The sequence below is a fragment of the Modicisalibacter coralii genome (assembly GCF_004117855.1).
Classification (GTDB): domain Bacteria; phylum Pseudomonadota; class Gammaproteobacteria; order Pseudomonadales; family Halomonadaceae; genus Modicisalibacter; species Modicisalibacter coralii.
Map to the genome: position 1 here is coordinate 1 of NZ_QWBW01000034.1, position 49,923 is coordinate 49,923.

General features: G+C 58.5%; 83 protein-coding genes, 1 tRNA gene and 1 pseudogene (1 of these 85 only partly in view). 51 read left to right on the plus strand and 34 right to left on the minus strand.

All coding sequences use genetic code 11. From position 1 onward, the window contains the following. Positions 1–346 precede the first annotated feature (346 nt). Positions 347–1,597, plus strand: a complete 1,251-nt coding sequence (locus tag D0901_RS16890; RefSeq protein ID WP_129141471.1) for a tyrosine-type recombinase/integrase — start codon at positions 347–349, stop codon at positions 1,595–1,597. On the opposite strand, the gene D0901_RS16895 is transcribed toward D0901_RS16890, so the two are convergent. From D0901_RS16895 to D0901_RS16905, 3 genes are all read right to left on the minus strand, one after another. Then, positions 1,584–1,802, minus strand: a complete 219-nt coding sequence (locus tag D0901_RS16895) for a helix-turn-helix transcriptional regulator (RefSeq protein WP_129141472.1) — start codon at positions 1,800–1,802, stop codon at positions 1,584–1,586. The genes D0901_RS16890 and D0901_RS16895 overlap by 14 nt on opposite strands. Positions 1,803–1,811: 9 nt before the next feature. Next, a complete protein-coding gene (locus D0901_RS16900) occupies positions 1,812–2,189 on the minus strand; it encodes a hypothetical protein (protein ID WP_129141473.1) in 378 nt (125 codons plus the stop codon). A gap of 265 nt (positions 2,190–2,454) precedes the next feature. Beyond that, the gene (locus tag D0901_RS16905; RefSeq protein WP_129141474.1) at positions 2,455–2,814 is read right to left on the minus strand and encodes a hypothetical protein; all 360 of its coding nucleotides are present in this window, start codon (positions 2,812–2,814) and stop codon (positions 2,455–2,457) included. Positions 2,815–3,032: 218 nt separating this feature from the next. Between D0901_RS16905 and D0901_RS16910 the strand changes: the two genes are divergently transcribed. Continuing rightward, positions 3,033–4,178, plus strand: coding sequence for an RNA-guided endonuclease InsQ/TnpB family protein (locus D0901_RS16910; RefSeq protein WP_129141475.1), 1,146 nt, complete (start codon positions 3,033–3,035; stop codon positions 4,176–4,178). 34 nt (positions 4,179–4,212) lie between these two features. Here the strand turns inward: D0901_RS16910 and D0901_RS16915 are convergent, their stop codons facing one another. The 28 genes and pseudogenes from D0901_RS16915 to D0901_RS21445 all read right to left on the minus strand — a co-directional run. Next, positions 4,213–4,542 carry a hypothetical protein gene (locus D0901_RS16915; protein WP_129141476.1) on the minus strand — a complete coding sequence of 110 codons (330 nt, stop codon included), beginning with the start codon at positions 4,540–4,542 and terminating at the stop codon, positions 4,213–4,215. Between the two features lie 308 nt (positions 4,543–4,850). Next, positions 4,851–5,225, minus strand: coding sequence for a hypothetical protein (locus D0901_RS16920; RefSeq protein ID WP_129141477.1), 375 nt, complete (start codon positions 5,223–5,225; stop codon positions 4,851–4,853). Next, entirely contained in the window at positions 5,203–5,586 is a 384-nt protein-coding gene (locus tag D0901_RS16925; protein WP_129141478.1) for a hypothetical protein, read from the minus strand. Before D0901_RS16925 ends, D0901_RS16920 begins: the two co-directional genes overlap by 23 nt. A 329-nt stretch (positions 5,587–5,915) precedes the next feature. After that, positions 5,916–6,095 (minus strand): hypothetical protein, encoded by a 180-nt coding sequence (locus D0901_RS16930; RefSeq protein ID WP_129141479.1) that lies wholly within the window; start codon positions 6,093–6,095, stop codon positions 5,916–5,918. Then, on the minus strand, positions 6,095–6,646 hold the full coding sequence (locus D0901_RS16935; RefSeq protein ID WP_129141480.1) for a dCTP deaminase: 552 nt from the start codon (positions 6,644–6,646) through the stop codon (positions 6,095–6,097). Before D0901_RS16935 ends, D0901_RS16930 begins: the two co-directional genes overlap by 1 nt. Further along, positions 6,646–7,059 carry a hypothetical protein gene (locus tag D0901_RS16940; RefSeq protein WP_129141481.1) on the minus strand — a complete coding sequence of 138 codons (414 nt, stop codon included), beginning with the start codon at positions 7,057–7,059 and terminating at the stop codon, positions 6,646–6,648. Before D0901_RS16940 ends, D0901_RS16935 begins: the two co-directional genes overlap by 1 nt. Positions 7,060–7,147: 88 nt before the next feature. Next, positions 7,148–7,450: a hypothetical protein gene (locus tag D0901_RS16945; protein WP_129141482.1), complete on the minus strand. Its 303-nt coding sequence runs from the start codon at positions 7,448–7,450 to the stop codon at positions 7,148–7,150. A 246-nt stretch (positions 7,451–7,696) separates the two neighbouring features. Next, positions 7,697–7,987, minus strand: a complete 291-nt coding sequence (locus D0901_RS21310; RefSeq protein WP_425256191.1) for a dATP/dGTP diphosphohydrolase domain-containing protein — start codon at positions 7,985–7,987, stop codon at positions 7,697–7,699. Beyond that, positions 7,887–8,504: an endonuclease domain-containing protein gene (locus D0901_RS21440; RefSeq protein WP_129141484.1), complete on the minus strand. Its 618-nt coding sequence runs from the start codon at positions 8,502–8,504 to the stop codon at positions 7,887–7,889. The genes D0901_RS21310 and D0901_RS21440 overlap by 101 nt, the downstream gene beginning before the upstream one ends. A 166-nt stretch (positions 8,505–8,670) precedes the next feature. Continuing rightward, on the minus strand, positions 8,671–9,495 hold the full coding sequence (locus D0901_RS16960) for a DUF4942 domain-containing protein (RefSeq protein WP_129141485.1): 825 nt from the start codon (positions 9,493–9,495) through the stop codon (positions 8,671–8,673). Positions 9,496–9,670: 175 nt separating this feature from the next. Then, positions 9,671–9,919, minus strand: a complete 249-nt coding sequence (locus D0901_RS16965) for a hypothetical protein (protein ID WP_129141486.1) — start codon at positions 9,917–9,919, stop codon at positions 9,671–9,673. 124 nt (positions 9,920–10,043) lie between these two features. Continuing rightward, complete coding sequence (locus D0901_RS20935) at positions 10,044–10,202, minus strand: hypothetical protein (protein WP_162500892.1); 159 nt, start codon at positions 10,200–10,202, stop codon at positions 10,044–10,046. Between the two features lie 63 nt (positions 10,203–10,265). Beyond that, positions 10,266–10,679: a GcrA family cell cycle regulator gene (locus tag D0901_RS16970; RefSeq protein WP_129141487.1), complete on the minus strand. Its 414-nt coding sequence runs from the start codon at positions 10,677–10,679 to the stop codon at positions 10,266–10,268. Beyond that, complete coding sequence (recT, locus tag D0901_RS16975; protein WP_129141488.1) at positions 10,679–11,455, minus strand: recombination protein RecT; 777 nt, start codon at positions 11,453–11,455, stop codon at positions 10,679–10,681. Before recT ends, D0901_RS16970 begins: the two co-directional genes overlap by 1 nt. Beyond that, complete coding sequence (locus D0901_RS16980; RefSeq protein ID WP_129141489.1) at positions 11,452–12,276, minus strand: PD-(D/E)XK nuclease-like domain-containing protein; 825 nt, start codon at positions 12,274–12,276, stop codon at positions 11,452–11,454. The genes recT and D0901_RS16980 overlap by 4 nt, the downstream gene beginning before the upstream one ends. Positions 12,277–12,347: 71 nt before the next feature. Further along, complete coding sequence (locus D0901_RS16985) at positions 12,348–12,635, minus strand: hypothetical protein (protein ID WP_129141490.1); 288 nt, start codon at positions 12,633–12,635, stop codon at positions 12,348–12,350. Beyond that, positions 12,632–12,880 carry a hypothetical protein gene (locus tag D0901_RS16990; RefSeq protein ID WP_129141491.1) on the minus strand — a complete coding sequence of 83 codons (249 nt, stop codon included), beginning with the start codon at positions 12,878–12,880 and terminating at the stop codon, positions 12,632–12,634. The genes D0901_RS16985 and D0901_RS16990 overlap by 4 nt, the downstream gene beginning before the upstream one ends. Continuing rightward, positions 12,873–13,055, minus strand: coding sequence for a DUF1382 family protein (locus tag D0901_RS16995; protein WP_129141492.1), 183 nt, complete (start codon positions 13,053–13,055; stop codon positions 12,873–12,875). Before D0901_RS16995 ends, D0901_RS16990 begins: the two co-directional genes overlap by 8 nt. Next, the gene (locus tag D0901_RS17000) at positions 13,052–13,285 is read right to left on the minus strand and encodes a hypothetical protein (protein ID WP_129141493.1); all 234 of its coding nucleotides are present in this window, start codon (positions 13,283–13,285) and stop codon (positions 13,052–13,054) included. Before D0901_RS17000 ends, D0901_RS16995 begins: the two co-directional genes overlap by 4 nt. Positions 13,286–13,405: 120 nt before the next feature. Next, positions 13,406–13,573 (minus strand): hypothetical protein, encoded by a 168-nt coding sequence (locus D0901_RS20940; RefSeq protein WP_162500893.1) that lies wholly within the window; start codon positions 13,571–13,573, stop codon positions 13,406–13,408. Positions 13,574–13,739: 166 nt separating this feature from the next. Next, entirely contained in the window at positions 13,740–13,877 is a 138-nt protein-coding gene (locus D0901_RS20945; RefSeq protein WP_162500894.1) for a hypothetical protein, read from the minus strand. Between the two features lie 552 nt (positions 13,878–14,429). Then, complete coding sequence (locus D0901_RS20950; protein WP_162500895.1) at positions 14,430–14,594, minus strand: hypothetical protein; 165 nt, start codon at positions 14,592–14,594, stop codon at positions 14,430–14,432. A gap of 440 nt (positions 14,595–15,034) precedes the next feature. Then, positions 15,035–15,643 carry a hypothetical protein gene (locus D0901_RS17005; RefSeq protein ID WP_129141494.1) on the minus strand — a complete coding sequence of 203 codons (609 nt, stop codon included), beginning with the start codon at positions 15,641–15,643 and terminating at the stop codon, positions 15,035–15,037. 167 nt (positions 15,644–15,810) lie between these two features. Further along, on the minus strand, positions 15,811–15,948 hold the full coding sequence (locus D0901_RS20955; protein ID WP_162500896.1) for a hypothetical protein: 138 nt from the start codon (positions 15,946–15,948) through the stop codon (positions 15,811–15,813). Between the two features lie 83 nt (positions 15,949–16,031). Beyond that, positions 16,032–16,253 carry a hypothetical protein gene (locus D0901_RS17010; RefSeq protein WP_129141495.1) on the minus strand — a complete coding sequence of 74 codons (222 nt, stop codon included), beginning with the start codon at positions 16,251–16,253 and terminating at the stop codon, positions 16,032–16,034. Between the two features lie 80 nt (positions 16,254–16,333). Then, a tRNA-Gln gene (locus tag D0901_RS20960) sits at positions 16,334–16,448 on the minus strand. A gap of 541 nt (positions 16,449–16,989) precedes the next feature. Then, positions 16,990–17,466 carry a S24 family peptidase gene (locus D0901_RS17015; RefSeq protein ID WP_233440458.1) on the minus strand — a complete coding sequence of 159 codons (477 nt, stop codon included), beginning with the start codon at positions 17,464–17,466 and terminating at the stop codon, positions 16,990–16,992. Positions 17,467–17,487: 21 nt separating this feature from the next. Beyond that, a pseudogene (locus tag D0901_RS21445) lies at positions 17,488–17,718 on the minus strand (helix-turn-helix domain-containing protein); the annotation flags it as partial. 37 nt (positions 17,719–17,755) lie between these two features. Here D0901_RS21445 and D0901_RS17020 point away from each other — a divergent pair. The 16 genes from D0901_RS17020 to D0901_RS17085 all read left to right on the plus strand — a co-directional run bounded on the left by D0901_RS17020 (position 17,756) and on the right by D0901_RS17085 (position 26,284). After that, entirely contained in the window at positions 17,756–17,932 is a 177-nt protein-coding gene (locus tag D0901_RS17020) for a Cro/CI family transcriptional regulator (protein ID WP_129141497.1), read from the plus strand. 37 nt (positions 17,933–17,969) lie between these two features. Continuing rightward, the gene (locus D0901_RS17025; RefSeq protein ID WP_129141498.1) at positions 17,970–18,161 is read left to right on the plus strand and encodes a hypothetical protein; all 192 of its coding nucleotides are present in this window, start codon (positions 17,970–17,972) and stop codon (positions 18,159–18,161) included. Positions 18,162–18,194: 33 nt separating this feature from the next. Further along, positions 18,195–18,371 carry a hypothetical protein gene (locus tag D0901_RS20965; protein WP_162500898.1) on the plus strand — a complete coding sequence of 59 codons (177 nt, stop codon included), beginning with the start codon at positions 18,195–18,197 and terminating at the stop codon, positions 18,369–18,371. Positions 18,372–18,458: 87 nt separating this feature from the next. After that, entirely contained in the window at positions 18,459–19,187 is a 729-nt protein-coding gene (locus tag D0901_RS17030) for a phage antirepressor KilAC domain-containing protein (protein ID WP_129141499.1), read from the plus strand. Further along, positions 19,184–20,314: a replication protein gene (locus D0901_RS17035; protein ID WP_129141500.1), complete on the plus strand. Its 1,131-nt coding sequence runs from the start codon at positions 19,184–19,186 to the stop codon at positions 20,312–20,314. The genes D0901_RS17030 and D0901_RS17035 overlap by 4 nt, the downstream gene beginning before the upstream one ends. Then, on the plus strand, positions 20,311–21,642 hold the full coding sequence (locus D0901_RS17040) for a replicative DNA helicase (protein ID WP_162500899.1): 1,332 nt from the start codon (positions 20,311–20,313) through the stop codon (positions 21,640–21,642). Before D0901_RS17035 ends, D0901_RS17040 begins: the two co-directional genes overlap by 4 nt. Next, positions 21,626–22,261 (plus strand): PDDEXK family nuclease, encoded by a 636-nt coding sequence (locus D0901_RS17045; RefSeq protein WP_129141502.1) that lies wholly within the window; start codon positions 21,626–21,628, stop codon positions 22,259–22,261. The genes D0901_RS17040 and D0901_RS17045 overlap by 17 nt, the downstream gene beginning before the upstream one ends. Then, complete coding sequence (locus D0901_RS20970) at positions 22,258–22,452, plus strand: hypothetical protein (protein ID WP_162500891.1); 195 nt, start codon at positions 22,258–22,260, stop codon at positions 22,450–22,452. The genes D0901_RS17045 and D0901_RS20970 overlap by 4 nt, the downstream gene beginning before the upstream one ends. Further along, the gene (locus tag D0901_RS17050; protein ID WP_203234889.1) at positions 22,449–23,159 is read left to right on the plus strand and encodes a DNA methyltransferase; all 711 of its coding nucleotides are present in this window, start codon (positions 22,449–22,451) and stop codon (positions 23,157–23,159) included. Before D0901_RS20970 ends, D0901_RS17050 begins: the two co-directional genes overlap by 4 nt. A 97-nt stretch (positions 23,160–23,256) precedes the next feature. Then, positions 23,257–23,604, plus strand: a complete 348-nt coding sequence (locus D0901_RS17055; protein ID WP_129141504.1) for a hypothetical protein — start codon at positions 23,257–23,259, stop codon at positions 23,602–23,604. A 166-nt stretch (positions 23,605–23,770) separates the two neighbouring features. After that, positions 23,771–24,187 carry a helix-turn-helix domain-containing protein gene (locus D0901_RS17060; protein ID WP_129141505.1) on the plus strand — a complete coding sequence of 139 codons (417 nt, stop codon included), beginning with the start codon at positions 23,771–23,773 and terminating at the stop codon, positions 24,185–24,187. Further along, a complete protein-coding gene (locus D0901_RS17065; protein ID WP_203234890.1) occupies positions 24,184–24,621 on the plus strand; it encodes a recombination protein NinB in 438 nt (145 codons plus the stop codon). The genes D0901_RS17060 and D0901_RS17065 overlap by 4 nt, the downstream gene beginning before the upstream one ends. Before the next feature lie 139 nt (positions 24,622–24,760). Further along, the gene (locus D0901_RS17070; protein WP_129141506.1) at positions 24,761–25,177 is read left to right on the plus strand and encodes a DUF968 domain-containing protein; all 417 of its coding nucleotides are present in this window, start codon (positions 24,761–24,763) and stop codon (positions 25,175–25,177) included. After that, positions 25,174–25,707 carry a hypothetical protein gene (locus tag D0901_RS17075; RefSeq protein ID WP_129141507.1) on the plus strand — a complete coding sequence of 178 codons (534 nt, stop codon included), beginning with the start codon at positions 25,174–25,176 and terminating at the stop codon, positions 25,705–25,707. Before D0901_RS17070 ends, D0901_RS17075 begins: the two co-directional genes overlap by 4 nt. 2 nt (positions 25,708–25,709) lie before the next feature. Further along, entirely contained in the window at positions 25,710–25,892 is a 183-nt protein-coding gene (locus D0901_RS17080) for a hypothetical protein (protein ID WP_129141508.1), read from the plus strand. After that, the gene (locus D0901_RS17085) at positions 25,892–26,284 is read left to right on the plus strand and encodes a putative PDDEXK endonuclease (RefSeq protein WP_129141509.1); all 393 of its coding nucleotides are present in this window, start codon (positions 25,892–25,894) and stop codon (positions 26,282–26,284) included. Before D0901_RS17080 ends, D0901_RS17085 begins: the two co-directional genes overlap by 1 nt. Positions 26,285–26,318: 34 nt before the next feature. On the opposite strand, the gene D0901_RS17090 is transcribed toward D0901_RS17085, so the two are convergent. Continuing rightward, positions 26,319–27,464 carry an RNA-guided endonuclease InsQ/TnpB family protein gene (locus tag D0901_RS17090; RefSeq protein ID WP_129141510.1) on the minus strand — a complete coding sequence of 382 codons (1,146 nt, stop codon included), beginning with the start codon at positions 27,462–27,464 and terminating at the stop codon, positions 26,319–26,321. Between the two features lie 161 nt (positions 27,465–27,625). Here D0901_RS17090 and D0901_RS17095 point away from each other — a divergent pair, with 161 nt between their 5' ends. The 30 genes from D0901_RS17095 to D0901_RS17225 all read left to right on the plus strand — a co-directional run bounded on the left by D0901_RS17095 (position 27,626) and on the right by D0901_RS17225 (position 44,807). Then, entirely contained in the window at positions 27,626–27,814 is a 189-nt protein-coding gene (locus D0901_RS17095; RefSeq protein ID WP_129141511.1) for a hypothetical protein, read from the plus strand. After that, complete coding sequence (locus tag D0901_RS17100) at positions 27,811–28,410, plus strand: hypothetical protein (RefSeq protein WP_129141512.1); 600 nt, start codon at positions 27,811–27,813, stop codon at positions 28,408–28,410. Before D0901_RS17095 ends, D0901_RS17100 begins: the two co-directional genes overlap by 4 nt. A 56-nt stretch (positions 28,411–28,466) precedes the next feature. Next, positions 28,467–29,375, plus strand: a complete 909-nt coding sequence (locus D0901_RS17105) for an HNH endonuclease (RefSeq protein ID WP_162500900.1) — start codon at positions 28,467–28,469, stop codon at positions 29,373–29,375. Between the two features lie 251 nt (positions 29,376–29,626). Next, positions 29,627–30,169, plus strand: coding sequence for a glycoside hydrolase family 24 protein (locus D0901_RS17110; RefSeq protein WP_129141514.1), 543 nt, complete (start codon positions 29,627–29,629; stop codon positions 30,167–30,169). Positions 30,170–30,175: 6 nt separating this feature from the next. Continuing rightward, positions 30,176–30,463, plus strand: coding sequence for a hypothetical protein (locus D0901_RS17115; protein WP_129141515.1), 288 nt, complete (start codon positions 30,176–30,178; stop codon positions 30,461–30,463). A gap of 12 nt (positions 30,464–30,475) precedes the next feature. Then, entirely contained in the window at positions 30,476–30,796 is a 321-nt protein-coding gene (locus D0901_RS17120; protein WP_129141516.1) for a hypothetical protein, read from the plus strand. Further along, entirely contained in the window at positions 30,796–31,206 is a 411-nt protein-coding gene (locus D0901_RS17125; protein WP_129141517.1) for a hypothetical protein, read from the plus strand. The genes D0901_RS17120 and D0901_RS17125 overlap by 1 nt, the downstream gene beginning before the upstream one ends. Beyond that, a complete protein-coding gene (locus tag D0901_RS17130; protein WP_129141518.1) occupies positions 31,203–31,661 on the plus strand; it encodes a 3TM-type holin in 459 nt (152 codons plus the stop codon). Before D0901_RS17125 ends, D0901_RS17130 begins: the two co-directional genes overlap by 4 nt. Positions 31,662–32,136: 475 nt before the next feature. Next, positions 32,137–32,295: a helix-turn-helix domain-containing protein gene (locus D0901_RS20975; protein WP_162500901.1), complete on the plus strand. Its 159-nt coding sequence runs from the start codon at positions 32,137–32,139 to the stop codon at positions 32,293–32,295. A gap of 145 nt (positions 32,296–32,440) precedes the next feature. Continuing rightward, a complete protein-coding gene (locus D0901_RS17135; protein ID WP_129141519.1) occupies positions 32,441–32,626 on the plus strand; it encodes a hypothetical protein in 186 nt (61 codons plus the stop codon). Positions 32,627–32,629: 3 nt separating this feature from the next. After that, positions 32,630–32,785 (plus strand): hypothetical protein, encoded by a 156-nt coding sequence (locus D0901_RS20980; protein ID WP_162500902.1) that lies wholly within the window; start codon positions 32,630–32,632, stop codon positions 32,783–32,785. 119 nt (positions 32,786–32,904) lie between these two features. Continuing rightward, positions 32,905–33,159: a hypothetical protein gene (locus D0901_RS17140; protein ID WP_129141520.1), complete on the plus strand. Its 255-nt coding sequence runs from the start codon at positions 32,905–32,907 to the stop codon at positions 33,157–33,159. Between the two features lie 77 nt (positions 33,160–33,236). Next, entirely contained in the window at positions 33,237–33,713 is a 477-nt protein-coding gene (locus tag D0901_RS17145; RefSeq protein WP_129141521.1) for a terminase small subunit, read from the plus strand. Further along, the gene (locus D0901_RS17150; protein WP_203234891.1) at positions 33,713–35,167 is read left to right on the plus strand and encodes a terminase large subunit domain-containing protein; all 1,455 of its coding nucleotides are present in this window, start codon (positions 33,713–33,715) and stop codon (positions 35,165–35,167) included. The genes D0901_RS17145 and D0901_RS17150 overlap by 1 nt, the downstream gene beginning before the upstream one ends. Continuing rightward, on the plus strand, positions 35,167–36,549 hold the full coding sequence (locus D0901_RS17155) for a DUF4055 domain-containing protein (protein WP_129141522.1): 1,383 nt from the start codon (positions 35,167–35,169) through the stop codon (positions 36,547–36,549). Before D0901_RS17150 ends, D0901_RS17155 begins: the two co-directional genes overlap by 1 nt. Then, positions 36,549–37,709 (plus strand): structural protein, encoded by a 1,161-nt coding sequence (locus tag D0901_RS17160; RefSeq protein WP_129141523.1) that lies wholly within the window; start codon positions 36,549–36,551, stop codon positions 37,707–37,709. Before D0901_RS17155 ends, D0901_RS17160 begins: the two co-directional genes overlap by 1 nt. Positions 37,710–37,726: 17 nt before the next feature. Then, the gene (locus D0901_RS17165; protein WP_129141524.1) at positions 37,727–37,945 is read left to right on the plus strand and encodes a hypothetical protein; all 219 of its coding nucleotides are present in this window, start codon (positions 37,727–37,729) and stop codon (positions 37,943–37,945) included. Between the two features lie 87 nt (positions 37,946–38,032). Continuing rightward, positions 38,033–38,305: a hypothetical protein gene (locus D0901_RS17170; RefSeq protein ID WP_129141525.1), complete on the plus strand. Its 273-nt coding sequence runs from the start codon at positions 38,033–38,035 to the stop codon at positions 38,303–38,305. A gap of 1 nt (position 38,306) precedes the next feature. Then, positions 38,307–38,459, plus strand: a complete 153-nt coding sequence (locus D0901_RS20985) for a hypothetical protein (RefSeq protein ID WP_162500903.1) — start codon at positions 38,307–38,309, stop codon at positions 38,457–38,459. 332 nt (positions 38,460–38,791) lie between these two features. Continuing rightward, positions 38,792–39,547 (plus strand): hypothetical protein, encoded by a 756-nt coding sequence (locus D0901_RS17175; RefSeq protein ID WP_129141526.1) that lies wholly within the window; start codon positions 38,792–38,794, stop codon positions 39,545–39,547. A gap of 11 nt (positions 39,548–39,558) precedes the next feature. After that, positions 39,559–40,512 (plus strand): major capsid protein, encoded by a 954-nt coding sequence (locus D0901_RS17180; protein ID WP_129141527.1) that lies wholly within the window; start codon positions 39,559–39,561, stop codon positions 40,510–40,512. A 45-nt stretch (positions 40,513–40,557) separates the two neighbouring features. Beyond that, positions 40,558–40,830 (plus strand): hypothetical protein, encoded by a 273-nt coding sequence (locus D0901_RS17185; protein WP_129141528.1) that lies wholly within the window; start codon positions 40,558–40,560, stop codon positions 40,828–40,830. Further along, on the plus strand, positions 40,830–41,204 hold the full coding sequence (locus tag D0901_RS17190) for a DnaT-like ssDNA-binding protein (protein WP_129141529.1): 375 nt from the start codon (positions 40,830–40,832) through the stop codon (positions 41,202–41,204). The genes D0901_RS17185 and D0901_RS17190 overlap by 1 nt, the downstream gene beginning before the upstream one ends. 2 nt (positions 41,205–41,206) lie before the next feature. After that, positions 41,207–41,494: a zinc-ribbon domain-containing protein gene (locus tag D0901_RS17195; RefSeq protein ID WP_129141530.1), complete on the plus strand. Its 288-nt coding sequence runs from the start codon at positions 41,207–41,209 to the stop codon at positions 41,492–41,494. 3 nt (positions 41,495–41,497) lie between these two features. Next, complete coding sequence (locus tag D0901_RS17200; protein ID WP_129141531.1) at positions 41,498–41,887, plus strand: glutamate 5-kinase; 390 nt, start codon at positions 41,498–41,500, stop codon at positions 41,885–41,887. A gap of 9 nt (positions 41,888–41,896) precedes the next feature. Continuing rightward, positions 41,897–42,274, plus strand: coding sequence for a hypothetical protein (locus D0901_RS17205; RefSeq protein WP_129141532.1), 378 nt, complete (start codon positions 41,897–41,899; stop codon positions 42,272–42,274). Then, complete coding sequence (locus D0901_RS17210) at positions 42,271–42,696, plus strand: phage tail terminator-like protein (protein WP_129141533.1); 426 nt, start codon at positions 42,271–42,273, stop codon at positions 42,694–42,696. Before D0901_RS17205 ends, D0901_RS17210 begins: the two co-directional genes overlap by 4 nt. 76 nt (positions 42,697–42,772) lie before the next feature. After that, positions 42,773–43,690, plus strand: coding sequence for a phage tail tube protein (locus tag D0901_RS17215; RefSeq protein WP_129141534.1), 918 nt, complete (start codon positions 42,773–42,775; stop codon positions 43,688–43,690). Positions 43,691–43,791: 101 nt separating this feature from the next. Then, a complete protein-coding gene (locus D0901_RS17220) occupies positions 43,792–44,271 on the plus strand; it encodes a hypothetical protein (RefSeq protein ID WP_129141535.1) in 480 nt (159 codons plus the stop codon). A 281-nt stretch (positions 44,272–44,552) separates the two neighbouring features. Then, the gene (locus D0901_RS17225) at positions 44,553–44,807 is read left to right on the plus strand and encodes a hypothetical protein (protein WP_129141536.1); all 255 of its coding nucleotides are present in this window, start codon (positions 44,553–44,555) and stop codon (positions 44,805–44,807) included. A 307-nt stretch (positions 44,808–45,114) separates the two neighbouring features. On the opposite strand, the gene D0901_RS17230 is transcribed toward D0901_RS17225, so the two are convergent. Beyond that, complete coding sequence (locus tag D0901_RS17230) at positions 45,115–45,993, minus strand: ORF6N domain-containing protein (protein ID WP_162500904.1); 879 nt, start codon at positions 45,991–45,993, stop codon at positions 45,115–45,117. Between the two features lie 76 nt (positions 45,994–46,069). Beyond that, complete coding sequence (locus tag D0901_RS17235; protein ID WP_129141538.1) at positions 46,070–46,858, minus strand: Rha family transcriptional regulator; 789 nt, start codon at positions 46,856–46,858, stop codon at positions 46,070–46,072. Between the two features lie 89 nt (positions 46,859–46,947). On the opposite strand from D0901_RS17235, the gene D0901_RS17240 reads away from it, so the two are divergent. The 3 genes from D0901_RS17240 to D0901_RS17250 form a co-directional block, all read left to right on the plus strand. Continuing rightward, the gene (locus D0901_RS17240; RefSeq protein WP_162500905.1) at positions 46,948–47,460 is read left to right on the plus strand and encodes a helix-turn-helix domain-containing protein; all 513 of its coding nucleotides are present in this window, start codon (positions 46,948–46,950) and stop codon (positions 47,458–47,460) included. Between the two features lie 53 nt (positions 47,461–47,513). Next, a complete protein-coding gene (locus D0901_RS17245; protein WP_129141540.1) occupies positions 47,514–47,831 on the plus strand; it encodes a hypothetical protein in 318 nt (105 codons plus the stop codon). A gap of 69 nt (positions 47,832–47,900) precedes the next feature. Beyond that, positions 47,901–49,923: the 5' portion of a phage tail tape measure protein gene (locus D0901_RS17250; RefSeq protein ID WP_129141541.1), read on the plus strand. Its footprint extends 3,179 nt past the window's final position; only the first 2,023 of its 5,202 coding nucleotides appear in the window; its start codon is at positions 47,901–47,903; its stop codon lies beyond the right edge, outside the window.

Genomic DNA, 49,923 nt, shown 5'->3' on the forward strand with positions numbered 1-49,923 from the left:
CGTTGCCCGCTCCATTTTACGGTTCACTCAAGTTTGCTCCTCATCGCCACCCCGCATCAAGCCTTGATTCCTCGCCTTTTTCCTGTTCATTCGTGTTCGCCGGTTGGCGTGCGTATGGTAGCCACGGCTGTATGGGGTCGTGTATGTTGGCTTTCCCAGCCACCCGTTGCCCGCTCCATTTTACGGTTCACTCAAGTTTGCTCCTCATCGCCACCCCGCATCAAGCCTTGATTCCTCGCCTTTTTCCTGTTCATTCGTGTTCGCCGGTTGGCGTGCGTATGGTAGCCACGGCTGTATGGGGTCGTGTATGTTGGCTTTCCCAGCCACCGACACCATACACCGACGCATGAAACGCAAAGCCATCAAGCGCCGCCCGCTGGCGGATACCGTGCTGTCCACCCTGGAGCCCGAGGAACGCGAGTACCGCGAATCCTACGGCATGGATCGCCTCTACTTCGTGGTCAGCCCGTCCGGCCGCAAGCGCTGGGAAGTGCGCTACAAGAAACCGTCGAACGGCAAATGGGCCTGGATGGGCGTGGGTAGCTACCCCGACACGACGGCCAAGGCGGCTCGCCGGTCGGCGATGGATGTTGCCGAACTGGTCGCCGAGGGGATCGACCCCGTCCAGCATCGCAAGATGGAGCGCGAAGGCGTCGAAGCGACGTTCGAGCAGACGACGCGCGAGTGGTATCAGCACAAGGTCGCCTCGGGGCTCGCCGAAGGCACGTTGATTCAGGTGCGTCGCTGGATGAAGAACGATGCCCTGCCCCACTTGGGCCGGCTGCCCATCGCCAAAGTGACGCGGGCCGATTGCGCCAAGCTCCAGACGTTCATCGAGGCACGCGGATCATTCGAGGTGGCCGACAAGAGCCGCGCCTGGCTCAATCAGATATTCGGCTATGCCATCGCCCTGGGGCGCACTGACAACAACCCGGCATCGAATCTGGCGGACATCGCGGCCAAGCCGCCCGAGGTGGAGCACTACCCGCACCTACTGGAGCAGGAGCTTCCTCACTTCCTACAGCAGCTCAGGAAGACCACCGGCGGTCCTGTAGTGAAGACGGCAGCATGGATGGTCGTCAGGACTGCGTCGCGCCCTGGCATGGTCAGGTGGGCAGAGTGGAGCGAGATCGACCTGAAGGAAGGTCTGTGGACCGTCCCGGGCGAGAAGATGAAGATGCGACGCGACCACATCGTGCCGCTGTCGCCTCAAGTGGTGGAGATGTTGGAAGCGCTGGCCCCGATTACCGGGCATTCGCGCTACCTGTTCGCGGGCGGGGGCGCCAAGGTGCCAGTGATCTCCGACATGGCGATCAACTCCCTGTTTCGACGCGCTGGCTACAAGCGGCGCATGACCGGGCATGGATCTCGCCATACCGCGAAGACCCTGCTATCCGAGCATGGTTGGCCGAAAGCCTGGACAGAGATGCAACTGGCACACAAGCCGCCTGGATTGGAGGGGACGTACAACAAGGCCGCGTATCTGAATCAGCGGCGGGTGATGATGGGATGGTACTGTGACTATCTGGACGCGCTGGAGTCGGGCATGACCGAGGAGCAGAAGCAATCCTTCGCCGAGCGCGTCATGCACCGCTAGCCTGCCGGCGCATCCACTCCTCAAGATCCGATTCGACCCATCTCAGGGTGGCATGGCGCCCAGTCCCGTTGCCGATATTGATCGGCTTGGGAAACGTCGGGTCTTGCATGCGCAGCTCGTAAATTTTCGTGCGCTTGTATCCGGTGCGCTCCATGATGTCTCGCATCGTGAGCCAGCGTACCGGCTTATCTACTGCATGATTCATCACGCCTCCTCAATACAGGTTCTCAATGCCTGTCGGGATGCCTGCATCTTCCGCCACCGACTCAAAAGCGAAACATGGCACCCGGTATCCTTCGGCTTTAAGCTCTCGCATCTTCGCCAGCAGCTCTTCGGCGTCATGGATGTGGAACGTCTCTCCGTCTGCACTCAGTCCGATTGGCACGCGCTCAGCCCGGCTCACATACTCCATTTGCTTAGCGTGCGCTTCTGCAAAGCTTCCATCCTTGAGGGATTCCTGCGTCAGCTTCGCTCTTGGCACGTCTCCGGCAACTCGGTTCTTGGCGACATGCAGCATGTAGACGCCATCGAATCCCTCGTAAATGTAGAGATCGCAACGCCAATCATTGCTGCTGAATCTGCAAAAGCTCATCCCATCCTCCCAACAAAAAAGGCGCCTCAGCGCCTGTGTTATCTCCCGGCCCAATCTCTCAGCCGTTGCTTAATCGTTCGCTTAATCGTTCGCCGTCGCCTATTGGCCAGCGCGTACTCATAGAATAGATCGCAGCAGTCGAAATACGCCGCCTTGGGGTTGTCTCCATGACCGCAAAGCACCTCGCCATGCTTCAGCGGCCAGACGTAGCATTGCCATCGTAGCTGGCCGGCAACGCTGACCTCACGTAGCCTTGGTTTGTGCATCATTCACCCTCCATCTCTTTCGCCAGCCCTGACGCCGTCCTCGACACCAGCAGGCATGCCGTGGCAAGGCAAAGGGACTGAAGCGTCGGCAGCGTCCACGCCCATCCATGAACGATCCAGTTCGCCAAAGCGGCGGCTCCTGATACCAGCGCAGCGACGAACACGATGGCCTCAAGCCTTTTGATCATCCTGAGATTTTTTACCCGGATTTTCACATCGCCACCCTCACTTGCATGTGTGATAACTGCGCCGTCACCCGCATGGCGACATGACCCCTTTGGCTCGTAACGTGCCACCCGCCGCATGACCGGCACGCGTAAATCGACATGCACGGCTTGCCGAATGCCGAGCAACTGCACATCGCAGCGGCCCGGGCTTCCTCCTCCGTGCTATATCGCAGCTTGGCGAGACAGCGCGGCTCGTCACGATAGCGGTGGGTGTTCATCAATTTTGCGCGAGATACCCCGTACTTTTAGTGCGGGGAGGGATAGCGCGTCGTCCGCAGGACGACCCTGTTCTCGCTGCCTCCTTCTCAGGTAGTTGCTATCTTCACATTTTAGGGCATATGATGTGAGCTATGACGAAACGCGCCTATAAATACCGCTTCTACCCAACGTCTGAACAAGCGCAACTTCTTGCTCAGACGTTCGGTTGTGTGCGTTTTGTCTACAACGCGGTGCTGCGCTGGCGTACTGACGCCTTCTACAAAGAGAAGGTCAGGGTTGGTTACGTCGCCGCCAACGCCCGCTTGACGGCCATGAAGAAAGACGCTGACCTGTCGTTTCTGAATGACGTATCTTGCGTCCCGCTTCAACAGGCGCTTAGGCATCAGCAGACGGCCTTCAAGAACTTCTTCGAGGGCCGCGCTCGCTACCCGAACTTCAAGAGCAAGCGGCACCGCCAGTCGGCGGAGTTCACTCGCTCGGCTTTCAAATACCGGGATGGTCAGCTGTTTCTTGCCAAGTGCAAGGAGCCTCTGTCGATCCGCTGGAGCCGTGAACTGCCCAGCGATCCGACGACCGTCACTGTTTCCAAGGACTCGGCAGGCCGATACTTCGTCAGCTGCCTGTGCGAGTTCGATCCCGAGACGCTTCCCGTCACCTCGAAGATGGTGGGCATCGATCTCGGCCTGAAAGACCTGTTCGTCACCAGCGACGGACATCGAATCGGCAATCCCCGTCATACGGCGAAATACGCTACTCGTCTGGCCAAGGCACAGCGACGGCTGAGCAAGAAGCGGCTCGGCTCCGCTAACCGTGCCAAGGCCAAGAAACGAGTGGCACGTATTCACGCCAAGATCTCCGATTGCCGAATGGATCTCTTGCACAAGCTGTCCCGCAGGCTGATTAACGAGAACCAAGTAGTCTGCGTCGAATCCCTGAAAGTGAAGAACATGCTCCGCAATCCAACCCTGAGTAAGGCCATAAGCGATGCCGGCTGGGGTGAGTTCGTGCGCCAGTTGGAATACAAGGCGCAGTGGGCAGGGAGACAGTTGGTCAAGATCGACCAGTGGTATCCCAGCACCAAGCGCTGCTCGAATTGCGGACACATTAAAGACGCGCTTCCGCTGAGCGTCCGCGTCTGGATCTGCCCCGCCTGCGGGGTCAACCACGACCGTGACATCAACGCTGCGCGTAATATCAAAGCCGCCGGGCTGGCGGTGTTAGCCCTTGGAGAGAATGTCAGTGGCATGGAGCAAGTCTCCGTGTCCAGTTCTCGGTGAATTGGGAATCCCCGTCCTTTAGGTCGGGGAGCAGTCAAGTGTCCTCCTCTGCCATAGCGGCGGCAGCACGTACGATCGCGCGGCGGAAACCAGTGATGTCGTATTCATCGCAGATGGGGCAAGCGTTGAACGACATGTCCCCGACAACAGTGATGATCGGTTCACCTAGTTCGTTCTCGCCGCGATGGGTGTCGAGCTTCATGTCGTGCAACAGTCGAAACGCATCGCCGTCGTCTGCAAGTGGGTTCCATACCTCGAAACACCCATACTCATCTGTCCTTCCAACACCCCGCCACACGACATGATATTTACCATCTATGCCGGCAGCCCGCGCCGCCTTCTCCAGCAGTTCCTTGTCGTCCATCGCTCACCTCACAAATTGGTATCGCCCGTCAACCACGCTTGCTTTCTGTCGCTTCGCCACATCGCTATGGCTCTGCGCCGGCATTGTCGCCGCAATTTGCTTGTCCATACCACGCGACACTCGACCGTAATACGTGCCATCCGGGATGCCGTTCTTTCGCGCCATTAGCAGCCAGGGATTGATGGGGCGGTACTGGCCACGAAAGCGCCGATCGCTGTCATCCGGGCAAAACAAAGGCGCCGATTTCAGGGCGCCTATGGGTCGGTCGTTGTGGTGAATTAGTGCCATCATCACCCCCTTTTGTACGTTTACCCAGGCAGCCTGCCGGTCTGCCTCAAAGTCCTGATCCGCGCCTGGATCACGTTCTGGTAACGCCCAAGCTCTTGCGCCACCTCCGGCCACGTATAGCCTTGGTGCCTCATCCGAAGCGCCTTACTGATTTCCCAATCATCAAAGTGGCGCTTATGCTTGACTGGCTTTCTGAGTGCGTCATAGACGCTCATACCGCTCTCTCGTCGGCGCGAGAAAGTCGATAGCTGAATGCCGGCCTGATCGCAGATGTCTTGCCAGCACATGACAATCCATTGGCGCTGTTTCGGCTTCTCGTCGTGGTCGTCACCGTCGATGATGGGCGCGGCCTTGATCGCCCCAATCGGCCGGTCACTCTTGTGCAGTAGGCTCATGGGTGGCTCCTTCGGCCTGGCGGCGGTATCCGTCACGCAGGACAAGTAACTCTAAACGATCATCCCTGTCGATTATCTCCGGCAGCAGTTCGTCCAGCACCTCCGCCTTCATCCGCGCATCGCGCTTGGCGAGGGAGGTTTCGGGCATGTCGTCCTCGTCTCTGTCCGAGAGCCAATCGAGAAATGCGTCCGCCTCTTTCTGACAGCCGAAATAGCCGCGCTCGTCTCGCTCGTAGTGCCACAACTTCGCAAGAGCAATGCCATGGCGCCACTCCTCCATATACGCCGCCAGCGCGTCCCTCTCAGCCTTTACCTTCTCCAACTCCTTGAGGGCATCCGTATACTTCTGATCCATTGCCATCACTCACCTCCGCTCAGTTCTTCTTCTTCCCGGTGGAACTCCATACATTCATAGCCCCTAGGCATTGCCCAATAAGGGCATGGATACTCCTCCTCACTCACCACCCGCACCGGCCTACCGAATTGCTCGCAAAGGTGTCCGATCATCACGTTCTTCGCCTCGAGTCGCCCGTGATCCGGGCATTCGTAGGTCACCATCGCTTTGCTCCAGTTCTCTCTCGAATTGTTCGCTCGCATCGCTGGCGTTACCTGACACGCGGCAGAGCGCGAGCATGAACAGGTAGGCCAGGGCGAACCAGCATAGGATTACGGGGTAAAACCAGATCGAAGTCATGACGCCTCCTGTCGCTTGGTCAGCAGATCCATCAGCCGCATGTTCTCAATCTCCAGATACGCCAGCTTCCGCTCTGCGCTGGCCAGCATCGCCCTGAGCGCCAAGTTGTCGTTGCGCAGCTCGTGAATGATCAGCGCCTCGCACTGCGGCCCTTCCATGCCTTGGTCGGTTGCCATCACCTCACCCCCTTAGATGCCTCAACTGTCTTGCTTTGGTTGTATTGGCCGCGCACCGCATAGCTCGCGCTTTCCGGTACTGGCTGCCCTCGCCAGAACACCATCTGACCGCACTTGTCACCGGGCTTAAGAACGAGCGAATGGAAGGTCAAGCAGTTGACCAACTCCAGCGTAAGCGCGCTGCCGTGCCACGTCGGGTCAGCCCATCCCGCGAAAAGATGCTGCAGCCCAGCCCTGGCAAGGCTGCTCTTGAGCATGTAGTGGCCGGCGATGTCGTTTGGAAGGTGGAAAATCTGCTGAGTGGCAGCAAGCGCGAACTCGCCCGGATGCAAGACGAGTTGCCCCGTCCTTTTACTCATTGCCGGCGTCTGCTTTTCGCCAAGGTGTACCAGCCTCGTGAGGCGATTGTCGTTCTCAGGTAGTGACTCCTTCAGGAATCCATCGGCCAGCGTCAGATCGATGCTCGCCCCGTTGATCTGATCCGGCTCCACGCCCTCAATCGCCCCGCTTTCGACCAGTGCGACCAGCTCGTTATGCGTCAGTAGCGACATCATTCCTCCACGTATTTCTCGACGGTGTAGACGTGACTGTCGCCGTGCTGTTGAGACTGAGTCCCGTCACTGAATAACCGATACTCGGCGGGTAGGGTTGCGATATGCTCCATTACGATTTCGCGCTGTTCATCCTTGCCCGAAAGAGACTTAGCCCGGCGACACTCAACTCGCTCCCTGATCACCTTCATACCCAGCTTGCTGCGATCATCTTCGTGAGTGAATCGGTTGACGGGCGCTTTCACTGCACCAAGGCCGGTCAGGCATCGCATAAAGTCTGCCAGCGGCATCTCAAACTCGACGATAGGTAGCCGCGATGATTCGTCATCGATACTGACTACAATCACTTCCTCGTCTCTGGCCCCGCCTTGTGGGCGAGAGATCGTCACTGAAACCTGCTTCGGTGTACTCATACTTCCTCCGGGTAAAGAAAAACCGGCACTTGGCCGGCTGCGTTGATGCGACTGATCTCGGTGTCGCGTTCCCAGTAGGTGGCGGTGATCATCGGGGTCGCGGCGAGTGCTTGATGAATGACTCGATCACGTCATAGATCACGGCGTCGTCTTCAATAGCGCCATCGAAAACTTCGTCGACAATCTCACCAACAACCGATGGCGAGAAAGTTTCAGGGACGCAATGCCAACCTTCTTCATCAGGCTCCGGTATGCGATCGCCTATCTCTTCAAACCAATCATCATCGGCCCAGCCGCCAAAAATGCGCCAATCACCATCACCCTGATGAAAAGCGGGCTCCCATTCGCCATCAACCCTGGTCCAGTAATATCCCGCTACTCGCTCACTCATACCGACTCCCGTATCACATACCGTGGCAAACCTGTCTCATTCACCCGCTGTATCGCCCCGCGCTGTAGCCAGTCGTCTATCGCTGCGCCTGCCATGTCTCCCGCGCCCTTGCTGTGATACTGCGGCCACAGCGCCGTGATCGCTGCTGTCAGGTGGCGCTTATTGAAGGGCTTGGGCATATCGAACAGAAGATTGATCTGGCGGGCGGGGTGAAGGGTGAGGCGACATTGGCGGGTGCGTATCGGCTCAAGTCGGACCATCGCTTTCCTCCCGCAATGCCAGTTCGAGCCGGAACAGAATGCAGCAAGCCGCATGCGCCAAGTGATGCTCGCTTGTCTCTGGATCGCGCGTCTCTCCGCGAGAGAGTGCCAGGTCGTGGCGAATTCCTGCCGCCTGATACCGTCGCTGCGCATCTTCGACGTGTTGCCAGTTGCCGTCACCCGGCTTCGTGATCGTCACTATCTCTCCATGGCTGGTAAGGCGCAGTTTCTGCACTGCGCAAGTAGGCGAGTGCCTTTTCAAGACCTGCAATATCATCTCCCAAGAGTCCAAGTCCTTTGTTGCATCGGTGGCATATGAGCCCTCGGAACCGCCCCGTTGCATGGTCATGGTCGATGTCAAATCCTCGCCCGGAATCCCCGCCACATATCCCGCATCGATTCCCTTGCTGCTCAAGGATTCGTACCTCGTCTTCGATGGTGAGTCCGAATCGCAGCAGAGAGGCTTCCCGATCCCGGAGTTTGTCCCGTTGCTTAACTCGTCCTTGTGAGTAGTACTGGCGCTTCTGGGCAACCTTTCGCTCTGCGTTGAGTTCTGTCCAGCGCAAGCTATTGCGGCGCTGCCGCTCTGCATACTCAGGGTTGCGGGCTTTGAGTTTCTTGTCGTAGCAGGATTTGCATAATCCGTGCGCTCGTCGAAGTCGGTCTGGGTGGCACGTGGCGCGCTCTGCTTTAGGGTACTGCTCTGCGTAACACTCGAAGCACATACCTTTGGCGGCATGCCGTCTGTCGGGATGACACTTTGCCTTTTTGTGGTTCTCGCGCACGTACACCATTGCCTAACCTCCTGGGCTAATTCTTCCTTCGTGCAAGATCGCGTCGCTGAGTACTTGATCGCACCGCTGGTCAGGACGCGGCCGATTGCTTCCAGTGCGAGCGGCATGTCGGTAACCATCAGGTCCATACGCGGCTTGTCGGTGTCGAATTTCATTCCAGTGTTACTCATCCTGCCCTTCTCCCGTTTGCCAGCGTCGCCCCGTAGTGCTCGGCAATGATCTCGTTTATCCGGTCAATCAGCGCTTCGTCGTTGATCCAGATATGCAGGTTGCCGTTTCGGAACCAGCGCAGAGTCAACGGCCCGCTGTCTATCTCGCTATCTCCGGCACGCTTAGCCCGGTCAACGACATTGCTCAGCTTATCTTCGGGCTGATCGCTTCCCTCGATCAGTGCAATGACCCGTTGCAGGTCGTCTACCTGATCGTCCGCGTGCCGGTAGAAATTCCAGCCGCAATACTCGGAGAACGCGTGTTCGATGATGAGCCGCTTACCGACCTTGAATGGGTCATGGCTGCGATAGTTGCCCGACAGGCTGGCGAACAGCTCAACGACGCCTCTCCGCCATGTCTTGTGGCGATTGCCAAACAGCTCCGTGAACGTCCCGATGACCGACTCCCGATTCAGCGGCGGTGGGTCTTTGCTGAGCTGCTCATAGTAGGCGTCCTTGTCCTGTTTGCTCATGAGCTGAGAGAGCTGCGATGCCTTGAGCAGATATAGCCATCCTTCCTTGTCGAAATCATTCATGCAGCGCTTGACCAGCTTCTCACGACCGTCCGGCTTGTTGACGCCGTACCAGTCGCTCGACCTAAGCTCGGCAGCCAGACCGATTCCTCGCACCCTGCCATCCTGGCGGGGCGTCAGGTCGTTGGCCTCAGCGATCATCTCCACTGCTCTGGTGAGCAGGTCTTGCGCTCTCTCGCGATTCTCCAGCAGCTTGTCGAGTTCACTGGTGGGCGGGGATAGTCCACGAGTATCCGTGCTGAGGTTCATGCAACCTCCGATAAAATGACGATCAAGAAATAACCTGTTGATTCGAATAGTCTTTGCCGCGACATGGCGGCGCCAATCAAAAGTCGGTCAAGAAAAACCCCGCTCGATGGCGGGGATCAGTCCAGAAGATTTGCAGCGCCGCTATGAAGCGGCGCGGGCGTCCGAAGAAAGAGGGTTAGAAGCTCATCGCTTCCAGCTTGGCAAGCTGCTTCTTGACCGATTTAATCTTGCGCTGTCGCATGTCCTCAGCTGCTGCGATGGCGCTTTCACGGTCGCGGTGCCAGTGCTTTGCCGGCACATGGTCCATAAACGAATCTGGGCTGGGTCGGAAAAAAAGGGCTCCGCTGTCAGTAACCGAGTCATCGGGCACATCATACTCACGGATTCCTGCAGTCATTGAATAACTGGTGATCCACACTTTCATGCTGTTCTCCTGATATGCTTCGCGCACTCGTAACACGTCGGGTACGTGCATCGGTGCGCATTGACTTGCCACGGCATCGCCAGAATGGCGAAGGCGGCGAGGAATTGGCGGCGGGGCATGCGCATCAGCCGTCTGTAGCTTCGATTGATGCGTGGCAGCGATATACTCGGCCCGATGGCGCGATGTGAGTGAAGGTGAATTCAACTTCATCCTGGTCGCTGCCATTCGAGACTTCTTCGTCAAGGGCGTCGGCTTCCTCCTGCAGACACAGCTCGATATTCATAGTCATCTCCGAATCGAAAAGCCCCTCCGACTGGCAGGGCCTCGTGATGGGTGAGGGTGGGTATCAGGCAGCCGCCTTACGCCGCGCCGCGTTGCGCCGGCACACGGCAGCCATGCGCAGCCGCTTGTTCTGAATGGCGCGGTCGCGCAAGTAGCGGTCCTGGCCGACCCGGGTGTAAATGGCGGTCTGGCAGATGCGGTAGCCCAGCGCCTTGAGGTGCTTGGTCGCCTGCGGCACCGTCATCAGCCGGGTCTCGATGCAGTCCTCAAGGATGCGGTCGATCTCCGGCCAGTCGCGGCGCTTCTGGTGGCCCTGGCGATCAGGGTGGGTCAGCCCGATGCGCTGGGCTGTGCCCTGAACGCTCATCCGCTCCCGCCCCATGCGCTCGGCGACCTGCGCATAAGAAAGGCCCTCGTTGATGAGGGCCTCGAGCGTGTCGTATTCCTGGCGGGACCAGGGTCGATATTTGCGGGGCATCACTCCGGCTCCTGATAGCTGAACTCGCCGTCGAAGACGTTGTTGTCCTGCACGCCGGCCTCGGCCTGCTCGTCCAGGCTAACGGCCTTCTGCATCTCGACGCTGACCGGCAGGTACTTGAACAGCCGTCGGATGGCGGTCTTCTTGGCCATCTCCTCGTAGTGGTCGCGCCACGGCCCGGAGTTGCCGGCCTTGGACTGCTGTCGGATCGCGTCCACGTCTTCCTTCCACATGACCTCGATCTGATGGCCACCGCCGGTCAGCTTGGCCACGGCGTAGACCGCGATCATCGGGCCGCGCTGTCCGCGGGCTGGGACGTGCCGCAGCTTCTCATCCAGCCCGTACTCGAACTCGAAGTCGTCATTCTCGTGGACCGTGTGCGCCTGCAGCGACACCATCTGGCCGGAACGGCGGGCGAGGTCGATCATGCCGCGATAGCCGATGATGAACTGGGCCTGGTCCTTGTAGGGCACGAGGTAGGCGTGGCCCAGGGCGCCGCCCAGCTCAAGGCCGAGCTGCGCCGACTGGATGATGGAGCCGAACAAGCTCATCGGATCGCACTTGCCCAGTGCCGGGGTCTTGTTGACCTCGGTCAGCGCGATGCGCGAGATGCGGTCGGGGGTGATGTGCTTGGGCAGGGCCCGGGCGATCTGCCCGGTAAACCGGTCGTCCTTGAGCATGCCCTGGATGGTGGTGGGCATGGGCTTGCGCTGGCTGTGCTGCTGGAGCTGCTTGCCGAGGTCTTCCTGCGGCTCGGCGGTGGCTTGATCGGTCATGATGCCTCCTTTGCCCACCAGGGCAGTGATAGGGTTTCGATGCCGGGCCACTCGCCGGTGTCCATGCACCGGGCGTAGGTGGCCATGTCGGCGAGGTAGTCGTTGCGACCGCTGCGCTTGGCATCTTCGTCCAGGCAGAAGATCCGCACCGGGTAGCGCCCGCAGTCGATCGACGTGCTGACCACGATGAACAGGAAGCCGGCCGGCGCCTCGCCGAAGTGGGCGGCGTAGCCGTCGCTGTAGAAGGCGTCCTGAACGTGGTAGCGGTAGTCGTAGAAGCTGCGGTGGAATTTCTTTAGATCGGCGGTCGTCTTGAGATCGACGATCCAGCCGTACTGGCTGAGTGTCTTGTCGGGCCGGCAGCGGGCCAGGTGGCCGGTGCTGGCCTCGTTCCAGTAGATGCTGGCCTCGACGTCGCCCCGGGCCTCGATGAGCTGCCGGGCGAAGGGGTGGGCCATGACGCTGTCGCGGATCAGGTGCGCCTTGCGGCCCTCGGCGTGCGTCAGCACCGTGCGCTCGCCGGCCTGCTCCTCGAACGCGGCCCAGGCCTCCTTGCCGGCCTTGGTGTTGCGCGGCGCGTCCGGCCCGATGGCGTACTCTTCGCCGAACCGGTGCGGCTCGAGAACCAGCGCGTGGCAGGCGTCGCCCATGTCGAGCGCCTTGGTTTTCTCCTCGTCCTCCGGCGCCAGGCGCGACCACTGCAGCAGCGCCGGGCACTGGTGGAGCAGGTCGAGCTGCGTTTTCGAGACGCCCGGCCCGCCGTGGTATTCGTCATTCGGCATGGCCGGGTAGTAGCCGGGCTTTACCGTGTTCCCGTCCATCGTTTACTCTCCGTTCTGATTCCTGCCTGTGAATCACCGGCCCTGCCCAGTTGCCGCTGGACAGGGCTTCTTTATTCGCCGCGCGCTTTGGCCAGTGCTTTGCGGGCTTGTCGAATCGACTCTCCATACCTCGCAAACTCGGATTGATCGCTTGGTGCCGAGCTTCCCATCAGTTTTTCTATCGCCTCGATAAGCTCCTCTCGCTCGATGAGCAGGAAATCCAGAACGTGGTCTACCTGCTGAGCATCAAGCCATGCTTTCTTGGGCTCGCCGCGACGCTTGCCGTATTCAAGGCGCGCTGCACATTCCCTGCGCAGGGATTCGGCTTGCTTAACCAGATACTGCGGTTGCTCGCTCACGCCGCCTCCTTCGCCCATCGCCGGGCTGCTGCCTTGATCTCGGGGTCATTCAAGTGGTCAACGATGAACTGGTAAATGTCGTCGTCTTGCCCGATGAACCACTCCACAAACTCTTCCGCCGCGATCTCGCTCTCGCCGTCATAAAGTGCATTGAGACGAGCATCAGGCGGGCTGTCTGGCTGGTCGGGATCGAACTGCGGGAACTTGACCGGGACGCTACCCCAATCGACTGCTGCGTTACCCATGGTTGCCTCCTGTGCGCTCCAGTTCGGCGTTAAGTCGATTCGCTGCCTCGATAATTCGCTGCTGACGCTCTTCCTCGCTGAACACCGGCATGGGGACGAAGCCGATTCCGGCCTTGCTGTATTCCTGGGCGATCTTGAGCGAGGTGCGAAGGTCTGTTGGCTTGGCTCGATTCACGCCGCCACCTCCATGCTTGCGTAGTAGGCCCGCACGAGAGCCTTGGTGGACTCCGCGAGATGCTTTGCAGCACTGCTGTAGTTACCGTCTCGCTCGGCGTTGTACTGCAGCCAGTACCAGTAATCGGTCAGCTCAGGCGCGCTAACTCGGTGAGCCCACAGCATCGCCCTGCCGAACTCATTCAGGTTCTTCTCGCTGATCGCCTGATCCGTCAGCTCCTCGATGTCCATCCTCTTTCCTCCTGCGCCTCTCTCGCGGCAATGGCCGCCACCCTGGATAGATCCGCTCGTCTACAGGCAGCGGCAGCTCGATAACCGTTGAGCCGTCTGGCGACCTGTAGAGATCGGTTCTCATCTCTTGCTCAACCGCTCATAGCCCCACACGCAAATCCCGCACAGGGCGAACGCGGCCAGTAACGGCACCATGATTCCAATGAAAATGGCCGCCCCTTGAATCTCTGGCGGCCATCCTTGAGTGAGCTGGTGAAGCCATACAGCCATGGCATGGGTTGGGTTCATGGGGCCTCCCGCTTCGGTTTAGCAACCAACATGATTACCCAAGCGGCAATGCGCTCCCGCTTGGCTGCTTTTATTGCCTTAATGCGGCTTGGGTAGGGTGAATCTTTCAGGTCGCATCTAGGGGTGATCAGGCGGTCACCTATTTCCTGCACAATGTATCCCTTATTCATTCCCACACCTCCCGCGTATTGCGCTGCAACTCCCGACGCTCGTGATACTTCTCGGCATCTCTGCGCCCCTGAAACAACGGCGCGGCCTTGCGATCCTGATCGACCTTCTGATCCCACTTCGACTTGGGCTTCATGTGGCCTCCTAGAAGTGTCCGAGGCGCTTTGCGCGACGCCGAGATCGGCGCTTTGACGCTGCCCGTTTCGCTGTCTTTACGCTTCCCGGCCGTGGTGATGGGTAGCTATTACGGTGTAAGCTGAATCCAGTCCACGCGCTGGGAAGCTCGGCACTGAATGCCGCAAGCATCCCGCCCATGAGGGCCAACCGCTTCATACGACCTCCTGGCAATAAAAAGCCCGCACTGGGCGGGCGAAGGGTTGTGCTGATCTTTTGGGTGAGCGCTGCCGCACGCGGTTGCCTAGCCGCGTGTGATGAGGCATGCATCAACGGGAACGCTCACTCAAAAAAGCCCCGAGGGGATCGGGGCAAACGCAGGGATCGAACAGTAGGTATCGGGATGGGGTTTGCCCGGAGTCGAACCGGGGCTCACGACTTACAGCCGTCGCAAGGTCCCCAAGCGCTTCGCGTGCACACTCCACGCTGGTCTACTTGCTAGCATCAATCCGAACAGATGCTTTCAAACCCCATCCCAATACCCACTGCCGTGCAATGGGTGGGTGCTGGCGGGCTAATAGCCCATGCAGTCGTTGCAAGCTGCCTCCGCCGCACCCTCCGCTTCTTGCCGGGCTTCGGCTCTCAGGTCGGCCAACTGACTGTACATCTCGTGCATGTCAATGAAGCCGTCTTCGTACTCCTGCTCTATCTGATCTGCCGCTTTATCGAACCAGTTCATACACCCTCCTATTAATCCGCCCTGCTCTGCGGGGCGGTGTGTTATGCCGGTTCAAAGCACCGGGCTTTTACCCACAGTTCGTCGCCGTCGTTATCCACAACACGGATAGGCATTGCGGCGTCGTCGAGATCAACCCGGCTGACTACATACTCATTGCCTTTCGTGAAGTAATCTCCCAACTCGAAATCCGTGGATAGGCACCTCGCCTTACCTCCAACTGTGTACTCACACATGTCTCATCTCCTCCTGTCTCTGCCATCCATCTAACGCCTCATCGAAGCGCTATATCGTGATGATGCATCTGGAAGGGCTGGCTATGGGCAAGTCGTGACAATTTCACGACTATGGGTTGCAGAGGCCAAAATAGCGTGCTTTCCGCGCAGGCCCAACCCTTCCAGATGGACAGATATTCCGGCCTCTGCCCAGGGCGCTTGGCCGCACTACGCAGCGGACCTCGATCCATCGAGGTAGTCTTCGGCGTTCTGCTTGTTGGCTCGCTCCACAGCGGCGTCAAACTCGCCACCGGTGATCTCAGTAAACGGAACGCCTTTCGGCTCGGCATGTGCAGCGAAATAGACCGCGCCGGCCTCATAGTCAGCCGCCATGCTGGCACCGCCGAACATGAGGTCGATCTGTCGATGTCCGGCAATCAACCATTGATCGTCACGGCTAATCTTCGGGCACTGATTGACTATCTCGTCCCAGCGCTTATGCATTTCTCGCAGGCGTTCGCGGTTTTCAGCGTTCGCCTTGCCTTTCAGCGCACTTGGCGTGCGCAAGTTGGAGTGATGCGGATAGTGGCGATCGGGTTTTCGCCACAATTCGGCATCCTCGCGAGACGGGTAGTTGTTTAGCTTCAGACCGGCTACGTATACGCCCTCGCGAAACACCACCGCTCCATCGAATTCATCCTCTAGCGGTTTGACCGCTTCCGATAACTCCTTGCGCTTTTTGACGTGGGCCAACATGGCACCAATTGGCGTCCCGTGCTCTGCCAGCTCGTGGCCTTCTGGATACGGCTGATCTAGCTTGAAGTAACGCTTGCTCATACTTCCTCCTCCTCTGAATCCATCAACGCACTCGCTGAATGCACTCATGGATGCGCCCTGACTTTGCCAAGGCGCATCCCAGGGAGTCATCTGATCTAAGATCATGGCGTATTTCTGTCATAGCGCCCGCCTGCAATCTCGCTCCGCGTTGCGAGTAGTTGCGGCGCTCACCTACTATCCACTTCCCGATGACGTTTCAGCTTAGGTGCCGGCGTGGCGCGCTCAGCGCTCATAACCGGCGATTTCACCATCAGCGGTCGCGGTTCCGCTGTCGTCATCAGGAAGAACAGCCAGATATCAAACATCGGCTCTCCTCCTCTGAATCCCGAAACCGACTCATCGAATCGGCTTGGGGATGGCCCCTGATCGCCAGGGGCTGCTGGTCGGATCATTCACTTTTCTCGGGACTTAATCGGTAGGCGACAATATCGCCATCCATTCCGTCGTGTTGCCAGATTTCAGCCATGCCATACCCTTCGCTATCCTCCTCCCAGGAGGGCAAACCTGCATGGAGACGGGTCCCGTAATCCCCATCGCGCAGCTTCACATCGACCAGAGTTCCAACTTTTACTGGACACTCGCCTCCGCTCCACTCAATCCACTCGCTCATCTCTCACCTCCCTTCAACAAAAACGACCTGCCCATCAAGCCGCTTTGGAAGGCGCCCTGGCATCACCAAGGCGCTGAATCTGGCAGCCAGTGGGGGATTCGAACCCGAAGAAACCGCACACCATGCGCGAGCGGATAGCAGCTTCACCATGTTCCTGACGCAAATTCAGGCGCTTTACCGTTAAGCTAACTGGCTGATTGTGATGCGGTTGCATCTGGAAGGGCTATTGGCAGTCGTCTCGCTCAGGCTTTGCTTGCCATCGGCTGGGGTTTATCCATCCCCTTGCGACACTTCATAACCCTTCCAGATGCCCACTCTCTCGAATGGGCATCACTCACACGTCGCGGCATCGCTTACTGCCAGCGCTCACCGGGGTCTACCCGTCTATCGCGCTACGCTGGTGGCTAGCCTCGCGGCATGGGCCAGCGCCCCGCTAGGGAGCGACGTGTTCGCCTACTCGGCACTTGCCGGTAGTCGCCCCTTATACCCGGGGAGGGATTGTCAGCTTGTAAAAGAGCCTGCTGTTGTCCGGTCAGCATCCGGTGGGCTTCCTGCCCTGGCGTTTCCGCCGTGTCCATGCCTCAAACTGTAAGCATGCTGATAGAAAGAGTCAAGCAATCTGACAGCAATTTTTCAGCTTGCTGACAACTCACTGAAATTGCTGAAAAGGCGGGCAAAGAAAAACCCGCCTCAAGGGGCGGGTTTCTCAATCAAGTGGTGGGGGGGGGTGCCGCAGTTACGGCGTATGGCGTGAGGGTTTTGCGATGGCGCCGACGTAATGAATGCGGTCTACCTGGTCTTCGAAGAGGTATAGGGGCTCGAAGTCGTCATTGATGCTATCGAACCGGTACTGGCCATCACGCAACCAAATGTAAGTCTTGATCATGCATTGGCCATCAGCGGTGCAGATCAGGACCTCGTCGCCGGCAACGTAATCGTGGTTTGGCTCAACGATGACGTACTCGTTGTGCTTGATGCGGGGTTTCATGCTGTTGCCAACAACACGAAGTCCATAGGCATCCTTGTCGCTGCTTTGAATCATGATGTAGCCATCGCCCATCTCGACCGGATAGTCAAGCGCCTCAAAGTATCCTTCAGGTCCTAGCTGGGCAATACCTTTGACTGGCACGCGCCCCATACCGATCGCGAATGGCTCACCAGAAACGTTGGAATCGAATTGCGCCGGATGCTGCGACACGTTGGATGCAAGCATGTCCCCTCGCCCATCCACGAGCCACGTATACGACACCCCGGTAACCCTGGCCAGCCTGAGCAGTTTCTCGGCCTTGGGCGCCTTTGTTTGACCGCTCAACCACTGGTTGACGGCAGATGGGCGGACACTGCACTGCCGGGCTACCTCGCTCTGGCTGAGGTGGCTGTGCTGGATGGCCCGTCTGATTCGCTCGCTAATCTCCATATCAGCAATCTTACAAGCGCGCATTGTCAGGATGCTTGCAGATATCATTCAGCATGCTTACAATCAAGTCTGAAAGGAGGCGCTTATGAAGACCAAGGCAGCGATTGAACATTTCGGCACCGCAAGCGCAGTCGCGCGCGCCCTGGGGATAACGCCGCACGCGGTCATCCAATGGGGCGATGTTGTGCCGATTCGGCGCCAATACGAGCTGGAAAGAATCACCAAGGGAGAACTCAAGGCTGCGCCGTTCAAGGCGGCTTGAGGGCAAGAAAGAAAAACGGACAGCAAAGGACTCAGCCATGTACTCGAACCCTCGTCACCTGCGAGACCACGAAATCAAGGCCCGCTTCGATGAAGAAACCTACGCGCTCATCGAGGCAATGGCCCGATTCCACCGGACACAGAAAGCCGTACTGATTCGCGAGCTCGTCGAATCAGCGCTCGAAAAGATGGTGTACGACGAGGATACCGCCGATCACAACGTGGCCTGAAGGCCCTCTCAAGGGTCGCTACGAGGAGGCCGCATGCCAGAGCAAGACGTCGCGCTTGACGCGCGCACTGCCGAACGCCTTGCGAAATACGCCAGGCAACACGGCATCACGCAAGAACAAGCGATTCAAGAACTGGTGTCCGGCGAGCTGAGAAGCCGGACAAAACCGAGGGCCTGCAAAGGGACTGTTCAGCCGTTCCGCAGGCGCTGAATAGGGCCTTAAAAGGCCCGGACGCGAAAAAGCCCGGCGAGCTGGGGAGCTAGGACCGGGCTTCATCACTAAGCAGATGGAGACAGTATGAACGCTCTAGTCGAATCCCGCAACACTCCCACCATGACCAGCCTTGAGCTGGTTGAGTTCATCAATAGCGAGCGTGGAGAAGGTGATGCTCGGCTTCGCCATGACCATTTCATGGCCAAGGTGCCGAGAGTGCTTGGTGACGCGGCTCCCAAATTTTTGGGAACCGATCACTACACCGCTGGCGGCGTGCTACGCGCCCGGAATATCTGTCACTTCCCCAAGCGCGAAGCCTGCCTGATGGCCATGAGCTACAGCTACGACCTTCAGGCCAAAGTGTTTGACCGCATGACAGCGTTGGAGCAACAAGCCAGCAAGCCCGCGCTGCCCGATTTCACCGATCCCGTCGCCGCTGCCCGCGCCTGGGCTGACGAGGTTGAGCACAAGCTGCGCGCCGAAGCCGCCCTCGAGAAAGCCAAGCCTGCCGTCGAGTTCGTTGAGCGCTATGTCTCTGCCGATTCCGGCAACAAGGGATTCCGTCAGGTCGCAAAACTTCTCAAGGCTAACGAGCGCGAGTTTCGCTCCTTCCTGAACGACCAAGGCGTCATGTACCGCCTTGGCGGCGAATGGATGCCCTACCAGAAGCATATCGACGCTGACCGCTTCGTCGTCAAGACAGGCGTCACTGATGACGGAGCGCACTCCTACAGCCAAGCGAAATTCACCCCGAAGGGCGTCAACTGGATTGCCGGCCTTTGGGCTCAGCACAACCTGGGAGGTGGCGAATGAGCAATCTCGCGTACCTTCCGGGGCATGCTCCTGATTCGGCGCAGAAATCCGCCAAGGGGCCTCAAGTGGAAGATGGCTACACCCGCATCGCCAACGAGCTGTACGAGGTCGTGAACAACGCTCACGCCTTCCCGGTCACGTTGACCCAGCTTCGCATCGTCCATGCCGTTATCCGTCGCACCTATGGCTTCAACAAGACCATGGACGCCCTGGCTGATACTCAGATCGCAGCCGATACCGGCATCCCTCGCCAGAAGGTAAACCCGGCCAAGCACGCCCTCATCGCCATGAAGGTTCTAGTGCTGTCCGAGGATGGACGGAAGATCGGGATCAACAAGGCATACGACCAGTGGGATTTCAGTGCTCGCCCTGAGAAAAAAGCACCTCAGCGCAAAGCAAAGTCAGATGGTGACACTGTCACCAAAAAGGTGACACAGAGCGTCACCAAATCGGGTACACACAAAAGACAGAAAGACACTAACTCTACTGACGTAGAGTTAGGTGCGCCAAAATCATCGCGCAACGACATCGACTTCTCGGAATTCGCTGCAGACGTTGACGAGCAGACGCTTCGCGACTTTGCCAAACACCGGAAGGCCATGCGCAAACCGCTCACTCAGCGTGCGCTGCGCTCCATCGTGAAGCTCGCCAAACGTTGCCAGGATCAAGTTGGCGTTTCAGTCGATGACGCACTTGACGTCGCCATGGCGTCTGGGTGGATGAAAGTCGAGCCCCAATGGCTCATCAATGCCGGATACGGCAAGGGCGTCATTAGCGAAAACGGCGCCCCAGCCTGCCCCCATGCCGACATCCTGGCCATCTGGGACGAGACATGCGCCCAGTACAAGGGCAAAGCGCCGAACCTGCTGGACTGGCAGGGCACCAAGTCTGCCGAAGCCCTGGCCGAGCGTTGGGCCGAGTTCTACAACGTCGAGGTCAACGGAAAGGTTCGTTACGACTCGTTGGAATCCGGCCTGGCGTGGTGGCGAATGGCGCTAAGTCGCATCGCCAGCCTCTCCAATTTCCGTCAGTCCGACGCGACCATCTGGGACGTGTTCTACAAGACGCGCTTCAGCAAGGCCGCCAACGGCAACCTGCCGACTCAGTCAGGGGGTGCCGTACGATGAACGCCGACCTCCTGCAGTACGAAAGCCAGATCATCGGTGCTGTGTCCATCGACTCCAGCCTGCTGATCAAGATTGGCGACCAGCTCCATCCTGAAGACTTCTCGGGTCACGAGCAGCAAGTCGTCTGGGGCGCTGTCCAGAAGCTATGGCGCGACGGCAAGCCAACCGACGTGGTGACGCTCTCCGAAGTCAGCGGGGTCGAGCTGCACATCCTGGCTGATTGGGCGCGCGACACCTACAGCACCGATCAGGGCTCCGTGTCCACTTGGGCCAACATCGTCCGTCAGAAAGCCCGCCTGCATCGCCTGACTGCAGGGCTGGCCGACCTGATGAACACGGCTCAGGAGCGCGACGCCGACGCCGATTCGCTGATGAATCGGGCCCGCGAGATGCTGATGGGCATCGAGCAGGACAGCGTCCAGCAAAAGCGAACCACGTCTCAGATCCTCAAGGACCGTATAGCGGCGCTTGACCGTCGCATGGACGGCACCGAAAGCCATATCGGCCTCACGACCGGGCTGAAGGATCTCGACAACAAGGTCTATGGCTTCAAGCCCTCGGAATTGATCCTGCTGGCTGCACGTCCCGCCATGGGCAAGTCGGCGCTGGCTCTGCAGATCGCCCAGCAGGCCGCCTGCGACCACGATAAGCACGTCGCCGTCTTCAACCTGGAGATGGATGAAGACGAGATGTTCGACCGCTTCATTGTGCAGCGCGGCCAATTCCCGGCCGACTGGTTCGCTGACCCGAGAAACCATGGCGACGAGATTCATCGCATCGGCAAGGCAGTGCAGTCCCTGCAGCACGCCCCGCTGACCGTCTTCGACAACATCTTCGACATCGAAGGCATTGTGGCCAAGTCGCGCTCGCTCCACCAGCAGCGCCCGCTCGATCTCGTCGTCGTTGACTACCTGCAGCTAATCAGCAGTCGTAATACCGCCCGCTTTGGCAACCGCACTCAGGAAGTCGGTGAATACAGCCGCGCACTGAAGATGCTGGCCATGTCGCTGGGTTGCCCCGTCCTGGCTCTATCCCAGCTCAACCGTGATGTCGAGAAGCGTCCCGACAAGCGCCCGCTGATGGCGGATCTGCGCGAATCCGGATCGCTGGAGCAGGACGCCAACAAGATCCTGATGCTCTACCGAGACGAGATTTACAACGAGAACAGCGACCAGAAAGGCGTCGCCGAGATCATCGTCCGCAAGCATCGGGGCGGGCCGACAGGGACGGTGTTCAGTGCCGCCAACATGCGGATGTACAGCTTTGGTGACTTGGCGCACAGCGGACAGATGCAGGCACAGGAGGCGAGCTATGACCCATTCAACTAACTCCGTCTGGAACCAGCACGAAGGCTACGTGATGCGCTCGTACGCAGAGGCTCGGGTGGCTGAGGTCATGACGCGAATCGGCTTCGCCTGGGTGTACGAGCACATGCCCTACAACTTCCGGGGCTACCTGCCTGACTTCTATCTGCCGAACCTGGATGCATTTGTTGAGGTGAAGGGTGTCGATGCTTCCGATGAGGAGCTTGAGAAGTGTGAGCGCCTGCACAACGAGACCGGATGCCCGGTAGTGCTGAGCGAAGGAAGTCCAGCGGAACCGGGCTGGCGTCCGCGTCTTTACCTGGATGGCCGCTGGCGAACGATTCCGATGATGACCATTCGTGAAGGCGTTAACCGCTTCGCCTCTCCCGAAGAAGCGATCCGCTTCCGTGCCGCTTTCGACGTGAGCCACATCGGATCTCGCGGCCCGGCCTTAATCAGCGCGTTTTGTGACGCGTTTCGCGTCAGCATCCATCACGAAATGGATAGCAAGTCTCGCGCGATTTATGAGCACAACGAGCCGGTGACGCAAGAGCGCCTGCAGTCACTCGACGGAAAGATGAGCCCGGCCGAGCGGCACTGTCACGACTTCCTGGCCCCTCGTCGCATCGGAGGTAACGCATGACTCTCACCCGAGAAGAAAAACAGCGCCTCCGCTCTCTCGGCATCTACGTCTGCTGTGAGTTCTCCACTGGCGAGTGTGTCGTCGAGCAGAGCGGCGTGACATGCCGGAAATCGGCAGAGCATCTCAAGCGCCTCGCCAATCCCAGCATCGGCGAGCGGATTCGGAACTGGCTGATCGGGAGGGTGGCGTGATCGAACTTCTTAATATGGATTGCATGGAGTACATGAGCGGCCTGTCCGATAAGGCGTTCGACCTGGCTATCGTTGACCCGCCATATGGTGTTGGTGAGCACGGCGGCAAGAATCGCACGAGCGCCGTCCTGCAGAAGAATGGGGCGCGCTTAGTTGCACGCGACGGCGGGTATGCAAAGAAGGATTGGGACAAGGTTCCGCCGCCACCGGGGTACTTCGAAGAGTTACGCCGGGTCAGTCATGCGCAAATTATCTGGGGCGCCAATTATTACGCGGGTCTGCCAGCGGGCGGCTGCATCGTATGGGACAAGGTTAACGACAGATCGGATCAAAGCGCAGCCGAGATCGCCTACAACAGCTTGACCAAGCGCGTAGACATGGTGCGGTACATGTGGCGCGGGATGATGCAGGGCGAATCCATCTACAACGGCACTCGTCAGCAGGGCAATAAAGCGCTGAACGAGAAGCGCATTCATCCCACCCAGAAGCCCGTCAAGCTCTACGAGTGGCTTCTGCAGAACTACGCCAATCCCGGTCAGCGCATCCTTGATACTCACCTGGGCAGCGCCTCGAGCGCCATTGCTGCGCACTACTACGGCTGTGAATTCGTCGGCACTGAGCTGGACCCCGACTACTACGCCGCCGCGAAAGCTCGATTTGAGCGCGAGACGGCGCAGTACGACATGTTCGCCGGGGGTGCCGCATGACCCTCATCAACCGCTATCCCCTCGCCTCCTGCGCTGTGCTGCTGTCCGTGCTGATCGCTGAGGTTGTCGCCGCTCACTGGTATATGGGAGGTGTCGCATGAGCAAGTGGACTGCTGAGCAAGAAGAGCAATTGCGCGAACTCTACACGGGTAATGTCCCTGCCAAGGCGATTTCAAAACTCATCGGGAAGTCGATCAACGCTATCTACAAGAAGGCGAACGCTCTAGGGCTATCGGATTGCGAGCGGGCTCAGGTGATTACCAAATCGCTTGATCGTAAAGACCCGGAGGCGGCTTACAGGGATGGGCGTAAGCGTCGCCAGGAAGGTCGGCATAAGAGCCCGCCTTCACTCCTGCCTATGGTTGATCGCGCGTGGTGGTTGGCCGGTTGGCACGACGCCGACATGGAACTGGGCAGCAGCGTGATCGCCGGGAGGGCTGCATGAGCAATATCCCCCAAGACGTAACCGATCACTGCAATGCCCACCCGATGTGCAAGGGCTGCCCGCTGCGGACGTGCGTCGCACCGCTGGCTGATGCCGGTAGACCGGAATGGGCTGCGTGGATCGATGGCCGTATCGCTGCGATTCGGGCGCTCAAGGAGGAGGCGAGATGACTCTGCCTTATGACACGGCACGCTGTTCCGGCCGCTACGACCTGCAGGCCGATGGCGAGTGGTGTCCGCATCGCGACACCTGCCAGCGCTATCTCGCGTTCTCCGAATGGGACAAGGCTTCCGGCATCCCTGATTCCCAGGCGATTCCTGTCGCCATGGGCTCGCCGGAGTGCGGCATGAAGATCGAAATCGTGGAGGACGACATGACCCCCGAACAGCAGATCCTCGACATCCTCGCTCACAGCGAGCCGCTGACCGCCAACGAGATCGCCCAGAGAGTCGGCTGCACGCAATTCGAGATCCGCCCAGTGCTGTGGCGCATGCAAGCAACGGGTGAGCCGATACGCGACCACGGAGACGGCGTAGAGCGCGTGTATTGGCTAGACGATGGCGATAACGGGAGCGCGGCATGAGCAAGGAAGTCACCGTCGTGATAGACGACCACGCCGACGCCCGCCAGAAGCTGCCCATGATCCACGACTACCTGAATCGCGGCCTCAAGGCGGGCCGCGTGATTCTCACGTTCGGTCGCGAGAAGCGCAGCCCTATCCAGAACCGCAAGATGTGGGCCATGTGCCGCGACATCAGTGAGCAGGTTGAGTGGCACGGCATGACGCTCTCCGACGAGGACTGGAAGCAGATCATCAGCGCCGAAGTCGAGAATCAGCGGATCGTGCCGGGCATCTCCATCCCGTTCATCGCGCTGGGTGTCAGCACCCGCCGACAGAGCAAGAGGTGGTTCAGCGACTTCTTCGAACAGGCCTATGCGTTCGGTGCCGAGCATAGCGTTCGGTGGACCGGCGATTCGCTGTTGGAGTGGGCAATGGAGCAGGAGGAGGTGTCATGACAGATGCAGAGCTGCGCCAGGCAATCGATCAAGCATGGCATCACACGCAAAAGACATCGCGGGGGCCGGAGCTAGACCGAGCAACAATGCACTTGCAGGCCTTGCGTGCTGAACAGGTGCGTCGTGCAAGGAGTGAGGCATGAAGCGCTCGCAAATCGCACGTAAAACGCCTCTCACCGCACGCAAGCCGATGCAGAAGCGTCGCAGAAAGCAATCGTCAGCGCAGAAAGAAAGCCGCTTCCGCTCGCCGGCCTATCTGGCCTTCGTGCGCAGCTTGCCGTGTTGTGCATGCGGTGTATCGCCCTGTGACCCGCACCACGTCATCGGGCTGCACTGGGGCCTGTCCGGTGCGGGCATGACTGCGCCGGACAACTACGCCATGCCGTTGTGCCGAGCGTGCCATGGCGAGATGCACCGTGAGCCGGGCTGGCTCCAACATCAACCCCGGTGGCTGGTGGACACGATCAATCGCGGGCTCGACGAATTCACGGACGAGCCGATAGTCGGGGCGCTGTGTGAAGCGCTGGAATTCATCGCAGAGCGGGAGGCGGAATGAGCATCTTTGCACCATGGACAGTGCTTTGGAGTGGCGAGGCAAATGACGACTGGCTCGCACCATGCCGGCATGCCAATGGCGCTATGGCCATCCATTCAATCAGCAGGCCATGCGACGGGAAGCCGCTCTTCGGGAAGACGCATCCCAATCGGCAGCGTCAGGCTATGGCGCAATGCCTGTGCGACATTTGCGGGAAGCCGCTGGCCACGCGCACCAAGGTTTCGATGAGCCAGCTTCGCACAATTGAGGTCGGCGGCAGGGCGGTGTCGGCCCAGGTTGAACCGCTTTGTTGCAAGCCGTGCGCCGCCGCATCTCTATCGGCATGCCCTCATCTGAGAAAGCAAGTTGCCAATGGTGCGATCCAAGTAAGGCAGGTATTGCGGCACAGCCTGATCTCGCAGGTGCTCACCAGCGAGGCGGTGATGGAATTCACAGGCCAACGATGCGGCGAGCCTGTCATTGGGCATCTGAAGCTCGTTATCGAGAAAAGTCGAGACCGCACCACTAAGTGGCTGGGAGGAGTGAAGTGATCATGGTAAGCGAACCGGCTGCGCGGCGGCTGGCGAGGGCACGTGACGCCATTTTGAATTCCGTTCAACGAGATGGCGTAACGGATGTCGAGATCGGCGCAGCCATGTGGGAGTTCGATGAAGCGGCGAATGCACTGGCCGACGATCTGATCGCCGACAACCACCACCTGACCGAGGGCGACTGATGGGCAAGACCTCCCGCACCAAGGGCGCCAAGGGCGAGCTGCAACTGGCCGCCCTGCTCAACGAGCGCTTAGGCCTCTCCCTCACTCGCCGCCTCGCTCAGTACCAGTCAGGCGGGCACGACCTCGACGGCTGGGAAGGCGTGCACGTCGAGAGCAAGCGCAATCGCACGGCGACCCAGGGCCAGATCACCGGCTGGTGGCATCAGACCCTGGAGCAATGCCCCGGTGGCGAGACGCCTGTGCTGGCCTACCGGGCAGATCGGCAGGATTGGCGGTTCGTCATCCGCCCCAGCGACTGGTCCGGGCCTACTCACGAGCCTATTGAGGTGACGATTGACGGGTTCGTTGAGTGGGTCAGGCATGGTCGGCAGCTCAAGATGGAGGCGCTTTGACCGCTCCCCGCCCTGAAGGACGGGGATTCCCAATTCAGCGAGAACCGGACATAGATACTTGACCCATGCCGCTTACATTCTCTTCAAGGGCTAACACGGCCAGCCCGGCCGCTTTGATATTGCGCGCTGCGTTAATGTCGCGGTCATGGGTAGTGCCACATTCCGGGCAACCCCAAGCGCGAATGTTCAGCGGCAATGCATCTTTGGTGTGTCCGCAATCCGAGCAGCGTTTTGAGCTGGGATACCACTGGTCAATAGCGACCAGTTGGCGTCCTGCCCATTGCGCTTTGTATTCAAGCTGGCGCACGAACTCGCCCCAGCTTGCATCGGCAATGGCTTTGCTCAGCGTCGGATTGCGGATCATGTTCTTCACTTTCAGGGATTCGACGCAGATCACTTGGTTCTCGTTAATCAATCTGCGGGACAGCTTGTGGAGTCTGTCCATCCGGCAATCGGAGATTTTGGCGTGAATACGCGCAACCTTTTGCTTGGCCTTGGCACGGTTAGCGGAGCCGAGCTTCTTCTTGCTAAGCCTGCGTTGTGCCTTGGCAAGCCTGGCGGCGTATTTCGCCGTATGGCGGGGATTGCCGATCCTTTCTCCCTGGTCGGTGACAAACAGGTCTTTCAGGCCAAGATCAATGCCCACCATCTTCGGTGTGACGGGCAGCGTCTCGACATCGAACTCGCACAGGCACGATACGAAGTACCGGCCCGCCGAATCCTTGGAAATAGTAATCGTGCTGGGTTCGCTGGGGAGTTCACGGCTCCAGCGGACATTAAGCGGCGTCTTGCTCTTGGCCAGAAACAACTGGCCATCGCGGTACTTGAACGCGGAGCGGGTAAATTCTGCCGACTGGCGATGCCGCTTGCTTTTGAAGGTCGGATACTTCGCGCGTCCTTCAAAGAAGTTCTTGAACGCCGACTGCTGGTGACGCAGACATTGTTGCAACGGAACGCAAGACACTTCATTCAGAAAGGCCGTGTCAGGCGTCTTCTTCATTTTTGTCAGGTAGGCGTTGGCCTCGATATAGCCAATCTTCTCCTGCTGCTGATAGAAGGCATCGGCGCGGTAACGCAGCACTGCATTGTAGACGAAGCGCACGCACCCGAAAGTCCGGGCAAGCAACTGCTCTTGCTCGGGCGTCGGGTAAAAACGGTACTTGTATGCGCGTTTAGTCATGCGTCACATTATATCTAAGATTTTGTGATAACATCAACCCAAGGAGGCGCGCATTCCTCCCCGCACTAAAAGTACGGGGTATCCAGCGCGAAAAATCTGATGACAGACACCACCGAGAAACCGCCGTCACGGCGCTACGTGAACTGTCCGAGGCCGCAGCGATGAAGTGGACCAAGGTCAATCCGTACTGCATCCGGGCAGGCGAGTATCAGATCACGAAGTTCACGCTCGGCGGCGAGGATTTGTACCTCGTCTATCACCAGGGCGAACAGATCGGTAACGCCAGGGACGGCAACGCGGCGCGGAAAGTGGCAATCAAGCACTCAGATAAGCAAGGGGTGGAATCATGAGTATCACACGCGAGCCACGCTTGGCCTGGGCGATGGCCACCAAGAGCGCATCCAAGGCCGCCCCTGGCCCTTGGGTCGATGAGATGCCGGGCGGGCATAGCAGCATGACGATGCTCGAGCTGTGCGCGGAATACAGCCCCATCTGGTCGCTGATCCAGCGCATGGAGCGCGAGCAGCCCGATACAGCAGCTATTGGGCACGTCATCTGCCACGCCGACACCGAGGCCAGCAATTGGCACCTGGATGATGCGGTGGCCGCGCTGATGGGCCGAGTCGTGGCGATGATCCCGAACTGGGGTGATGGCCGCGCATGGCGTCAGGCGAAAAAGGATCGTGTGCCGCACCTAATCCGCATTGCCCTGCTGGAGCGCCGGGAGAACCTGAGCGGTGAGCGTCCGGCATGGCAGCCCGAGCGGATCGGCGCCGTGATGCATGAGTGGTATGGCATGGCGATCACTACACGGGATTGGGCGCGGGACTGGCTGCCTGTTTGGTCCTGCATTCAGGTGGCTGTCGACGACATGGAAGCGGACGCCCTGGAGCCCGTCAGTGACGTGATCGGCGCAATGATTCGTCGCGAGCGTATAGCCGCATGAGTGCATAATTGCGGTTTATGCACGAATTGCACAATAAAGTTTGCCCCGGAGGTGGTATGAAAGCATTGTTTGTCAGAGAGTTCGAAGGTCAGAAGATTGCATTTGGACGGGGCGGTTGGTTTAACGCCAGCCAGGCCTCTGCACGGTACGGAAAGGATGTTAGCTCATGGCTATCTTCGCCTGCTGTAAGTGGGTATATCAATCGCTTGGCAGCGCACTCCGGCAGTAAGCGAACCGGCTATGTATCAAAGTCTCGACAACGCGAGCATGGTGGATATTGGCTGCACCCTGATTTGGCGGGCATGGTCGGAAGATGGCTGGGTGAGGATATTTCTGAGTGGCTGGATTCCGAGATACAGGCTGTTCAAAAAGTTGGGCGCGAGATTTGCAGATCCTCGCTTCTGGATAGAGACTGGCTTAACGAATGCTTTCTGTATGACGATGAGACGGGGTTGTTAATTTGGAGAGCGGACAGGCCTGCAAGTCACTTTTCTTCACCTGCAAGATATCAGTCATGGATAAAGGATACGGCTGGCACGATCGCTGGTTATCCCAGTAGCGATGGGTACTTGCTTATCAAAATAGAGGGTACCCGCTTGTACCAGCATCATATTGTATTAGCCATGCATGGTATAAAAGTTCCTTATGACAAGGAAGTGGATCACCTTAACGGCAACAGGTCCGATAACAGGATGCAAAATCTTCGCGTCGTTTCGCATCTGGTGAATATGCGGAATCGCACAATGCACTCGAACAACACAAGCGGCATTAACGGTGTCAGTCGCATAGGGGGAAGCCGTCCATGGATGGCCCAGGCAGGACTGAATGGCGGGACGATCATTATAGGTAGGTATCATACTTCCGAAGAAGCAGAAGCCGCTCGGCAAGCATGGCAAGATAAAGTCGGCGACTTCACGAAAAGACATGGAAAAAAGTCTTGCGATATTGCGGCATCCATGGTTTGATATGTTCATGCTGGTCGAAGTTTGCACTGCCAGCAGTTGATTTATTCAATCGCTCGCCACTCGGCGGGCGTTTTTCGTTTATGGCGTCCTGCGAGCCTCGATCCTCGCCCTGGTCGGACGCCACCCTTTCGGCTCCCGCGCTCTGCACTCCCCCGTCGCGTTCCCGGCGCGGTCGAGCCGATCTATTCCGCCGTCCCAAAGATACGGCATTGCCCCTCGTGCGGGGCTTTCTTATTCATGAGGTACCGCCTATGCCCCGTATCAACCCGCGAGAGGCAGGTGGTGCCAACGTTGCTGCATTCCTCGACATGACGCGCGTGTCGGAGATTGGGCCGGAGATGATGGCTGCATCAGACAGTGGCTATAACGTCCTCGTCGGCAGTCTGCCCGGTAAGCTCAAGCTGTTCCACGACTACAGCCACCACCCTCTCCCGCCAGGCATGGCTATCGAGTATTCGCCCGGACTGTGGAGCACGGCGGCTGGCGGCTATCAGATCCTGTCGCGGTACTGGAAGCATTACCAGAACCTGCTCGGGCTGCACGACTTCGGCCCGGTCAATCAGGACCGCTACGCAATCCACATGTTCAAGGAGCGCGGCGCCCTGGATGACATCAAGGCCGGGCTGATCCGCGACGCCATCGCCAGATGCTCGAATACCTGGGCCAGTTTTCCCGGCGCCGGATACGGACAGCATGAACACCAGATCGAAACGCTGATCGACGCATACATCAACGCAGGCGGCTCGCTGCACAGTGACGAGAAGGATTGGTTTGATCGAGTCGTCAAGGTCTGAATGCCTATGGAAACCATCTCAATCACGTTTGCCTATCTGCAGATACCGCTAGTGATCCTGCTGGCCGCGCACTGCATCAAGGTCCGTCATAACGTCACTGGCTGGGTCAGCAAGGCCATTCTCTCGGTGATCGGCTGCTGTGTGTTCTTCCTTGGCTGGCGACTCGCCACAATCGACCTGATTACCGACCCGGTGACGCGGCAAGCGGGCGGGATCGGCATGCAGACCCTGTTCATCATCGCCATCTATGTCCTGGTCACTGCCATAGGAAGCCTGAGCACCCACAAAAAATAGGTAGGGCTGCTCATGCTCGACGCGCTTTCTTCGCTGTGGCAGTTCGTTGCCGACGTGATGCACAACCCGCGTGTCGCGGCCGCTTGTGCGGCGATGATCGTTTCTATTCTGTTTGGCCGGTGGCGGGAGACCCTGCTGGTTGGATTTCTGGCCTACTGCTTCATCCCCATCTTCATCGCGAACCCGATTTACCCGATGCCCAAGGAGTGGGCGTCCGGTGCTGGAGCCACTATGGCCGTCATGGGCGTACATGGCATACAGGCTCGCATCGAGCAGCTTGATTTCAAGTTTCTGATCACTGCGGTCATGGATCGCATCAAAGGGAAAAAGTGATGCGTCTCCTGTTCTCCAAGCCAAAATACGTGATTGCCGCCGGCGTAATGACCTTTGCCCTGGCGATCCTCGCCTCTGGTTGGGCGAACACCTACAAGCGTCTGCAGGACCAGCGCGAGGTGAACGCCAATCAGCGCGAGATAATTCAAGGTCAGATCAAAAGCGGTCAGCGTAAGGATGACATGAACCTTGTGGCGCTCAATGGTGCGCTGGCTGCGTGGCGATTCCAGCAGGGCGAGTCGGGTGCCTATGAAGCCAAGTGGCTTGATCGCGTCGAAAAGCTCAACAACGCTCGACGCTACATCGGATACCTGCGCGGCAAGCTCAAGGGCTGCACAGCCACCACAAACATGCTCGGCGACGAGGGATGGACGGGCAACGCTGACATAAAGCCGGAGGCGAGCGAATGATGGGCATCATCGAAAAAGCCTTGGGCGCCCTCACTGGCCCCGTTTTCGACGTGATCGACCAAGCGGTGACGGATAAAGACGAGGCCAACCGGCTGAAGCAACAGATCCAGTCGCAGCTTATCGACTCCGAAGACTCGGCGGTCAAGGCGCGGATGCAGATCATCCTAGCTGAAGCGACAGGGGAAAGCTGGGCACAGCGGAACTGGCGCCCCGTCCTGATGCTCGTGATCGTTGCCATCGTGGCGAACAACTATCTGATCGCTCCCTACCTTGGCGCGATGTTCGGCGTCGGTCTGATGCTTGACCTGCCCAGCAGCCTGTGGGATCTCATGACGCTGGGCGTTGGTGGGTACATAGCGTCGAGAGGCGTGGAAAAGAGCATTGATAAATGGAGCAATGCCAAAGCGAGCCAGGCTACAGCTAGCTTTTATCAGTCTGTTGAAAAAAAGAAATAACACACTGTACCAATGATTTTTCTCTCTATATACTCCTAGGAGGCTATGGGGAGAAAATAGCATGTCATGCACAATTGAAGGTTGCTCTAATCCGCTGTATGTCAAGAAGCGTGGCTTGTGCCTAGCGCATTACCTTCGGTGGTATAAGTATGGGGACCCAGAGTTCTTTCCTGAGCCACGCAGAGGATCAGATGCCCCGTCCTATAAGCATGGTGCGTGGGGAAAGCCTGTGTTCGGCATTTGGAAGCACATGATTTCTCGATGCTACAACCCTGCTAACCAGTCCTATCAGCGGTACGGGGCGCGAGGTATCAAAGTCTGTGAGCGTTGGCGAGATGATTACTTTGCGTTTGAGGCTGATATGGGGCCTCGCCCGGAAGGCATGAGCATTGACCGAATAGACAATGATAGGGGTTATGAGCCGGGCAATTGTCGATGGGCTACTGATGAAACACAGGGCCGCAACAGGCGTTGTGTGAAGCTCACCAAGGAGAAGGCTGACGAGATGCGCGATCTGCCGCGACGGGCTAAGAATGGTCGCGGTCCCGGCTACTCGAAAGCAGAGATAGCGGAGATGTATGGCGTATCTGTTGCGACGGTCAAGAAGGTGTTGTCAGGCGATTACTGGAAGTAATCGGTCTGGCGAGAAGATCACCCGCAACGTGACTGGCAAGGGCTTCATGGCTGCGGTGAAGAAGCAATGAGACCCCTCGCCGCCTGGATGCTCTCTCGCTACCTCGTCTGCCTGTTCGTCGCCTCGCTGATATGGGAGCGGATCTATGGAGTTCACCCTGGAAGGCATAAAGCGAGAGATGGAGAGGATTGTTGAAGAAGCCAAGAACCATGATCGGGTCCGGGTGATCGGCTATGCGACGATTTGCTTCGACTGGGATATAGATGAGCGTGAGGCCAGGCGCATTCGTCACTCGGTCAAGCGTGCAATCCAAAGTTGCCGCCGAGGATAGCCCATGTCCGACCACCTTCTGTGGTATCCCATCGGCCCGATCATCTGCGACGGCATGACCATCGCTGAGCGCATCGAGCAGCGGATAGGGGATGTGGCGTTCGAGATGCTGTTCGAGTGCGAGTGTGTGGGCGAGATCGAGTGTGACGTATTCGACTGAACACAAACCAGCCGCTGGGGGTGATCCTACGGCTACTCAACGACGGACGCTGTGAAGCGCTGCACTCCGTACGAGCCGTCTGAGAAAGCTCAGGCGGTCCCTATTCGATGAGGTGACGTATGCAGCACATACATTACTGCAACGGCCCCGACCTGCCCGATTTCCCGGATGACGTGCAGCCAAAGGACGTGAATATTTGGCTGCACGACAGCGGCATGGTGGCAACGCACGACTACGCATGCCCGGTGTGCCGCAGCGAAAGCGCCGTCCTGAGCCTGCATAACGGCCTATTCCAGCCGTGCTGGGAATGTCAGGACAAAGGGTATCGTCTGATCAAGAAAGATCAGCGCAAGTGGTGGCAGAAGTTGCTGTGAATATTCGATGAGCCGCCCCGCGCGGCCATCTCAATGCGCTGAGTGCGTATCGAGATGAAATACAACGAGAGATAGCTATGACGAACACGACTGCGGAGGCGGTCGAGCTGACCCCTAAGCAGTCTCGATTCGTCGATGAGTACCTGATTGACCTGAACGCCACTCAGGCGGCTATCCGGGCCGGATACAGCGAGAAGACGGCATATGCCCAAGGGCAGCGACTGTTGAAGAATGCTGAGATTGCCGCCCAGGTACAGAAGGCGATGGATGCCAGGGGTGAGCGCACTCAGATCGACGCTGATTTCGTGCTTCAGGGTATCGCCCGAAACATCGCCCGCTGTGAGCAAGGCGCGCCCGTGCTAGATCGTTCAGGTGAGTACGTGATGGTCGAAGGCCCCGATGGGCAAACCGCTCCGATGTGGAAGTACGACGCCGGCAACGCCCTCAAGGGCTATGAGCTATTGGGCAAGCACCTGAAGCTGTTCACGGACAAGACCGAGCACTCCGGCGAGATCAAGACCACCGCCCCGACGATCAACATCACGAGGGAATGATGAGCGACGACGCTGCCCTGAACGTTCGGCTGCACAAGCGTCAGGGGGAAGCGTTCGACTCGGAAGCCACGGAGATCCTGTACGGCGGCGCTGCCGGGGGCGGCAAATCACACCTGATGCGTGTGGCCGCCATTATCTGGTGTGCTGAGATACCGGGCCTGATGGTCTACATCTTCCGCCGCCTCTCTGACGATCTGGAGAAGAACCACCTTTACGGCCCCGGCGGCTTCTTCGAGCTGCTGGCTCCGTGGTTCAAGACGGGGTGGGCGAAGTACAACGGCTCCAAGCACTACATCGAGTTCTGGAACGGCTCACGCATCTTCCTGAGCCACTGCCAGCATGAGAAGGACAAGTTCAAGTACCAGGGCGCGGAGATCCATGTTTTGCTCGTCGATGAGCTTACCCATTTCACCGAGAGCATTTATCGCTACCTCCGTGGTCGTCTTCGTCTAGGCGCGCTCGATGTCCCCGATAAGTACAAAGGGGGATTCCCTCGTGCTATCTGTGGGTCGAATCCCGGCGGCGTCGGCCACAACTGGGTCAAGTACGCCTTTGTCGATGCGGCGCGTCCCATGGAGATCCACCGGGCAGCCAAATCAGATGGTGGCATGCTTCGCCAGTACATCCCGGCCCGGCTGGACGATAACCCGTCGCTGCTGAGCAATGACCCCGACTACATCGACCGCCTGGAAGGGCTAGGTAACCCGGCGCTCGTCAGGGCGATGAAGGACGGTGACTGGAACATCGTCTCGGGCGGTGCCTTCGATGACATCTGGAACGAGTCACGCCATGTGGTGCCGCGCTTTGCCGTTCCGGCTAGCTGGTACGTGGATCGCTCGTTCGACTGGGGCTCAACGCACCCGTTCTCCGTGCTGTGGCACGCCGAGGCAGACGGCTCAGAGGTGACGTTGGAGGATGGCCGCACCTTCTGCCCGCCCAAAGGGTCGATCATCGTCTGCCATGAATGGTACGGCGCCAAGGGACCGAACGAAGGCATGAAGCTGTCCGCCCCGGAGATCGCGCAAGGCATCAAGGAGCGCGAAGAGTCGCTGCGCATGGGTAAGTGGCTGCCCGGTCAGGTCAAGCCCGGCCCTGCTGACAACCAGATCAGCAACGTCAACGAGTCTGGCAGCGATAGCGTGGCCAGGAAGATGGAGTCGGAAGGCATCAAGTGGACGGAGTCGGACAAGAAGCCCGGTTCTCGCGTGAACGGCCTTGAGCTGATACGCACCCGCCTGAAGGAAGCCGCCAAGGAAGCCCCCGAGGATCCGGCGCTCTACTTCATGGATCACTGCCGCAACATCATCTCGCACCTGCCCGTGCTGCCCCGGAGTGAGCGCAACCCCGACGACATCGACACCACGGCAGAAGATCACGATTACGACGCTCTGCGCTACAGGGTGCTGAACCGCCGCGCTAAAGCCGGCATGAGACGACTCGGAGGACTCGCGTAATGGCGGTGACCGCAACACATAGTCAATACGCCGCCATGAGCGACGACTGGCAGATGATGGAGGATGCCCTGGCTGGCCCGCGCACGGTCAAGCTCAATGGCGTCACCTACCTGCCCAAGACCTCGGGCATGATCGAGGCGGAGTCGCTGGCCGGCACTGACCAGAGCCCGCTGACCAAGGAAGACGCCGAGAAGCTCTATCGGTCGTACAAAGAGCGCGCCGAATACCCCATGTGGGTCAAGGACAGCCTGCGCACCATGGTTGGTCTCGTGTCTCGCCAGGAGCCGGAAATCGCCCTGCCCGACAAGATGTCCGGCATCGAGGAGAACGCCACGGCGGATGGCTTCGGGCTCAAGGAGTTGTTCCTGCGGGTGGTGATCGCCAACCTGACCAAGGGACGCAAGCCGTTGCTCGGCGAGTTCGACGAATTCGGCAAGCCCTACATCGCCACCTACACCGCCGAGACGGCTATCAACTGGCGCGCAGAGAGTGTTAACGGGCGGCAGGACCTGATTCTAGCTGTCCTCAAGGAGCAACGCCTACGCGAAGGCTCCGACGAGTTCGATCCGCAGTATGACGACGTGTACCGGGTGCTCGACCTGTTCGAGGGCCGCTACCGCGTGCGTCTGCTCAAGGCGAGCGGTGAGCAGATCGGCGACGACGATTTCCCAGGCTTCACCAACAAGCCCCTAGACTTCATCCCGCTGGTGTTCGCTGGCTCGACCGACAACAGCGTAGCCGTGGACGAGATCCCGCTGCTCACCATGGCCCAGTCGGCGATCAAGTATTACCAGCTCTCGGCGGACTACTATCAGTCGCTGCACTATTGTGCGCACCCGCAGCCTGTGATAACGGGGATCAAGTCTGATGAGGATCTCCGTGTCACTGGCCCTATGGCGGCCTGGACTTTAGAAGATCCTCAGGCAGACGCTAAATACTTGGAGTTTACTGGGTCTGGCGTTGAGGCGACCCGCATCGCGATGCAGGACGCCCGCAACGCCGCCGCCGAGGCCGGCGCCAAGGTGCTGGATACCGGATCCCAGGAGTCGGGAGACGCCCGCATTGCCCGGCAGAACGATCAGCACAGCTCGCTCTACAGCGTGTGCGTCACGTCGGCTCAGGCTATCGAACAGGTGCTGCAATACATCGCTATCTGGGTCGGCGCCAATCCCGATGATGTGGTCTTCAAGGTCGAGCCGAAATTTAGCCAGACCGACATCGACGCGGCGATGCTCACCATCCTGCACAACATCGTCATGGCCGGCTCCGCCCCACGTGAAGTCCTCTACGATGCCCTGCGCAAGATGGGCTTCACCGAAGAAAGCGACGAGGAGCTGGACGCCAAGATTGAGGCTGGCGTGATGCCGCAACAGGTGGCCTGATGCCCAAATACGACGAATCCCGCGAAGCGGCCCAGCAGAAAGCCTTTGATGCCATCCTGCGGCACGCCCTCAACGTCGAGCGCAACAACAACGGCCTCGTGGCCGACATGACCGGCGTGATCGATGAGGCGGGCAAGCGGCTGACGAGCGAGTTGTCGGATCGGCTGGACAATCTGACCCAAGGCGAACTGGCCGCCCTGTCCAAGTACAGGGTGGGCCAGCGTACCGACCGGCTGCCGACTCGTGTGCAGGGCGTCGCCAAGCTGATCGACGAATGGACCGACAAGCTCGGCAAGGACATTCTTGACACTTGGCAGAGCGAAGCGACCGACTTCGTGCAGTCCGAGGTGGACTTCACCAACGATCTGATGTCGAGCGTCCTCGTGGAATCGTCCGCAGCCGCCGTCTCTGCCTCGCAAATCTACAAGGAGGCCATGGACACCCCGGCGCTCGGGATATTCGTCGAGGACGCGCTACGGGATGTCTCGACGCAGACTCGGGAACGGATCTACGCCAAGGTACGCGAAGGCGTGACCCAAGGGTGGACGAATCAAGAGATCATCCGGGCGTTGCGCGGCACGCCGGGCATGAAATTCAAGGACGGACTGCTTCAGACGAGCCGGAACAACGTCTCGACCATCGTGAGGACTGGGCGCAATCATCTGTCCAGCACCACGTATGATGCGACGTACAAGGCGTTGGGCGTTGATAGCGTCATTTTCTGTGCCGTAATCGACGGCAGAACCACTCTGCTGTGCAGCTCCAAAGATCAAGAATCATTCCCGATTGACAGCAATTATCCGCGCCCTCCTTTGCACCACGCATGCAGGAGCACCATATGCCCAGACTTCGGTGGCAAGATTGCTGGGAAGCGGCCTTACGTCAAAGCGTTTAAGCCGATTCGCCAGATTCGCAAGGCTGACCGCCCTGACGACATGGTGGGGCAGGTAAAGGCGTCCACCAGTATGTCGGAGTTCCTGAAGCGTCCCGACAATGCCGCGTTTGCCAAGCAATACTTCGGCGAGACACGCTATCGCCTGTTCAAGCAAGGCAAGCTGAGCATCAAGCAGATGATCCGCGCTGACGGCACACGCTACAGCATCGAGGAGCTGCGCGCCCGCAACCGTGAGGTGTTCCGCGAGGTATTCGGTGACGCCTGATCGACAAGGAGGAAAGCATGAGCCGCATCAATGCTGCATGGTCAGCCATCAAGGACTGGCGCAACAACGAGTTTCTGCACTGTGCTTTCGTCTGGGCGCTGGTGGCGTTCTCGTGGAACGTCATGGAGTCAGGGCCAGCTAAGACAGGCATCGACGTAGCTGCTTTCCTGATTGCGCTCTACTGTTTCGTCAGGATGTGGAGGCGGCAGCGATCATCGCCTGATGCTAAACTGTAGGGATGCGCGACTAGGGTAGCTCCCGAAAGCACGTTACGCCTACGTGTTGTCGCGCACTCACCCAAGGCGATGACGAGAGGCGACGTTATGGCGAAACATGAACTTTTCTTGCGTGAGCTTGGAAATGATCTCTATGTCGCCTGTGACGAAGGTGATGCTGACGCCAAAAGGTTCTTTTCAGAAGAGTCCGTAAAGGCGTTGATGGCCGGCGATCAAGGTGGCAGAGAAGGATACGCTGACGCGCTTAAGAGCTACGCTGAAGCTCTGCTGGAAGGGAGTAACGATCAAACCGTTTCGCTACATGATATGGCTAGGCAAATGATCGCCTCGGCAGACGAGATGATGAATCCTGATCGCTAATATGCCTGAACCCTGCGACTCATGGTTCGCCCTGTGGTGGCGGTGTCTCCTGCGACGACACGCCGGCATCGCCACGCCTGCCGACCTGATGCAGGGCGAGATGGGCTGGCAGATGAGCATGGCGATCATGCAACGGATGGAGGGGTGGAAGTGATACTCACAACGCTTGATTCATTCCTGAGCAACTCGCGTCGATGGCGCAAGTGGCGGGGCGGGGTCTGGCATCAAGTGGCGCCATGGCCGTCCATGCCCTACATCGACCCGCTATGGGTTCGCGGCGATCCTGTCTCAGGTATCGAGAAGGTTTTTGAGACCGAGGATCACCGAAAGACAAGCTAGCCACCACACCAAACACAGCCCTCCTAGCGCGGGCTTTTTCATGGGCTGCCTACGGGCGGCCTTTTTTGTTTCCACAGCTCCTTGGTGAGACGCCATTGAGCATTCCCCAAAGCCCGAGATGGGCGAATCAAACGAGAGGTTTGATACATGGCACTGCAATTCGAAGTCGATTCGCTCGACGGTGTTCCCGAAGCCCTGCAAGACCAATACACCGAGACCGACAACGGGACGTTCCGGCTCGCGGTTGATGGCTATGAGGATCCTTCCGGGCTGAAAACCGCTCTGGAAAAAGAGCGCGGCGAGAAGAAAGAGACCGCCAAGCAGCTTCGCGAGATGCGCAAGCAGTTTGAAGGGATCGACCCTGACCGCACGCGTGAAATCTTCCAGCGTCTCGAGCAGGACGAGGAAGCTCGTCTGATCGCGGACGGTAAAGTGGACGAAGTCGTGAATCAGCGCACCGAACGGATGCGTTCGGAATACGACCGCAAGCTGCAGTCGATGGAGGAAGAAGCCGAGAAGGCCAAATCCTTCGCCAACAAGTTCCGCACTCGCGTTCTGAGCGACGAAGTGCGTGGCGCAGCGAGCGAGGTCGGGCTGGTTGATTCCGCCGTCTCTGACGCGGTGTACCGGGCGAAAGACCTTTTCCAGGTAGACGACGAAGGCAATGTCGTGCCGACGGAGGATGCCGGCTTCGATGCCGATGGCAAGCCTCTGACCCTGAAATCGTGGCTCGACGGAATGCGCGAGTCAGCTCCCCACTGGTTCCCCGTTCCCAAGGGTGGTGGTGCTCCCGGCAATGATGGCACGCGCTCAGGTATGAAGCGCTCCGACATGAGCCCGGAACAGAAGTACGCCTACATCCGCAAGAACGGCCAAGACGCTTATCTCAACTTGCCTGCATGAGGACATGACACATGGCAACCACCACCAATTCTGACCTGATCATCTACAACGATCTGGCTCAGACCGCCTACCTGGAGCGCATCCAAGAAGTCTTTCAGGTGTTCAACGCCCAGTCACAGGGCGCCATCGTTCTCGACTCCGAGATGCTGGAAGGTGATTTCCGCAAGCGCGCCTTCTACAAGATCGGCGGCGCCATCGAGCATCGCGACGTGACCTCCTCGGCCACTGTGACCGGCAAGAAGATCGACGCCGGCGAGATGGTTGGGGTGAAGGTGCCGTTCAAGTATGGCCCTTACGAGACCACCGAAGAAGCGTTCAAGCGCCGTGCCCGCAGCCCGGAGGAGTTCTCCATGCTGGTCGGGCAGGACTACGCCGACGCCCTGATGCAGGGCCGTCTGTCTTACGCCACCGCCGCGCTCAAGGCCGCCATCCTGGCCAACGGCAATATGGACGTGACAGCCGAGTTCGCTACCGATGGCCGCATCGCCTTGACCAAGGCGCTTCGCAAGTTTGGTGATCGCTTCAACCGCGTTGCGATGTGGATGATGGATTCCTCGAACTACTTCGACATCGTGGACAATGCGATCTCCGAGAAGATCTTCGAGGAAGGCAACACCGTCATCTATGGCGGCCAGCCCGGCACCATGGGGCGTCCGGTTCTCGTCACCGACGAAGCCCCGGCGAATACCGTGTTCGGCCTTCAGCCCGGCGCTGTGAGCGTCACCGAGTCTCAGGCTCCTGGCTTTCGGTCTTACATGATCGATAACCAGGAGAACCTGGGGATCGGCTGGCGTGCCGAGGGCACCTTCAACCTCGAGTTGCTCGGCTATAGCTGGAATGACAGCGCTGGCGGTGCAAACCCCAACCTGTCTGCCGTTGGCACTGGCGCCAACTGGAGCAAGTACGCCACCAGCGACAAGAACACTGCTGGCGTTCTGATCGACACCACCCCGGCAGGCACCTGATGGCAGCGGGCGGCTTTCGGGCCGCCCTAGTCTTTGGAGAACGCAATGGAATTGATCTATACGACGCGCCATCGCGATTTCGAGCCGGGCAAGCATTACCGAAACCCCGAGTATTTCGAGCGAGCGGAACGCGGCGTCGAAAGCGTGGTTCTGGATGGAAATTTCCCTGCCGTCCGGGATGCATACGAAGCGCTCAACGTGCCCGTCTCGGACGCGCAATCGAAAGCCGCACCCAAAGCTCAAGCCGAGCCCGAAAAGCCCGCAGAGGGCGACAGCAAGCCGAAACGAGGGCGTCCTCGCAAGACGGAGAGTGAGTGATGGTCGATTACGTCACCAAGGCCGATGTAGACACCACGCTGGGCTCTGGCTGGGAGGGGTCTGGTGATGCTGATCGCGCCGTCAAGCAAGCCAACGCCTGGCTGTCCGCCGAGCTGAACAGCCGCACGTTCGAGACGGTGCCCACGGAGGTCGTGGAAGCCGGTTCTGAACTGGCCCGCATGTCCGCCGAAGGCACGCTGTACGCCGACTCCGATGGCGACGTGAAGAGCGAGAGCGTGAAGGCGGGCGAAGTCGAGGTCTCTACGGAGTACCAGGACCGCTCACGCGCCACGAACGGCACGCTGCAATACGTGAAGGCGCTGCTCAAGCCGTGGTTGATGCCGCTTGGCGTGACGCTGCTTAAGAGGCTGTGACCATGACCAACGTGACTTCGCTGGACGACTATCGCCCGCATGACTCCGGCAATGCGCGATGTCTGCAATGTGGACATGAGTGGCATGCTGTTGTCCCTTCCGGGGTTAAGGGAAACCTTGAATGCCCTGCCTGCCATTTCTCGAAGGGCGAGTTTCTTGGTAACTGCGTCCCGCCTGAAGACTGGGAAATCTTCACATGCAACTGCGGCAACGACCAGTTCTATGTGTTGCATGGCGCCGTGTTCTGTCGCGGTTGCGGCGAGTCAGTGGCGTTTGATGAATTGGAGTGATCCATGGGCTACATCAGCGACAAGATCAACGCCAAGCTGCCCAGAGCCTTCGACGGCAAGCTAGCCGATGCTGTGCATGCGTTCAGATTCACGCGCGTCGAGGGTGGCGACATTGACCCGGTAACGGGAATTCCGACCGGCTCAAGCGTCACGATCAACGTCACCGGGCGCGGTCCATTTGGCAGCTATCGGGCTAGCGAGACGGACGGCACGAACATCCTGATCACCGATACCCGGCTGACTGCTGTTCAAGCCGAGGTAGTCGATCAGGACGGGCTGCCCATCGCCCCTATCGTCGGCGACGTCATCACCAGCGAGGGCGTCAGCTACGACGTGGTCAACGTCAGCAACACCGCCGGGGCGACGTGGACGCTGCAACTCAGGAATTCGTGAGGTGAGGTCATGTGGGATCGGAGACCGACGCTGTTTATCGAGGATGTCGAAAAACAGATCACCGATGGCGTAAAGGGTATGGCGGGCGAGGCCCTGGCTGGGGTCATTACCCGCTCCCCGGTCGACGAGGGCACTTTCCGAGCCAATCACCGCGTTGCCGTTGGCGGTGATGGCGGCGAGTACGATGCCAGTGACCACGATGAACAGGGTAATGCAACGCTCGACAGAGGTATGTCGATCATCGATGCCATTGAGACGCCATTCGTGCGCGTGACCATCTATAACCTCTCGCCCTATGGCCAGCGACTGGAAGATGGTTGGTCGCAACAGGCCCCTGGCGGCATCTATGAGGTCACGGCAGCCAGCTTGCAGGAAAAATACCGATGAGCATGTCATTCGAGGACATCAGGCAATCGCTGTATGGCCTGCTGGCGCAATGGGGTGAGCACCCCATCGAGTACGACGACATCAAGTCGTCAGCGGTCGATGGGGCAAGGCAATCCGGCGATCCGTGGCTGCGAGCGACGATCCTGCCGGGCGATTCATTCACCGCCTACATCGGCGACGGCCCGAAGGCTCGCGACCCCGGCGTGCTAGCCCTGCAAATCTTCGTGAAACCGCCTGCCGTGATCACTGTCGATGACCTGCCGGCCAGCATTCAGGCGTACCGCATCGCGTCCTCGCTGGCCGAGCACGTCTCGTACTATCAGGACGGATGGCTGGAGACGCGAGCCGCCTCGCTGCGCCGTGTTGGCGAGCAAGACGGCTATTACCAGATGAACGTCACCACGGTATTCGTGGCGAACTGACCTTCCCTCCCAACGGACCAACACACACCCGCCGCTGAGCGGGTTTTTTATTGCCTGAAACCCGCGAGGAAAAACGATGAGTGAGTCGAACCGAGTACGCATTGCCATCCGCCCTGATGGCAGCTCAAGCAACTGGAAGACGCTTCGGCGCACCAATGATGCCCTCACTGCCGGGACGAATACCACTCGCTCCGAGAATGTCCGATCTGATCGGATGCGTGACGGCCAAAAAATCACCACCATCACGGTCGGCGGCACGCTGAATATCGAGATGACGGCAGCCGAGTACGATGACCTGATTGCCGCCGCTATGTGCAGCACTTGGACCGCTGATACTCCCACAGCGGGGACGGATCAGATCACGGTCGGAACCACGACTACCAAGTTCGAGGTGCTGAAATCGTATCTTGATGAAGACCGCCACATCCTCATGTCTGGCATGGAAGTGGGCCAGCTCGAACTCAACATGGACTCCGGCAGCAAGATCACCGGCACAGTCACGTTCATGGGCACTCAAGAGGATCATGAGTACGATCCCAGCACCGATACCTTCGACCCGGCGTCAGACGCGCTGTTCTTCGACAGCTCCAACAACCTTTCGTCCGTGACTATCGACGGTTCGCCGTTGAGCGGCATCGCCATCACCGGCATGTCTATGACGATCAACAACAACCACCAGACCGATCAGGAGCTGGGCACGCAGTACCAGACCCACCACAAGGGTTCTGCAGACATCACAACCAGCAAGACCGTGCGGATGTCTGCGTCTGCGTTCGATCTCTGGAAGAACACCCTCACCAACACGCCCATCGCCACCAGCTTCACCATGGGTGATGGCTCGAACTCCTACGTGTTCAGCCAGGGTAGAGAGTTTCTGTCCGGTGATGCGCCATCCGGTGGGCTCGACGCCATCCTGACCTTCACCCTCAACGGCGTTTCTGCCGTCGATGCAACCGGCGAGATGCTCACCATCGAACGCACCCTGGCGCCGTAAGAATGCGGCGGCTTGGCGTGTCCTGGTCCGTGCGCCTCGTCGCCGCTCTATATGCAGCACCAACGGACCAATCGTATTCAACGGACCAATGAGGTATCACCATGGGTTACAAGTTCAATCGCTACGACACCGAGAAATTCATCGACGGTGACTGGGTCGAGATCGACGGCGGTCAATTCAAGATTGCAAAGTTCGGAAATCCCGCTCATCTTGAGGCCAGCGAACGCATCGAGAAGGAAATGCGTCGCCGCTACAACGGCAAGGATATTCCGACTGCGGTCAAGCTCGAGAACGTGGCCCGAGAGTACGCCGAAGGCTTGCTTCGCGACTGGCGCGACATGGAAGGCCAGGACGAAGATGGCAACCCGGTACAAGTGCCCTACTCCATTGAGAACGCTACGGAGCTGCTGCTCAACGATGAGCCGCTGAGGAACCGTATCCGACAAGAAGCCGGCGACCTGGCTCGCTTCGAAAAGGAGTATGTCGACGAACAGGCGGGAAAGCGCGGCGCTTCCTCCGGTGGCGGTACGAGTGGACGCAAGAAAGGCTCGAAGACGCCTACAGCGAATACCGCCGAGTAGCGGAGCAACTGGGTATTGATGACGATCCCCCGCCGCTTGACGAGCGCACCGCCTTCTGGATGCGCACGTTCAGCCTTCTCTGCAAGGGTCGCCCTATCGCCATGGGCGGCCTGCCCCCGCTTCCGCCGCTCGACATCATGGAGATCATTGACCGCTTGAGGCTCCCTTGCGACTACGAGGAGGCGCTAGAGGTGATCGGTGCCATGGACGATGAATGGCGGAGCCTACAGTCGACGAATTGATGAGCAGCAGAAGCTGCAGAAGGCCGCATAGGAGGCAGTATGGAAAGCAATAGCAACCTGCATCGCAGTGAGATGAAAGTGCCCGAGAGCCATCGGCTGGCCATCTCCATCGACACGGATCTCGACCTAAGCCAGCGCAAGGCTGTTGTTCGCGCTCTGGACATGCTGGCGAGCGCCCTCGCCGACCATGGGCATACATGGACCGACGAGGAGCGCGGGGCTTACGATGAAGCCGTTGCTAACATTCAGGACGTGAGAATGTCACCTACTTCCAATCCTTGCCAAACCCCTTGAGGGTGTCGTCGATAATGCGCTGACCTTCCGCCTCTAGCGCCTCTCGAATGGCGCCGTTCTTACCAACGAAGATTCCACAGTCCTCGCAATAGACATCGGAATCGTCGGTAACCGGCTGTTCAGGCTTGAGGCGGTCGCTTCCGCACTTCTCGCATCTTGCTACTATGTCTCCCATCCTGCGTACCTCTCTAGTTATGGGTGGACTAGCAGGCTAATCAGAATTTGGCAGCGGCGCATCTGGTAATGCATCCATGGGAGATGGCTTACAACGAAGGTTGCCCCGGGCTGTGCCGGGGCGTCAGCTTAGTCAGTGGATCGGGAAGATGCCGTAGTTCAGGCCAAGCCGCTTCCTTGATGCCTCCAGAAGCTCGCCCTTGGCCCTGGCGACGATGGTCTTGTATGTGTCCGCCATGCTCATGTGCTCGCACATTTGTGAGGCTGCGGGAGATTGCACCAAGCGAAGCGCCTCTTCGATCCGATAGTCCGACCAATGACGGTAGATCCAGTGGACATGGCACAGCAGGATGTAGAGGTCGCTCAAGTCTCCGTCGCTGAACGTGGCCGATGGCTTCTCTTCCTGTGGCATCAACTCCCCTTCCAGCTCGTATGACTGGATCGCCCCAAGCGCTTCGGTGTACTGGCTGTCGTCGATGTCCTTGTAGGTGCCGACGTTGAAGCGGTCCTTGAGGTGGCCATAGAGGCGGCTGAACGCTTGGCGCTGGATCGGCTTGGGCAGCGACTGCGCCTTGCGGGCAACAGCCTTCTGAATGCCGCGCTGGTGGTCAGGGGTGAGCGGGTTGGGTAGAGCCAGATTATTGGCCTTGGGTTCGAACTTGCCGAAGTAGTTGTCTTCCAGCGCCTCGAATACGTCCCATGCCGCATTGGTCTCCAGCATCTTGGCGTGACGAGCTGCGCCGCGCTCGGTGTAGAGCACCAGGCTCCGTGCTTTGGCAGGGATTTGTGAGTCGCTCAAAGCTACTCGCAAACGAGAAAGCTCTTTTCCTTCAACCTTGTAGCAGTGCTTCCCCTGAACGAAGCGATCCTTGTTCTTGGTGTAGTTTTGGCGGATGCGCACCTCGTCAGTGCCGTACAGTTGAGCCAGCACGGCGGTGGTCACGACAGGCTTGCCATCGTATGTCAGTTGCGGGACGTTGTCGGGCGTCACGGTAGTGATAGAATGAGTCATGTGGACTTTCCTTTTGGTAGGGGTTTGCTCTGCACTTGAAGCCTCTGGCGTTGGCCCGCCAGGGGCTTCTTCGCTTTCATGCAGCTTTACTGAGGCCCAGTGTTTGAAGAAGGTCATCAAACTTGTCTTCGTACCAGTGGGGCTGTGTCTGTCGCGGCGACTGCGGCGATGTAATGTTCTTGCCGTACTCGAGCCCGAGGTGCGTCAGGCACCAATAGCCGACCTCTTTCCCCTTGCTGCTGGTCCTGCTCTTCTTTTCGAGGATTCCCTGGCTGTGGCACACCTTGTTGAAGAATGCGGCGCTAACGCCTGCGGCGTGCCGCTTGAGCAGGTCTGACGCCGATGCGGTAGGCAGACTGGAGCCGCCGCCTGCAATCGCGGGTGCGTCAACGGCATAGTCAGGTATCAACGGCAGGTACTGAGGGCAGTTGCTCGCTGCAAATGCCTTCATGCAGGTGATGCGGGACGACCCTTCGACGCGAAGGGCGTCGAGGAAGGCGCCGGCGCCCTCGATCATGTCTTTCTGTGATGCTGAGACGCCTACGGGCTGAGCCGAGCCGCTCTCCAGGTCGTGCCAGCGCTTGATGACGGCAGCACGGCGCTTCACGTCGTAGCCGGTGACCAGCACTTCGGTGTGGTAGCGGTCCAGCTTGAAGCACGGCAGCGAGCGCCCAGTGCTGTCCTGATACTGGGCTGAAAATTCAGCCGAGCTGATATCGAGCTGTTCACACATCGAGCGGATATCGGCCATCACGTTCTTGTGCTGCTTGCCGGTCAGGTCGGCGATCTCCCGGCTAGACATGGTTGCAGCGGTGGATACGGCAATGTGCTGCGCTGAGAAGTTCTGGGTGGTAACATTCACCATTACGGTAACTCCTGTGAGCTTATGGGACACAGTTGATGCTATACCTGTCTCACAAGGTTACATAATTGCCTTTTTTAATGGTGCGGCCCATGCCGATAGTATTCTCCGATGACTTCCCTGACCGACTTTTGGCTGCGAGGGGTCGGCTTGGCCTTTCTCAGCAAGAGTTGGCTGACGCCATTGGCGTAAGCAGGAAGAGCATGTCGCGATATGAGCAAGGACAGACGCTTCCTCGTGCTGGCGTTCTTCTGCGTATGGCGAACATCCTGGAAGTAGATCCTGGCTGGCTAACAGGGGCAGAAGGCGAGGTTGACCGTGCAGAGATTGAGAGAGAGGCAGAATATCATGGTCTTTACCCGAGTAAAGTTACTGGCACCCCTGTTCATTTAAGCGCCTCTCTTAGAAACAAGATCGTTGTTTCTTCTCGCAAGAATCAACGTAGCGTTCACGACGAGATCGTTAGCAGGCTGGAGTCTTCTTTTGAGCGATCAAATCGTTTTTATGCTGAGGTACTCAAGGAGGTTGCTTATATGCTCGACTTCAATGAAGACGATGAGGTTCCGGTAGCTTACGAGGATACAAAAAATGATGAAAATCAATAACCAAGCTTAATCACGGAAGTAGAACGCAAAGAAGGGAACAAGAAGGGGGAGTGATGAAGGGTAAGATTTTAGCGGTGACAGCAGGCGTTGCAGTGATGCTCTCAGCGATATCAGCAGAGGCGAGGCAATTCAATGGTAATGGCCAAGCTGCCTGCGTCACAGAGAAGAAGCTTGACCAATTAATCGATGCTGCAACTCAGCGAAACAAGCCTGCTATCAACTATTTACTGCAGCACGGCTGCATTATCCCGAAAGCTGGGGTGCCTGTGACAGTTTTAGACACCACGTTTTCGGGAAAGGCTCAGGTTCGCGTCTTTGCGAACGGTAGGCCAATAGAGCTTTGGACTGTTTTTGAGGCGCTATCGAAATAGCGAAATCGGATAATGTATCGCCCCGCCATAGAGCGGGGCTTTTTTATGCCTGTAATTTGAGGTTGCGCCATGCCTTATGACTCTACTTTGCGCTTGGTGGTAGACAGTAGCGGCGCTGAGAATAACTTGCGTCGTTTCAGGGGTGAGCTGGATCAGACTGAACAATCAGGCGCGAGTGCAGGTAGGTCGCTTAAAGGTGTGGCCACTGCTGTCAGCGCACTAGGCGTAGCAGTCGCCGGGCTTGCTCTCCGCGAAGTGATCAACGAGACGGCGAAGTTTGAAGATTCCATGCTCGGCCTACAGGCTGTTTCAAAGGCAACTGCGCAACAAATGCAGCAGCTTGAGAAGCAGGCGCGCACACTTGGTGCGACCAGCATGTTTTCAGCTAAGCAGGCTGGCGATGCTCAGCGTTATTTGGCTCAGGCAGGGTTTGAGGTCAATGAAATCCTTTCGGCAACCCCTGGCCTGCTAAATCTGGCAGCTGCTGGCCAGATGGATCTGGCGCGTGCTGCTGATATCGCGTCGAACGTTCTCGGCGGCATGCGACTGGAGGTTGACCAGCTTAACCGTGTTAATGACGTGCTGGCAGCTACTGCGTCTGGTGCCAATACTAACATTGAGCAACTTGGTGAAGCTCTCTCCTATGCAGCGCCTTTTGCCGCCGCTGCAGGCATCTCTCTCGAAGACACCGCCGCTGCAATTGGCGCCATGTCGGATGCAGGTATTCAAGCGTCTCGCGCCGGTACCGGCCTTGTAGGTATCATCCGGCAGCTGTCAAACATCACCCCTGCGGCGCAAGAAGCACTAGAAGCCGCGGGGGTATCTCTTGAGTCTGTGAATATCCAAGCTCGCGGGCTGCAGCCCGTTCTGGACACGCTATCTAAAGCGAGCCTGGATGTTGGCCAATCCATTGAGATTTTTGGATCTGAAGCCGGCTCGGCTGCTCTCAATGTCATTGAGGCGTCTGACAAAATCGAAGGATTCTCTAAAAGCCTTGGTAACGCTGAAGGCGCTGCGGAGCGAATGGCCCTTGTTATTGGAAGTGGTCTAACTGGCTCAATGCGAAGCTTTAACAGCATGGTTAGTGAGTCCACTTTACAGCTAGGCGACAGCGGTATTGCGGATGCCTTTAAACAAGTTACAGACACTGCTACTGGCGTTTTAGCAATTTACAATCGGATGCTTCCAGCATTTGCCGAAGCTAACGATCTATCAGAATCGCAAGTTGATCGCTTGAAACTGCTTGCCAATGGCCTGGAATCTTTAGGCAAGGCCACGGCTGGTGTTGCTGCAATTTATGGGGTTCGCTTGGCCACAGCTTTCGCCGCGTCGACTGCGGCTATGGCTAAAAACACCTTTGCTAGCGTTGCTGCGGCAAAGGCGGATGCTTCAGCGGCTCAAGCTACTGTTCGCCGCACAGGTGCAGAAGTTCAAGCGGCTAAAGCCATTCTCAGTACTGCGCGAATTGACGCCCAGGCTACTGTCGGAACTAACGCGCACGCATTCGCACTTCAGCAAGTGTCTGCGGCCCGCATTCGCGCAACAGAGGCTGCCGGTGCTCACAATGCCGCTTTGGCGGCCGAGACAGCCGCTATGGGTCGTGCGAGCATCGCGGCTCGTGGGCTCAGCGGTGCACTAGGCTTGCTCGGCGGCCCGGTTGGGGCAGCTATTGTCGCTGGTGGCGCTATATATTATTTCCGTGAGCAATTGGGTCTTGTTCCTAAACCCGCTCGCACAGTCAGCGAAGAACTAGACACGCTTAGGCTGCGCCTAAATGACGTATCAGAAGCTACGATAAAATACAGCGTTGCAAGTTTTACTGCTGAGCTATTCCAGCTTCAGGTTCAAGCTCAACAAGCTTCTGAACGTCTGGAAACTCTCAAAGAGGCTCAGAACTCTTCTAGTTCATTCGGTCAGGGTATGCGCGGCGATCTTTCTGCCGGCATAAGAGAGCAGGAAGTCGAGCTAGAGGGGCTCAACAACAAAATTGAGTCTCGCAAGCAAGCCGTTGAGCAGCTCATGCAGAAAATGGCTGAGCTTAATACCACGGCTAGTGACGGCGCATCTATTTTTCGTACTCTCGATGACTGGA

Excerpts from the sequence above, each read along its gene's own strand:
- D0901_RS16890 (WP_129141471.1), top strand. The coding sequence starts at position 347 with ATGAAACGCAAAGCCATCAAGCGCCGCCCGCTGGCGGATACCGTGCTG.
- D0901_RS16895 (WP_129141472.1), bottom strand. The coding sequence starts at position 1,802 with ATGAATCATGCAGTAGATAAGCCGGTACGCTGGCTCACGATGCGAGAC.
- D0901_RS16900 (WP_129141473.1), bottom strand. The coding sequence starts at position 2,189 with ATGAGCTTTTGCAGATTCAGCAGCAATGATTGGCGTTGCGATCTCTAC.
- D0901_RS16910 (WP_129141475.1), top strand. The coding sequence starts at position 3,033 with ATGACGAAACGCGCCTATAAATACCGCTTCTACCCAACGTCTGAACAA.
- D0901_RS16915 (WP_129141476.1), bottom strand. The coding sequence starts at position 4,542 with ATGGACGACAAGGAACTGCTGGAGAAGGCGGCGCGGGCTGCCGGCATA.
- D0901_RS16920 (WP_129141477.1), bottom strand. The coding sequence starts at position 5,225 with ATGAGCCTACTGCACAAGAGTGACCGGCCGATTGGGGCGATCAAGGCC.
- D0901_RS16925 (WP_129141478.1), bottom strand. The coding sequence starts at position 5,586 with ATGGCAATGGATCAGAAGTATACGGATGCCCTCAAGGAGTTGGAGAAG.
- D0901_RS16930 (WP_129141479.1), bottom strand. The coding sequence starts at position 6,095 with ATGGCAACCGACCAAGGCATGGAAGGGCCGCAGTGCGAGGCGCTGATC.
- D0901_RS16935 (WP_129141480.1), bottom strand. The coding sequence starts at position 6,646 with ATGTCGCTACTGACGCATAACGAGCTGGTCGCACTGGTCGAAAGCGGG.
- D0901_RS16940 (WP_129141481.1), bottom strand. The coding sequence starts at position 7,059 with ATGAGTACACCGAAGCAGGTTTCAGTGACGATCTCTCGCCCACAAGGC.
- D0901_RS16945 (WP_129141482.1), bottom strand. The coding sequence starts at position 7,450 with ATGAGTGAGCGAGTAGCGGGATATTACTGGACCAGGGTTGATGGCGAA.
- D0901_RS21310 (WP_425256191.1), bottom strand. The coding sequence starts at position 7,987 with ATGATATTGCAGGTCTTGAAAAGGCACTCGCCTACTTGCGCAGTGCAG.
- D0901_RS21440 (WP_129141484.1), bottom strand. The coding sequence starts at position 8,504 with ATGGTGTACGTGCGCGAGAACCACAAAAAGGCAAAGTGTCATCCCGAC.
- D0901_RS16960 (WP_129141485.1), bottom strand. The coding sequence starts at position 9,495 with ATGAACCTCAGCACGGATACTCGTGGACTATCCCCGCCCACCAGTGAA.
- D0901_RS16965 (WP_129141486.1), bottom strand. The coding sequence starts at position 9,919 with ATGAAAGTGTGGATCACCAGTTATTCAATGACTGCAGGAATCCGTGAG.
- D0901_RS20935 (WP_162500892.1), bottom strand. The coding sequence starts at position 10,202 with ATGAATATCGAGCTGTGTCTGCAGGAGGAAGCCGACGCCCTTGACGAA.
- D0901_RS16970 (WP_129141487.1), bottom strand. The coding sequence starts at position 10,679 with ATGCCCCGCAAATATCGACCCTGGTCCCGCCAGGAATACGACACGCTC.
- recT (WP_129141488.1), bottom strand. The coding sequence starts at position 11,455 with ATGACCGATCAAGCCACCGCCGAGCCGCAGGAAGACCTCGGCAAGCAG.
- D0901_RS16980 (WP_129141489.1), bottom strand. The coding sequence starts at position 12,276 with ATGGACGGGAACACGGTAAAGCCCGGCTACTACCCGGCCATGCCGAAT.
- D0901_RS16990 (WP_129141491.1), bottom strand. The coding sequence starts at position 12,880 with ATGGGTAACGCAGCAGTCGATTGGGGTAGCGTCCCGGTCAAGTTCCCG.
- D0901_RS17000 (WP_129141493.1), bottom strand. The coding sequence starts at position 13,285 with ATGGACATCGAGGAGCTGACGGATCAGGCGATCAGCGAGAAGAACCTG.
- D0901_RS20940 (WP_162500893.1), bottom strand. The coding sequence starts at position 13,573 with ATGAACCCAACCCATGCCATGGCTGTATGGCTTCACCAGCTCACTCAA.
- D0901_RS20945 (WP_162500894.1), bottom strand. The coding sequence starts at position 13,877 with ATGAAGCCCAAGTCGAAGTGGGATCAGAAGGTCGATCAGGATCGCAAG.
- D0901_RS20950 (WP_162500895.1), bottom strand. The coding sequence starts at position 14,594 with ATGAACTGGTTCGATAAAGCGGCAGATCAGATAGAGCAGGAGTACGAA.
- D0901_RS17005 (WP_129141494.1), bottom strand. The coding sequence starts at position 15,643 with ATGAGCAAGCGTTACTTCAAGCTAGATCAGCCGTATCCAGAAGGCCAC.
- D0901_RS20955 (WP_162500896.1), bottom strand. The coding sequence starts at position 15,948 with ATGTTTGATATCTGGCTGTTCTTCCTGATGACGACAGCGGAACCGCGA.
- D0901_RS17010 (WP_129141495.1), bottom strand. The coding sequence starts at position 16,253 with ATGAGCGAGTGGATTGAGTGGAGCGGAGGCGAGTGTCCAGTAAAAGTT.
- D0901_RS17015 (WP_233440458.1), bottom strand. The coding sequence starts at position 17,466 with ATGCTTGCATCCAACGTGTCGCAGCATCCGGCGCAATTCGATTCCAAC.
- D0901_RS17020 (WP_129141497.1), top strand. The coding sequence starts at position 17,756 with ATGAAGACCAAGGCAGCGATTGAACATTTCGGCACCGCAAGCGCAGTC.
- D0901_RS17025 (WP_129141498.1), top strand. The coding sequence starts at position 17,970 with ATGTACTCGAACCCTCGTCACCTGCGAGACCACGAAATCAAGGCCCGC.
- D0901_RS20965 (WP_162500898.1), top strand. The coding sequence starts at position 18,195 with ATGCCAGAGCAAGACGTCGCGCTTGACGCGCGCACTGCCGAACGCCTT.
- D0901_RS17030 (WP_129141499.1), top strand. The coding sequence starts at position 18,459 with ATGAACGCTCTAGTCGAATCCCGCAACACTCCCACCATGACCAGCCTT.
- D0901_RS17035 (WP_129141500.1), top strand. The coding sequence starts at position 19,184 with ATGAGCAATCTCGCGTACCTTCCGGGGCATGCTCCTGATTCGGCGCAG.
- D0901_RS17040 (WP_162500899.1), top strand. The coding sequence starts at position 20,311 with ATGAACGCCGACCTCCTGCAGTACGAAAGCCAGATCATCGGTGCTGTG.
- D0901_RS17045 (WP_129141502.1), top strand. The coding sequence starts at position 21,626 with ATGACCCATTCAACTAACTCCGTCTGGAACCAGCACGAAGGCTACGTG.
- D0901_RS20970 (WP_162500891.1), top strand. The coding sequence starts at position 22,258 with ATGACTCTCACCCGAGAAGAAAAACAGCGCCTCCGCTCTCTCGGCATC.
- D0901_RS17055 (WP_129141504.1), top strand. The coding sequence starts at position 23,257 with ATGAGCAAGTGGACTGCTGAGCAAGAAGAGCAATTGCGCGAACTCTAC.
- D0901_RS17060 (WP_129141505.1), top strand. The coding sequence starts at position 23,771 with ATGACTCTGCCTTATGACACGGCACGCTGTTCCGGCCGCTACGACCTG.
- D0901_RS17065 (WP_203234890.1), top strand. The coding sequence starts at position 24,184 with ATGAGCAAGGAAGTCACCGTCGTGATAGACGACCACGCCGACGCCCGC.
- D0901_RS17070 (WP_129141506.1), top strand. The coding sequence starts at position 24,761 with ATGAAGCGCTCGCAAATCGCACGTAAAACGCCTCTCACCGCACGCAAG.
- D0901_RS17075 (WP_129141507.1), top strand. The coding sequence starts at position 25,174 with ATGAGCATCTTTGCACCATGGACAGTGCTTTGGAGTGGCGAGGCAAAT.
- D0901_RS17080 (WP_129141508.1), top strand. The coding sequence starts at position 25,710 with ATGGTAAGCGAACCGGCTGCGCGGCGGCTGGCGAGGGCACGTGACGCC.
- D0901_RS17085 (WP_129141509.1), top strand. The coding sequence starts at position 25,892 with ATGGGCAAGACCTCCCGCACCAAGGGCGCCAAGGGCGAGCTGCAACTG.
- D0901_RS17090 (WP_129141510.1), bottom strand. The coding sequence starts at position 27,464 with ATGACTAAACGCGCATACAAGTACCGTTTTTACCCGACGCCCGAGCAA.
- D0901_RS17095 (WP_129141511.1), top strand. The coding sequence starts at position 27,626 with ATGAAGTGGACCAAGGTCAATCCGTACTGCATCCGGGCAGGCGAGTAT.
- D0901_RS17100 (WP_129141512.1), top strand. The coding sequence starts at position 27,811 with ATGAGTATCACACGCGAGCCACGCTTGGCCTGGGCGATGGCCACCAAG.
- D0901_RS17105 (WP_162500900.1), top strand. The coding sequence starts at position 28,467 with ATGAAAGCATTGTTTGTCAGAGAGTTCGAAGGTCAGAAGATTGCATTT.
- D0901_RS17110 (WP_129141514.1), top strand. The coding sequence starts at position 29,627 with ATGCCCCGTATCAACCCGCGAGAGGCAGGTGGTGCCAACGTTGCTGCA.
- D0901_RS17115 (WP_129141515.1), top strand. The coding sequence starts at position 30,176 with ATGGAAACCATCTCAATCACGTTTGCCTATCTGCAGATACCGCTAGTG.
- D0901_RS17120 (WP_129141516.1), top strand. The coding sequence starts at position 30,476 with ATGCTCGACGCGCTTTCTTCGCTGTGGCAGTTCGTTGCCGACGTGATG.
- D0901_RS17125 (WP_129141517.1), top strand. The coding sequence starts at position 30,796 with ATGCGTCTCCTGTTCTCCAAGCCAAAATACGTGATTGCCGCCGGCGTA.
- D0901_RS17130 (WP_129141518.1), top strand. The coding sequence starts at position 31,203 with ATGATGGGCATCATCGAAAAAGCCTTGGGCGCCCTCACTGGCCCCGTT.
- D0901_RS17135 (WP_129141519.1), top strand. The coding sequence starts at position 32,441 with ATGGAGTTCACCCTGGAAGGCATAAAGCGAGAGATGGAGAGGATTGTT.
- D0901_RS20980 (WP_162500902.1), top strand. The coding sequence starts at position 32,630 with ATGTCCGACCACCTTCTGTGGTATCCCATCGGCCCGATCATCTGCGAC.
- D0901_RS17140 (WP_129141520.1), top strand. The coding sequence starts at position 32,905 with ATGCAGCACATACATTACTGCAACGGCCCCGACCTGCCCGATTTCCCG.
- D0901_RS17145 (WP_129141521.1), top strand. The coding sequence starts at position 33,237 with ATGACGAACACGACTGCGGAGGCGGTCGAGCTGACCCCTAAGCAGTCT.
- D0901_RS17150 (WP_203234891.1), top strand. The coding sequence starts at position 33,713 with ATGAGCGACGACGCTGCCCTGAACGTTCGGCTGCACAAGCGTCAGGGG.
- D0901_RS17155 (WP_129141522.1), top strand. The coding sequence starts at position 35,167 with ATGGCGGTGACCGCAACACATAGTCAATACGCCGCCATGAGCGACGAC.
- D0901_RS17160 (WP_129141523.1), top strand. The coding sequence starts at position 36,549 with ATGCCCAAATACGACGAATCCCGCGAAGCGGCCCAGCAGAAAGCCTTT.
- D0901_RS17165 (WP_129141524.1), top strand. The coding sequence starts at position 37,727 with ATGAGCCGCATCAATGCTGCATGGTCAGCCATCAAGGACTGGCGCAAC.
- D0901_RS17170 (WP_129141525.1), top strand. The coding sequence starts at position 38,033 with ATGGCGAAACATGAACTTTTCTTGCGTGAGCTTGGAAATGATCTCTAT.
- D0901_RS20985 (WP_162500903.1), top strand. The coding sequence starts at position 38,307 with ATGCCTGAACCCTGCGACTCATGGTTCGCCCTGTGGTGGCGGTGTCTC.
- D0901_RS17175 (WP_129141526.1), top strand. The coding sequence starts at position 38,792 with ATGGCACTGCAATTCGAAGTCGATTCGCTCGACGGTGTTCCCGAAGCC.
- D0901_RS17180 (WP_129141527.1), top strand. The coding sequence starts at position 39,559 with ATGGCAACCACCACCAATTCTGACCTGATCATCTACAACGATCTGGCT.
- D0901_RS17185 (WP_129141528.1), top strand. The coding sequence starts at position 40,558 with ATGGAATTGATCTATACGACGCGCCATCGCGATTTCGAGCCGGGCAAG.
- D0901_RS17190 (WP_129141529.1), top strand. The coding sequence starts at position 40,830 with ATGGTCGATTACGTCACCAAGGCCGATGTAGACACCACGCTGGGCTCT.
- D0901_RS17195 (WP_129141530.1), top strand. The coding sequence starts at position 41,207 with ATGACCAACGTGACTTCGCTGGACGACTATCGCCCGCATGACTCCGGC.
- D0901_RS17200 (WP_129141531.1), top strand. The coding sequence starts at position 41,498 with ATGGGCTACATCAGCGACAAGATCAACGCCAAGCTGCCCAGAGCCTTC.
- D0901_RS17205 (WP_129141532.1), top strand. The coding sequence starts at position 41,897 with ATGTGGGATCGGAGACCGACGCTGTTTATCGAGGATGTCGAAAAACAG.
- D0901_RS17210 (WP_129141533.1), top strand. The coding sequence starts at position 42,271 with ATGAGCATGTCATTCGAGGACATCAGGCAATCGCTGTATGGCCTGCTG.
- D0901_RS17215 (WP_129141534.1), top strand. The coding sequence starts at position 42,773 with ATGAGTGAGTCGAACCGAGTACGCATTGCCATCCGCCCTGATGGCAGC.
- D0901_RS17220 (WP_129141535.1), top strand. The coding sequence starts at position 43,792 with ATGGGTTACAAGTTCAATCGCTACGACACCGAGAAATTCATCGACGGT.
- D0901_RS17225 (WP_129141536.1), top strand. The coding sequence starts at position 44,553 with ATGGAAAGCAATAGCAACCTGCATCGCAGTGAGATGAAAGTGCCCGAG.
- D0901_RS17230 (WP_162500904.1), bottom strand. The coding sequence starts at position 45,993 with ATGACTCATTCTATCACTACCGTGACGCCCGACAACGTCCCGCAACTG.
- D0901_RS17235 (WP_129141538.1), bottom strand. The coding sequence starts at position 46,858 with ATGGTGAATGTTACCACCCAGAACTTCTCAGCGCAGCACATTGCCGTA.
- D0901_RS17240 (WP_162500905.1), top strand. The coding sequence starts at position 46,948 with ATGCCGATAGTATTCTCCGATGACTTCCCTGACCGACTTTTGGCTGCG.
- D0901_RS17245 (WP_129141540.1), top strand. The coding sequence starts at position 47,514 with ATGAAGGGTAAGATTTTAGCGGTGACAGCAGGCGTTGCAGTGATGCTC.